The sequence below is a fragment of the Amycolatopsis sp. NPDC001319 genome (assembly GCF_042896185.1).
In the GTDB taxonomy this organism is placed as follows: domain Bacteria; phylum Actinomycetota; class Actinomycetes; order Mycobacteriales; family Pseudonocardiaceae; genus Amycolatopsis.
Genome location: NZ_JBIAWY010000015.1, coordinates 168,924 through 226,594 on the forward strand (window position 1 = coordinate 168,924; position 57,671 = coordinate 226,594).

At 68.3% G+C, this 57,671-nt stretch carries 48 protein-coding genes and 1 tRNA gene (2 of these 49 cut by a window edge); 23 read left to right on the plus strand and 26 right to left on the minus strand.

Features of this window, described 5'->3' with window-relative positions:
• From ACFY1H_RS41325 to ACFY1H_RS41335, 3 genes are all read right to left on the minus strand, one after another.
• A protein-coding gene (locus ACFY1H_RS41325; protein ID WP_386955668.1) for a DUF993 family protein crosses the window boundary here: on the minus strand, positions 1–503 show its start. It extends 676 nt beyond the left edge of the window; only the first 503 of its 1,179 coding nucleotides appear in the window; its start codon is at positions 501–503; the stop codon falls past the left edge of the window.
• A gap of 53 nt (positions 504–556) precedes the next feature.
• Positions 557–1,366 (minus strand): sugar phosphate isomerase/epimerase family protein, encoded by an 810-nt coding sequence (locus tag ACFY1H_RS41330; RefSeq protein WP_386955669.1) that lies wholly within the window; start codon positions 1,364–1,366, stop codon positions 557–559.
• A 96-nt stretch (positions 1,367–1,462) separates the two neighbouring features.
• Positions 1,463–2,215 carry an SDR family NAD(P)-dependent oxidoreductase gene (locus ACFY1H_RS41335; RefSeq protein ID WP_386955670.1) on the minus strand — a complete coding sequence of 251 codons (753 nt, stop codon included), beginning with the start codon at positions 2,213–2,215 and terminating at the stop codon, positions 1,463–1,465.
• A gap of 716 nt (positions 2,216–2,931) precedes the next feature.
• Between ACFY1H_RS41335 and ACFY1H_RS41340 the strand changes: the two genes are divergently transcribed.
• Positions 2,932–3,552, plus strand: a complete 621-nt coding sequence (locus ACFY1H_RS41340) for an NUDIX pyrophosphatase (RefSeq protein WP_386955671.1) — start codon at positions 2,932–2,934, stop codon at positions 3,550–3,552.
• A 53-nt stretch (positions 3,553–3,605) separates the two neighbouring features.
• Here the strand turns inward: ACFY1H_RS41340 and ACFY1H_RS41345 are convergent, their stop codons facing one another.
• Together ACFY1H_RS41345 and ACFY1H_RS41350 are read right to left on the minus strand one after the other, a co-directional pair.
• Complete coding sequence (locus ACFY1H_RS41345) at positions 3,606–4,502, minus strand: aminoglycoside phosphotransferase family protein (protein WP_386955672.1); 897 nt, start codon at positions 4,500–4,502, stop codon at positions 3,606–3,608.
• A 236-nt stretch (positions 4,503–4,738) separates the two neighbouring features.
• Positions 4,739–5,083, minus strand: a complete 345-nt coding sequence (locus ACFY1H_RS41350; RefSeq protein ID WP_366581885.1) for a hypothetical protein — start codon at positions 5,081–5,083, stop codon at positions 4,739–4,741.
• Positions 5,084–5,359: 276 nt separating this feature from the next.
• Here ACFY1H_RS41350 and ACFY1H_RS41355 point away from each other — a divergent pair, with 276 nt between their 5' ends.
• Both ACFY1H_RS41355 and ACFY1H_RS41360 read left to right on the plus strand, forming a co-directional pair.
• On the plus strand, positions 5,360–8,317 hold the full coding sequence (locus tag ACFY1H_RS41355) for a hypothetical protein (RefSeq protein ID WP_386955673.1): 2,958 nt from the start codon (positions 5,360–5,362) through the stop codon (positions 8,315–8,317).
• A gap of 12 nt (positions 8,318–8,329) precedes the next feature.
• A complete protein-coding gene (locus tag ACFY1H_RS41360; protein WP_386955674.1) occupies positions 8,330–11,719 on the plus strand; it encodes a protein kinase in 3,390 nt (1,129 codons plus the stop codon).
• A 56-nt stretch (positions 11,720–11,775) separates the two neighbouring features.
• Here ACFY1H_RS41360 and ACFY1H_RS41365 read toward each other — a convergent pair whose 3' ends face one another.
• Positions 11,776–12,405: a VOC family protein gene (locus tag ACFY1H_RS41365; protein ID WP_386955675.1), complete on the minus strand. Its 630-nt coding sequence runs from the start codon at positions 12,403–12,405 to the stop codon at positions 11,776–11,778.
• Between the two features lie 143 nt (positions 12,406–12,548).
• Between ACFY1H_RS41365 and ACFY1H_RS41370 the strand changes: the two genes are divergently transcribed.
• Positions 12,549–12,980 (plus strand): cupin domain-containing protein, encoded by a 432-nt coding sequence (locus tag ACFY1H_RS41370; protein ID WP_386955676.1) that lies wholly within the window; start codon positions 12,549–12,551, stop codon positions 12,978–12,980.
• Between the two features lie 43 nt (positions 12,981–13,023).
• Positions 13,024–13,239 (plus strand): hypothetical protein, encoded by a 216-nt coding sequence (locus tag ACFY1H_RS41375; RefSeq protein ID WP_386955677.1) that lies wholly within the window; start codon positions 13,024–13,026, stop codon positions 13,237–13,239.
• A 78-nt stretch (positions 13,240–13,317) separates the two neighbouring features.
• Here ACFY1H_RS41375 and ACFY1H_RS41380 read toward each other — a convergent pair whose 3' ends face one another.
• The gene (locus ACFY1H_RS41380) at positions 13,318–14,298 is read right to left on the minus strand and encodes a hypothetical protein (RefSeq protein WP_386955678.1); all 981 of its coding nucleotides are present in this window, start codon (positions 14,296–14,298) and stop codon (positions 13,318–13,320) included.
• 220 nt (positions 14,299–14,518) lie between these two features.
• Positions 14,519–16,120 carry a carboxylesterase/lipase family protein gene (locus tag ACFY1H_RS41385; protein WP_386955679.1) on the minus strand — a complete coding sequence of 534 codons (1,602 nt, stop codon included), beginning with the start codon at positions 16,118–16,120 and terminating at the stop codon, positions 14,519–14,521.
• A 148-nt stretch (positions 16,121–16,268) separates the two neighbouring features.
• Here ACFY1H_RS41385 and ACFY1H_RS41390 point away from each other — a divergent pair, with 148 nt between their 5' ends.
• The 3 genes from ACFY1H_RS41390 to ACFY1H_RS41400 all read left to right on the plus strand — a co-directional run bounded on the left by ACFY1H_RS41390 (position 16,269) and on the right by ACFY1H_RS41400 (position 18,614).
• A complete protein-coding gene (locus ACFY1H_RS41390) occupies positions 16,269–17,441 on the plus strand; it encodes a sensor histidine kinase (RefSeq protein ID WP_386955680.1) in 1,173 nt (390 codons plus the stop codon).
• The gene (locus ACFY1H_RS41395; RefSeq protein ID WP_386955681.1) at positions 17,438–18,124 is read left to right on the plus strand and encodes a response regulator; all 687 of its coding nucleotides are present in this window, start codon (positions 17,438–17,440) and stop codon (positions 18,122–18,124) included. Before ACFY1H_RS41390 ends, ACFY1H_RS41395 begins: the two co-directional genes overlap by 4 nt.
• Positions 18,125–18,356: 232 nt before the next feature.
• A complete protein-coding gene (locus tag ACFY1H_RS41400; protein WP_386955682.1) occupies positions 18,357–18,614 on the plus strand; it encodes a hypothetical protein in 258 nt (85 codons plus the stop codon).
• A 277-nt stretch (positions 18,615–18,891) separates the two neighbouring features.
• Here ACFY1H_RS41400 and ACFY1H_RS41405 read toward each other — a convergent pair whose 3' ends face one another.
• Positions 18,892–19,878, minus strand: a complete 987-nt coding sequence (locus ACFY1H_RS41405; protein ID WP_386955683.1) for a TerC/Alx family metal homeostasis membrane protein — start codon at positions 19,876–19,878, stop codon at positions 18,892–18,894.
• 351 nt (positions 19,879–20,229) lie between these two features.
• On the minus strand, positions 20,230–21,108 hold the full coding sequence (locus tag ACFY1H_RS41410; protein ID WP_386955684.1) for an NAD(P)H-binding protein: 879 nt from the start codon (positions 21,106–21,108) through the stop codon (positions 20,230–20,232).
• Positions 21,109–21,231: 123 nt separating this feature from the next.
• Here ACFY1H_RS41410 and ACFY1H_RS41415 point away from each other — a divergent pair, with 123 nt between their 5' ends.
• Complete coding sequence (locus tag ACFY1H_RS41415) at positions 21,232–22,158, plus strand: AraC family transcriptional regulator (RefSeq protein WP_386955685.1); 927 nt, start codon at positions 21,232–21,234, stop codon at positions 22,156–22,158.
• Here ACFY1H_RS41415 and ACFY1H_RS41420 read toward each other — a convergent pair.
• Positions 22,134–23,135 (minus strand): RNA polymerase subunit sigma-70, encoded by a 1,002-nt coding sequence (locus ACFY1H_RS41420; RefSeq protein WP_386955686.1) that lies wholly within the window; start codon positions 23,133–23,135, stop codon positions 22,134–22,136. The two genes, ACFY1H_RS41415 and ACFY1H_RS41420, sit on opposite strands and share 25 nt — an antisense overlap.
• Before the next feature lie 5 nt (positions 23,136–23,140).
• Positions 23,141–23,701, minus strand: coding sequence for a dihydrofolate reductase family protein (locus ACFY1H_RS41425; protein ID WP_386955687.1), 561 nt, complete (start codon positions 23,699–23,701; stop codon positions 23,141–23,143).
• Between the two features lie 80 nt (positions 23,702–23,781).
• Between ACFY1H_RS41425 and ACFY1H_RS41430 the strand changes: the two genes are divergently transcribed.
• Positions 23,782–23,949: a zinc ribbon domain-containing protein gene (locus tag ACFY1H_RS41430; protein ID WP_386955688.1), complete on the plus strand. Its 168-nt coding sequence runs from the start codon at positions 23,782–23,784 to the stop codon at positions 23,947–23,949.
• Positions 23,950–24,189: 240 nt separating this feature from the next.
• Here ACFY1H_RS41430 and ACFY1H_RS41435 read toward each other — a convergent pair whose 3' ends face one another.
• Positions 24,190–25,071 carry an SDR family oxidoreductase gene (locus ACFY1H_RS41435; protein WP_366581901.1) on the minus strand — a complete coding sequence of 294 codons (882 nt, stop codon included), beginning with the start codon at positions 25,069–25,071 and terminating at the stop codon, positions 24,190–24,192.
• 108 nt (positions 25,072–25,179) lie between these two features.
• Between ACFY1H_RS41435 and ACFY1H_RS41440 the strand changes: the two genes are divergently transcribed.
• On the plus strand, positions 25,180–25,776 hold the full coding sequence (locus tag ACFY1H_RS41440; RefSeq protein WP_386955689.1) for a helix-turn-helix domain-containing protein: 597 nt from the start codon (positions 25,180–25,182) through the stop codon (positions 25,774–25,776).
• Between the two features lie 92 nt (positions 25,777–25,868).
• On the opposite strand, the gene ACFY1H_RS41445 is transcribed toward ACFY1H_RS41440, so the two are convergent.
• Positions 25,869–26,114: a hypothetical protein gene (locus ACFY1H_RS41445; protein ID WP_386955690.1), complete on the minus strand. Its 246-nt coding sequence runs from the start codon at positions 26,112–26,114 to the stop codon at positions 25,869–25,871.
• Positions 26,115–26,946: 832 nt separating this feature from the next.
• On the opposite strand from ACFY1H_RS41445, the gene ACFY1H_RS41450 reads away from it, so the two are divergent.
• Positions 26,947–27,030: transfer RNA gene (locus tag ACFY1H_RS41450), tRNA-Leu, on the plus strand.
• 6 nt (positions 27,031–27,036) lie between these two features.
• Here ACFY1H_RS41450 and ACFY1H_RS41455 read toward each other — a convergent pair.
• The 6 genes from ACFY1H_RS41455 to ACFY1H_RS41480 all read right to left on the minus strand — a co-directional run bounded on the left by ACFY1H_RS41455 (position 27,037) and on the right by ACFY1H_RS41480 (position 32,548).
• On the minus strand, positions 27,037–28,764 hold the full coding sequence (locus ACFY1H_RS41455; RefSeq protein ID WP_386955691.1) for a recombinase family protein: 1,728 nt from the start codon (positions 28,762–28,764) through the stop codon (positions 27,037–27,039).
• Positions 28,765–28,914: 150 nt separating this feature from the next.
• On the minus strand, positions 28,915–31,038 hold the full coding sequence (locus ACFY1H_RS41460; protein WP_386955692.1) for a cell division protein FtsK: 2,124 nt from the start codon (positions 31,036–31,038) through the stop codon (positions 28,915–28,917).
• The gene (locus ACFY1H_RS41465) at positions 31,031–31,723 is read right to left on the minus strand and encodes a hypothetical protein (RefSeq protein WP_386955693.1); all 693 of its coding nucleotides are present in this window, start codon (positions 31,721–31,723) and stop codon (positions 31,031–31,033) included. The genes ACFY1H_RS41460 and ACFY1H_RS41465 overlap by 8 nt, the downstream gene beginning before the upstream one ends.
• Positions 31,720–32,049 (minus strand): hypothetical protein, encoded by a 330-nt coding sequence (locus ACFY1H_RS41470; RefSeq protein ID WP_386955694.1) that lies wholly within the window; start codon positions 32,047–32,049, stop codon positions 31,720–31,722. The genes ACFY1H_RS41465 and ACFY1H_RS41470 overlap by 4 nt, the downstream gene beginning before the upstream one ends.
• Positions 32,046–32,372: a WhiB family transcriptional regulator gene (locus ACFY1H_RS41475; RefSeq protein WP_204089416.1), complete on the minus strand. Its 327-nt coding sequence runs from the start codon at positions 32,370–32,372 to the stop codon at positions 32,046–32,048. The genes ACFY1H_RS41470 and ACFY1H_RS41475 overlap by 4 nt, the downstream gene beginning before the upstream one ends.
• A complete protein-coding gene (locus ACFY1H_RS41480; RefSeq protein ID WP_386955695.1) occupies positions 32,354–32,548 on the minus strand; it encodes a helix-turn-helix domain-containing protein in 195 nt (64 codons plus the stop codon). The genes ACFY1H_RS41475 and ACFY1H_RS41480 overlap by 19 nt, the downstream gene beginning before the upstream one ends.
• A 155-nt stretch (positions 32,549–32,703) precedes the next feature.
• Between ACFY1H_RS41480 and ACFY1H_RS41485 the strand changes: the two genes are divergently transcribed.
• The 3 genes from ACFY1H_RS41485 (at position 32,704) to ACFY1H_RS41495 (ending at position 35,103) form a co-directional block, all read left to right on the plus strand.
• A complete protein-coding gene (locus ACFY1H_RS41485; RefSeq protein WP_386955696.1) occupies positions 32,704–33,084 on the plus strand; it encodes a helix-turn-helix domain-containing protein in 381 nt (126 codons plus the stop codon).
• Between the two features lie 166 nt (positions 33,085–33,250).
• On the plus strand, positions 33,251–34,756 hold the full coding sequence (locus ACFY1H_RS41490) for a transcriptional regulator (RefSeq protein WP_386955717.1): 1,506 nt from the start codon (positions 33,251–33,253) through the stop codon (positions 34,754–34,756).
• Positions 34,753–35,103, plus strand: a complete 351-nt coding sequence (locus ACFY1H_RS41495) for a cupin domain-containing protein (protein ID WP_386955697.1) — start codon at positions 34,753–34,755, stop codon at positions 35,101–35,103. Before ACFY1H_RS41490 ends, ACFY1H_RS41495 begins: the two co-directional genes overlap by 4 nt.
• Here the strand turns inward: ACFY1H_RS41495 and ACFY1H_RS41500 are convergent.
• Positions 35,092–36,561 carry a helix-turn-helix transcriptional regulator gene (locus ACFY1H_RS41500; RefSeq protein ID WP_386955698.1) on the minus strand — a complete coding sequence of 490 codons (1,470 nt, stop codon included), beginning with the start codon at positions 36,559–36,561 and terminating at the stop codon, positions 35,092–35,094. The genes ACFY1H_RS41495 and ACFY1H_RS41500 overlap by 12 nt on opposite strands.
• Positions 36,562–37,150: 589 nt before the next feature.
• Here ACFY1H_RS41500 and ACFY1H_RS41505 point away from each other — a divergent pair.
• The gene (locus ACFY1H_RS41505; protein ID WP_386955699.1) at positions 37,151–37,390 is read left to right on the plus strand and encodes a hypothetical protein; all 240 of its coding nucleotides are present in this window, start codon (positions 37,151–37,153) and stop codon (positions 37,388–37,390) included.
• A complete protein-coding gene (locus ACFY1H_RS41510; protein WP_386955700.1) occupies positions 37,387–37,761 on the plus strand; it encodes a MarR family transcriptional regulator in 375 nt (124 codons plus the stop codon). Before ACFY1H_RS41505 ends, ACFY1H_RS41510 begins: the two co-directional genes overlap by 4 nt.
• 292 nt (positions 37,762–38,053) lie before the next feature.
• Here ACFY1H_RS41510 and ACFY1H_RS41515 read toward each other — a convergent pair whose 3' ends face one another.
• From ACFY1H_RS41515 to ACFY1H_RS41530, 4 genes are read right to left on the minus strand one after another with little or no spacing between them, the layout of a single operon-like run.
• Positions 38,054–38,818 (minus strand): ESX secretion-associated protein EspG, encoded by a 765-nt coding sequence (locus ACFY1H_RS41515; protein WP_386955701.1) that lies wholly within the window; start codon positions 38,816–38,818, stop codon positions 38,054–38,056.
• Between the two features lie 9 nt (positions 38,819–38,827).
• Positions 38,828–40,162 (minus strand): hypothetical protein, encoded by a 1,335-nt coding sequence (locus ACFY1H_RS41520; protein WP_386955702.1) that lies wholly within the window; start codon positions 40,160–40,162, stop codon positions 38,828–38,830.
• Positions 40,162–40,785 (minus strand): DUF3558 domain-containing protein, encoded by a 624-nt coding sequence (locus ACFY1H_RS41525; protein WP_386955703.1) that lies wholly within the window; start codon positions 40,783–40,785, stop codon positions 40,162–40,164. Before ACFY1H_RS41525 ends, ACFY1H_RS41520 begins: the two co-directional genes overlap by 1 nt.
• A complete protein-coding gene (locus ACFY1H_RS41530) occupies positions 40,782–41,264 on the minus strand; it encodes a hypothetical protein (protein WP_386955704.1) in 483 nt (160 codons plus the stop codon). The genes ACFY1H_RS41525 and ACFY1H_RS41530 overlap by 4 nt, the downstream gene beginning before the upstream one ends.
• Positions 41,265–41,725: 461 nt before the next feature.
• Here ACFY1H_RS41530 and ACFY1H_RS41535 point away from each other — a divergent pair, with 461 nt between their 5' ends.
• Positions 41,726–41,917 carry a hypothetical protein gene (locus ACFY1H_RS41535; protein ID WP_386955705.1) on the plus strand — a complete coding sequence of 64 codons (192 nt, stop codon included), beginning with the start codon at positions 41,726–41,728 and terminating at the stop codon, positions 41,915–41,917.
• 277 nt (positions 41,918–42,194) lie between these two features.
• Here the strand turns inward: ACFY1H_RS41535 and ACFY1H_RS41540 are convergent, their stop codons facing one another.
• Positions 42,195–42,488, minus strand: a complete 294-nt coding sequence (locus ACFY1H_RS41540; protein ID WP_386955706.1) for a hypothetical protein — start codon at positions 42,486–42,488, stop codon at positions 42,195–42,197.
• A 721-nt stretch (positions 42,489–43,209) separates the two neighbouring features.
• On the opposite strand from ACFY1H_RS41540, the gene ACFY1H_RS41545 reads away from it, so the two are divergent.
• The 5 genes in view from ACFY1H_RS41545 to ACFY1H_RS41565 are tightly spaced (at most 2 nt apart) and all read left to right on the plus strand, a layout consistent with a single transcriptional unit that may run on beyond the window.
• Positions 43,210–48,270, plus strand: coding sequence for a DEAD/DEAH box helicase (locus ACFY1H_RS41545; protein WP_386955707.1), 5,061 nt, complete (start codon positions 43,210–43,212; stop codon positions 48,268–48,270).
• Entirely contained in the window at positions 48,267–51,083 is a 2,817-nt protein-coding gene (locus ACFY1H_RS41550; protein WP_386955708.1) for a helicase-related protein, read from the plus strand. Before ACFY1H_RS41545 ends, ACFY1H_RS41550 begins: the two co-directional genes overlap by 4 nt.
• The gene (locus ACFY1H_RS41555; RefSeq protein WP_386955709.1) at positions 51,083–55,033 is read left to right on the plus strand and encodes an Eco57I restriction-modification methylase domain-containing protein; all 3,951 of its coding nucleotides are present in this window, start codon (positions 51,083–51,085) and stop codon (positions 55,031–55,033) included. Before ACFY1H_RS41550 ends, ACFY1H_RS41555 begins: the two co-directional genes overlap by 1 nt.
• Positions 55,034–55,035: 2 nt before the next feature.
• Complete coding sequence (locus ACFY1H_RS41560) at positions 55,036–57,276, plus strand: McrB family protein (protein ID WP_386955710.1); 2,241 nt, start codon at positions 55,036–55,038, stop codon at positions 57,274–57,276.
• Positions 57,273–57,671: the beginning of an McrC family protein gene (locus ACFY1H_RS41565; protein WP_386955711.1), read on the plus strand. 777 nt of this gene lie beyond the right edge of the window; 399 of the gene's 1,176 nt are visible here — the first part of the coding sequence; the start codon lies at positions 57,273–57,275; its stop codon lies off the right edge, out of view. Before ACFY1H_RS41560 ends, ACFY1H_RS41565 begins: the two co-directional genes overlap by 4 nt.

The following is a 57,671-nucleotide window of genomic DNA, read 5'->3' on the forward strand; positions in this document are numbered from 1 at the left end:
CCCGTCGCAACGTGGGCGAGCACGTGGCTGGCCCGCAGGACCGCGCCGCGGCCGAGGCCCTGGATGAAGTCGAGCTGTTCGAGGTAGGCGTCGGCGATGTCGTCCAGCGTCGGCGAGGTGACGTCGAGCTGATCGGTGCCCGCGCCGCAGACGATCTCACCGCCGGCCTCGGTGGCGGCCTCGCTGGAGCGGCGGATCAGATCCTTGGTCTGCGCCCACGTCAAGCCACCCGGGCCGCGCTCGGAGGTGTCCATCGCCTCGGCCACGCCGATGCCGTAGCGCCACAGGTGGCGGCGGAACGCGATCGTGGCGTCCCAGTCGACCGGGGGCTCGACCCCCGGCGTGTACTCGCCGAGCGCAGCGGCGACGACGTGCGGCGCCGCGAAGACGTCACGCTGGGCGAACGGGGCGGCCGGCGCGGGGAACTCGCGGGCGGGGCCCATCGTGTGCTGCTCCGCCGTGCCGTCCGGACGCGGGAGCTTGAGGGTGATCGAGTCGGCCATGCGAACTGCCTTCCGGGGGGAGTGGTTGATGAGGGAAACGCGGTGGCCGCGGGTCACCGTGCGGTCGTGAGCAGGCGTGCCGTCCGCTCCCGCAAGTCCAGGGCGTAGTCGAGATCGGAACCCGGCCGCGGCTCGTCGCTGAGGACCTCGACCTGCCAGCGGCCCGTGTAGCCGACGCTGTCGACCAGCCGGACGAAACCCGGCAGGTCGATCACCCCGTCACCGGGGCGGCCGCGCCCGCGCAGGAGGTTCGTCGTCGGGACCAGCCAGTCGGACAGGTCGACCGCCATGAGGTGGGGGGCGGCCGCGCGAACGGACTCGGTCAGATCCGGGTCCCACCACACGTGGTAGACGTCGAGGGTGATGCCCAGCCACTCGGAGGCGAACTCCTCGGCCAGCGTCGTCGCCTGGGCGAGCCGGGAGACGGACGAGCGCTCCGCGACCAGCATCGGGTGGAACGGCTCGATCGCCAGCCGCACCCCGCGGGCCTGGGCCTCCGGGAGGATCCGTGCGAGCCCCGCCCGGATGCGGCTTTCGGCCTCGGCGAAGGTGGTCGTCACACCGCCGACCACGACCACGACCGCCTCGACGCCCAGCCGTGCGGCCGTGTCGAGCACCGCCAGGTTCGACCGCCACCGCGCGTCGTCGTGGTCGTCCTCGGTGAAGTAGCCCAGCCGGCAGAGGCTGAAGACCTCGACGCCGAGGTCTTCGGCGGCCTTCGCGACCACGTCGACGCCGTCGTGGTGGACCGGAATGTCCCACACGCTCGCGGCCATGCCGGAGTCTGCGCAGACCTTCAGGAACTCGGGGGTGGAAATGTCCAAAAAGGACCCCTGGCTCAGCACCAGCGAATCGTGGGACATCAGGCCGCTCCTCGCTGCTCGCTGCCGGTGAGACTTGGTGAGGCTGTGTTCGTCAACTTTCCGTCAGCTCCGTTTCTTCGGTGGTCGGGTGGGCGGTCAGAGCATGTAGTCGCCGCCGGACACGTGGAGGCACTCGCCGGTGAGGTAACCCGCGTCGTCGGAGGCGAGGAACGACACGACCGAGGCGATGTCGGCGGGGCTGCCGGGCCGGCCGGCCGGGATCTGCCGGATCCTGGCGGCCCGCGCGGTTCCCGCCGCGCTACCGTCCAATTCGGACTCGAAGGCATCGGCCCGCGCCCACAGCTGCGTGTCGATCATCCCCGGCGCGATCGCGTTGACCCGCACGTCCGGCGCGAACTCGAGCGCACAGGACTTCATGATGTTCAGCGCCGCCGCCTTCGACGCGGCGTAGTGCGGCGAATGCGGCGTCCCGAGCCGCGCCGAGCGCGACGCGATGACCACGATGCTGCCGCCCCGGCCCGCCGAGCGCAGGTGCCGTCCGGCTTCCCGGGCCGTGAGGAACGCGCCCCAGGCGTTGACGTCGAAGACCGCGTCCCACTCCTGCTTGGTGACGTCGAGCAGCTCGTTGAACGTCTGCCGCCCGGCGTTGACCACCGCGATGTCCACCGGTCGCGCGAGCAGCTCCTCGGCGCGGGGGAGCAGGGCGCGCACCTGAGCCTCGTCGGTCACGTCGACCTGCAACGCCTCCGCGGTACCGCCTTGCTCGCTCAGCGTCTTGGCGGCCTGCTGCGCGGCGTCTCCGTTCACATCGGTGAGCAGAACCGCGGCGCCGTCGGCAATCAGCCGCGTCGCGATCGCGAGCCCGATTCCCTGCGCCGCCCCCGTCACGACTGCGGCTCGCCCGGCCGGCCTCATGACAGGATCCCGTCGAACCGGCGGTGGCGCGCCACCGCGCACGGGTGATGATCGATCGTCACTGATCCTCCTGGGTGTCCTTCACCGGCGGCGCTCGCGAACCGCCGGAATCCACGGCTCCGGGCACGACGGAACCCCGCGGGCATCGCGGACACCCGCGTTCGTCGATCCACAGAGCACACTCGCCACCGGCCGGGTCCCGCCGTGGCCGGCGATCAATCAGCCGGACTCGCCGACGGGTTCGACCGCCGACCGTGCGGCACCGAGAGAGGCCGCCGAGTCCCTGAAAGTCCGCACGCATCGACACTGGCGCCCGCGATTGAAATACGCAACGCACTGATCCGGGAAATCTGTTGCGTTCTCCGCATCATTCTGTGCACGCGCTTCAAGAGAGGTGGCCGGGGGAACCGCGGTCAGGGCGTTCTCGTGGCGGGAACAGCTCCGTCGCCTGCTCGCCGTCCCTGCGCACGCCCTGCGCGACGGCGGTGGCGGCCGTCGAGACCGGTCACTCGGCCGTCGGAGTTGATGTGGGCGCCACAGAGGAACCGTGGCAGCTGGGTCGTCGTGATCGGACGGATCGGCAAGGCCCGCATCGACGGCGATGATGATGGCGATCCACCCCGCCACCGAGATCCTCCCGTGCCGTCTGCCGGTTCGGCGATCGGCCGCGCGCCTCTTACGCTGGCGGGGTGAGCGACTCTGCGGATGGTCGGGCCGCGTTTCAGGTCCTGGTGTTGCCGTACCGGCATACCGCGCAGGGCACGGTGTACGCCTTGTTCCGACGGGCCGATGTCGGCTATTGGCAAGGTGTCGCCGGCGGTGGTGAGGCGGGCGAGTCCCCGGTGCAGGCCGCTCGGCGGGAATCGGCCGAGGAGGCCGGGCTGGTCGGTGACCGCGAGTTCGTCGCCTTGGACGCGCGGGCCACGATCCCGGTCGTCAACGTGACGGGCGAGTTCACGTGGGGTCCGGACGTGCTGGTGATCCCGGAGTACGCGTTCGGTGTCCGTGCCGAGGACACCGAGGTGACGTTGTCGCATGAGCACACGGAGTTCGCGTGGTTCACCGTGGCCGACGCAGCGGCGGCCGTGCAATGGGATTCCAACCGCACGGCCCTGTGGGAACTGGGCCACCGGCTACGCCACACCCCGGCCCAGCGGAGCGGGGTTCATCCGTGGCCGGTTGACGTGCCGGCGGCCCGTCCACCGACTGCGCCGGGCGATCATCCAATCCAGCCAATCGGCAGACGCTCCGCACGGGCTCCTCAAGACGCATCACCGGAGCCCAGCGCCGCGTCTACCTTGCAGTTATAGCTCGATCAAGATCATGTTTGCTGCAACTTCAGAGAAGTCCGAAGAAGCGTGCATCAAACACCCTTCAGAACACGATCAAGTGCCGCCCGGCCCAGAGGTCCCCAGTGAGGCTTGCCGCCGGGGAGACCCTGATCTCCGTTCTTCCCCATGAGCATCAGGAAGAGGCTCTTCATAGCAGCAAGGCCGCGGGCGCGCCGGATCGTTGCCTCGTCTGCGTGCGCGTACGTGTCGAAGAACTGTGCGGCCGTGCCCTCGGGTAGCAGCACCCATACGGCAGCGAGATCCCACGCCGGGTCGCCGGCGAACATGTCACCGAAGTCGACGATGCCCGAGAGCGTTCCGTCCGAGACGACGACGTTCGCGGGATGGAGGTCCCCGTGCACCCACACCGGCGGGCCCTCCCACGCCTGGGCCGCAACGGCGTCGTCCCAGACGGCCCGGACGTCCGCCACGATGTTGTCGAGGGCAACGGCCTGGAGGAAGCGCTCGAAGCCGCCCGTGCAATTCCTGGGATGGGCTCCGCGGTCTGTGGCGATCGGCGCCTCAGCGGGAGCCTCTACATGGAGCGCCTGGAGGAAGCCCGCCAGTGTGTCCGCCGCGTGGGCGCCGCGGCTGATCGTGCCGTGGTCCAGCGGCTCGCCGGGAACCCACGTCATCACGGTCCAGTGCTTGGGGAAGCGCTCGGACGGCTCGCCGAACCGCACCGGGGTCGGCACCGGGAGCGGCAGGCGCGGGGCCAGCACGGGTAGCCACCGACGCTCCTTGAGCTGGAGCTCCGGGGTGGGGTGCATGCGCTGCATGCGCACCGCCAGCTCGTCCCCGAGGCGCCACATTTGGTTGCCCCAGCCGCCCGCCACCTCACGGATGGCCAGCCCTGCAAGGTCCGGATGTTGCTCCTGCAGCAGGTCGCGGACCAGGTCTGCGGTGATCCCGATCTCGGTGTCGGTCATACAAATTCACAGTAGTGAGCCGGCGTCCCGGCTGCTTCCGTTCTCGGCCTCCGCAACTCACCAACTACATCGCCAGGTCCCTGCTCGAGACCGGCGGCTTCAGGCCGCAACTACACCCCCGTCTGTGAAGAGCCGGATACGCTGCGGCGACGCAGTAAATCGAGAGAGCGAAGCCAGGGGTTCCATGAGCCGGCCGTTGCTGTTCCTCGACGTCGACGGACCACTTCGGGCGGCAGCTAGGGCTTGACGAGGAAAATGCCGGTCATCGATCGACGCTGCCCGTTCGGTGCGAAGACCGCCACTCCGTTTCCGGTGTCGACCTCCAGGCGGTAGCCGTCGATCGTGCGCAGTACTTCGGAGCCGTCGGGGCGCTGGTGGACAACGCCGCTGGGCAGGCCGGTGGGGTCGAGGTTGAGGAGCACGAAGGTCAGCCCGGATTCGCAGGGTGCGTTCCAGTAGACGATGCCATCGGCGCCCAGGTGGTAGGGGATGACGGTGTCGAGCTGGACGGTGCCGGGCTCGTCGACGTCGGCGGCGAGCAGCAGCATGCGGACCGTGCCGTCAGCTGTGGGAACGTTCATGCTTTCCGCCCTCCGTCGGGTTCGTGCGAGCTGGCTCGTCGCCGGCGCCGTCGGTATCAGCCCTGGGCCGCCGGTGATGGGGAGACGGAGCGCAGCGCTCAATCCGTTGCACGGCGGAGGTCACGTGTCGCGCCAGTGTTGTTGGGCGGGGCTCCGCTGACGCGGGGGACAGCAAGTGAAGCCGGGGCGGGACCGGTCCCGGGCCGGCATGGCAGTCTCGTTCCCGGGCCGCGGCGAAGCGGGCCGCGCCGGCTGTCGAGGGTGGGGAGGACCGGGTTGTCCAGGGACTGGCGGCTGTTCGGCCGCAAGAGCCGGGGGAACACCCAGCCGGACCGGGGCGGGGTTCGGCCTGCCGACGCCGGACCGGACGCCGCACCTGGATCCGGACACACCCCGGCCGACGTTCTGGCGGCCGGCCCCGCCGCCGATCGGGAAGCCGAAACCGCCATCCTGCTGTCGCGCATCCGCGGTTGGCTCGACCTGCCACCGCACCCGAACCTGCGCACCTGCTTCCACCTCGACATCGTCGACGGCCATCCGCAGGTCGTCGCCGAGGACCTGCCCGGTGAGGACCTGGCGAAAGCAGCACAGAACGGACGGCTCGGCACCGCCGGCGAGGTCCTCGACGCCGGCGTCCAACTCGCCTGGGCCCTGCAGGCCGTGCACGAGGCCGGCCTGGCCCACGGCGAAGTCACCGCGGCCAACGCCGTGCTCGCCGAGGACGGTGTCGTGCGGCTCGGCGGGTTCAGTCGCCAGCCCGCCACCCAGGACGAAGACCTCCGTGCACTGGCATCCGTCGTGCGGGAACTGCTCGAAGACCCGCCCGAATCGCTCGTCGGGAACTTGTCGTCCGCCCGGGAGTTCGCGGACCGGCTCATCGCCCTCCACGCCGAGCGGACCGGCACCGCCTACCCCCGTGAAGCCCCCGAATCCGTGCAGCCGCTCGCGAACGAGTGGAACAACCGCGCGGTCTCGCTGGCCCTGGCGGGCGAGCACGCGGAGGCGGAGCAGTACTGGGAACGGGCCCTGCGCGACGACCCGCGGCATCCGGACTCGACCTTCAACCTCGGCCTCCGGCAATGGCGCGCGGCCCGCATCCCCGACGACGAGATGATGCGCCGCCTGCAAGCCGCGGGACAGGCGAGCCTCCAGAAAGACCAGGTCACGCGGCTCGCCGGGCTGGCCGATGCCGAGCGTGGCGTGCCCCGGCCCGGTCCGGAAGCCGACCCGCCGCAGACCGCCCGTACCCCGGCCGGCTGGCTGTACGCCGTGGCGCTGACCCCGGACGGGCGCCACACCGTCTGGGGCGCGGATGACGGTGGAGTGCGCTGGTGGGACCTCACCGGCAGCGAGGTCGTCACGTTCACCGGGCACACCGACGAGGTCTGGGCGGTCGCGGTGACCCCGGACGGCCGGCTCGCGCTGTCCGGCTCGGCCGACACCACGGTGCGCTGCTGGGAACTGGCCACCGGCCGGTGCCTGTATGTCCTCAACGGACACCGGCAGCGCGTGCGCGGGGTCGCGGTCAGCGCCGACGGACGGACGGCGGTCTCGTGCGCCGAGGACGGCCTGGTCCTGACCTGGGACCTGACCACCGGACGGCAGACGGGCACGCTCACCCAGGAGAAGGTCGGCCTCATCTCGGTCGCCCTGACCCCGGACGGCCGGTTCGCCGCAGTGGCCGGCAACCAGGGTTTCCTGCAGTGCTGGGACGTCCGGTCCGGCCGCGGCGTGCGCACGCTTACCGGCCACACCGGCGACGTCTACTCGGTGGCCGTCACGCCGGACGCCCGGTACGCGCTGTCTTCCGATGGCGAACGGGAGGTCCGCTGGTGGGACCTGCGCACCGGCGAATGCCTGCGCACGCTCACCGGTCACCACAACACGATCGCCTCGGTGGGCCTCTCGGCCGACGGACGGCGGGGCGTCAGCGGCAGCATGGACCGCACGGTCCGCTGCTGGGACCTGCCGACCGGACGCTGCCTGCGCACGATCGACCACGAGTACCTCGTCCTCGGGGTGGACTCGTCCGCGGACGGCCGCCGGGTCGTCTCCACCGCCACCGACCGCAAGCTCCGGGTCTGGGACCAGGCCGGATCCGTGGCCGCCCCGTGGAGTTTCAGCGCGACCGGCGGGGCGCTCGAACTCGCGTCGAGGGCGAGGGAAACCCGGTCCGAGCTGAGCCAGGTGCGCTACCTGCTGGCCAACGGGGCGGCCCCGGCCGCGACCCGGCGGCTGCGCCAGGTGCGGGCCATCCCCGGCTACGCGCGGCATCCGGAGGTGCTGGACCTGTGGCGGGAAGCGGGCCGGTCCGGCCGGCGGACCGCGTTCCTGGACTTCCGCCGCGTCCGCACGATCGAAGACCCGGCCGGGCTCACCGCGCTGGCGCTCGCGCCGGACGGCCGCCGGGTGCTCACGGCGGGCTGGGACTACGGGCTGTGCCACTGGGACCTCGAAACGGGGGAGCGCCTGCGGGAACTGCACGGCCACGCCGAGGCGGTCACCTCGATCGCCTTCGCGCCCGACGGCAGGACGGCGGTTTCGGCGAGCGCCGATCACACCGTCCGGGTCTGGGATCCGGCCACGGGCGTCGCGCTGCGGGTGCTGTCCGGGCACGCCGACGAGGTGACCGCGGTCGCGGTGGCCACCTCGGGCCACGTGATGTCGGCCGGCGCCGACCACACGCTGCGCTGGTGGGACCCGCGGACGGGGGAGTGCCTGCGAGTCCTTTCCGGACACACCGCCCCGGTGAATTCGATCGTGCTGGCCGCCGACGGGCGGCACGCCCTGTCCGGCAGCGTGGACGCCACCGTGCGGTGGTGGGACATCGGCACCGGCGAGTGCGTGGAAACCTTGCGCAGTCACAAATGCGGCTCACGCGCGGTGGCGGTGACCGCGGACGGCGGTACCGCACTGTCCGGCGAGGACTGTGGGAATCTGCGGCGGTGGGAGCTGCCTTCGGGCCGCTGGATCAACGCGCAGGCCGGACATGAGGGGCCGATGCTCGCCCTGTCCCTCACCGGCGACGGCGAGCACGCGCTCACCGCGGGCGCGGATCGGACGCTGCGCTGGCTGGAGGTGCGGTCCGGGCGGTGCCTGCGCGTGCTCACCGGGCACGAGGACGAGGTCTGCGCGGCTGCCGTCGCCTCGGACGGCTGGTCCGCGGTGACCGGTAGCCGCGACGGGACGGTGCTCGTCTGGGCGATCGACTGGGACCACGAGCCCCGCGGATGAGGTGAGCCGAGGATGCCTTGGTGGCGAAGGAAAAACCCGCCGCGAGACGAGGGCGTGCAGGCCCGGTCGACGCTGGTCGGCCCCGACGAGCGGCCGCCCGGCGAGGCCTCCTGGGGCGTCGGGGAGACCGTGCTCGGGACGTACCGGGTCGAGGAGAAGCTCGGCGCTGGCGGCATGGGTGTGGTGCACCGGGTGCGGCACCTGGGCTGGGGGCTGGACCTCGCGGTGAAGAGCCCGCTGCGGCGGCTGTGGCTGTCCGGCGTCCAGGCGTTCGTCGACGAGGCCGAGGTGTGGGTCGGCCTCCCGCCGCATCCGCACCTGTGCACCTGCCACTACGTGCGTGTGCTCGGCGGGGTGCCGCGGATCTTCGCCGAGTTCGTGCCCGGCGGCACGGTCGCGGAGGCGCTGGCCGCCGGGCGGCTGCGGGAGCTGCCGGACATCCTCGACGTCGCGATCCAGCTGGCCTGGGGCCTGCGGGCCGCGCACGAGGCCGGGGTGGTGCACCAGGATGTCAAGCCCGGCAACGCTTTGCTCACCGCAGACGGGCTGCTCAAGGTCACCGACTTCGGGCTGGCCAGGGCTCAGCAGCGGTCCTCCGGAGCGGACGAGGTGGCGGAGCCCGAGTCGATCCTGGTCACCCACCGCGGACTCACCCCCGCGTACGCGTCGCCGGAGCAGTACCGCGGTGAGCGCGCCGGACGGGCCGCTGACGTGTGGTCCTGGGCGGTGACCGTGCTGGAGCTGTTCACCGGCGGGGTGACCTGGACGCTCGGCGCGTTCGCCGCGGCGGCGCTGGATGAATACCTCGCGCGGGGGACCGCGCCGGGCCGCGCGGCGATGCCACCCGAGGTCGTCACCCTGCTGAGGGAGTGTTTCACCGCCGACCCGGCCGCGCGCCCGTCGGACCTCGGCGCGCTGGCCGATCGGCTGGCCGACGCGTATCAAGTCCACATCGGACGTTCCTTCCCGCGCACGGCCACCAGTTCGATAGCCGTGCGGGCCGACGGGTTCAACAACAAGGCACTGTCCCTGCTGGACCTCGGCCGGACCGACCAGGCCCGGCAGATCTGGGATCAGGCCCTGGAAGCCGACCCCCAGCACCTCGACGCCACCGTCAACAGCAAGCTCGGACAGTGGCACGAGGGCGGGCTGACCGACGTCCAGCTGGTGGAGGAGCTGGAGCGGTTCCGGTTTTCCCTGCCCGAAGCCGACCCGCGACGGGCGAGCTTGGCCTACGCGCTCGGCGCGGTCCACTGGGAACGCCGTGACCTCGTGCAGGCCGAGGCCCAGCTCGCCGAAGCAGCCGAGGCCGCGCCCGGTGACGAGGAAGTGGCCGCCGCGCGGGCGGCCGTGGCCGGCGCCGTACCGGTACGGCAGCGGACGCTGGCCCTGCCCCCGCAGGAGGGCAAGACCTGCCCGCCGGCCTTCGCCGCCGACGGCCGGCACGCCGTCTCCGGCGGTGAGGACCGGACCGTCCGCTGGTGGAAGCTGGAGACCGGCCAGTGCCTGCGGACCCTGACCGGCCACATCGGACTGGTCGGTGCGGTGGCCTTGTCCACGGACGGCGCGTACGCTCTGTCCGGTGCCATGGACGGCACGGTGCGCTGGTGGGACCTGGTCGAGGGCACCGCTCTGCGCACCTTCACGGGCCAGGACGACGTGCCGTTCCGGTCCGTCACGCTGTCCGAGGACGGACGTCGAGCCTTCGCCGGCGACGCCACGGGCACCCTGTGGTGCTGGGACCTCGGCACCGGCCGCTGCCTGCACACCCTGGGCGGGCACGAGGGCGGGATCAACCGGATCGCGGTGCTGTCCGAAGCGCTGGTCCTGTCGGCGGGTGAGGACGGCACCGTGCGCTGCTGGGACCTGGAGACCGGCGATCAGCTGCGCGAGTTCACCGGCCACCGCGGCGCCGTCTACGCACTCGCGCCGCTGCCCGGCGGCACCCGGTTCCTCTCGGCCGGCCACGACGGCGCGGTGCGGTACTGGGACCTGGCCACCGGCCGGTGCCTGCGGGTGCTCAGCTACCACCACCGCGTGCTGGACATGGTGTCCACCGCCATCTTCGCGGTCGCTGTCGCCCCGGACGGACGCACCGTGGTCGTCGGCAACGGGGATGGCGAGCTGACCTGGTGGGAGCTGGCCACCGGCCGCTGCCTCTGGACCGTCGCCGTCGGCGGCCCGCTCAACTCGCTGCGGGTGAGCGCCGACGGCCGGACCGCGCTGTCCGGTGGCTTCGACCAGACCGTGCGCTGGTGGGACCTCGCCCCCGGCCGTCCGGCGCCGTGGCGGTACAGCCGTCCACGCTCCACAATGGACCTCGGTGCCCAGGCCGAGCGGTTCCACGGCCGGATCGAGGCGGCGCGGGCCTTGCTCGACCGGGGCGACGCACCCGCCGCGGCGCGGGAACTGCGGGCGGCCCGGGCCGTCGCCGGATTCGAGAACGATCCGGAGCTGGGTGAGCTGTGGCGCCGGTCCGGCCACGGCGGACGGCGCACCACGGTGATCGCCAGTCGCCAGATCCGCCGGCTGGCGACCCAGGCCCACCTCACGAAGGCCGTGGCCATCACGGCGAACGGACGGCGTGCGTTGAGCTCGACCGCGGACACACTGCTGCGCTGGTGGGACCTGACCACCGGCCAGTGCCTGCACACCCTCGACGCCGGCGACGGCTTCGCGTTCAGCGCCGCGGCGACCCCGGACGGCCGGCACGCAGTGTCCGTCGGCAACGAGAAAGTGCACTGGTGGGACCTCAACCGCGGGAAGCTTCTGGCCGCGCTGCCACTCGATGCCGACGTGATGACCTTCGCCGTCGCCATCACGCCCGACGGCCGCCGGGCCGTGTCCGCGGGCACCGACCGGTTGGTGCGCTTGTGGGACCTGCGCGCCGGCGAGGCCGTGCGCACTTTGTCCGGCCACGAAGCACACGTGAACGCGCTGGCCGTCACCGCCGACGGCCGGCACGCCCTGTCCGGCGGCGCCGACCACACGCTGCGCTACTGGGATCTGGCCACCGGTGAGTGCCTCCGCACGTCCACTCCGGACAGTGGTGGCGTGAGCGCGGTCGCGGTCACCCCGGACGGCCGGCACGCCGTGTCCGGCAGCACCACCGGCGCGGTCTTCGCCTGGAACCTGCCCACCGGCGAGGTCCGGCAGCTACCGGCACGGCACACCGCCCAGCTCAACGCGGTCGCCATCACCGCTGACGGCCGCCACGCCCTGTCGGGTGGCGAGGACCGGACGTTGCGCTGGTGGGACCTGGTCGAGGGCCGCTGCCTGCACCAGGCCCAGCTGACCTACGTCGCCTCGGCGGCCATGACCCCCAGCGGCCACCACGTGGTCACCGGCACCTCGGACGGCTCGGTCCTGCTGTGGGAAGTCGACTGGGACTACGAGTTCTGACCTTGCCCGGGATCGCTCGAGTCTGGTCACCCTCGCGGCGTTCATCGGGTGTCTTGTTACTTCGAGCCTGGGGATGGATCGGCAAAGATGCCTTTCACCATGCCGGTGGCTTGGCCGATCTCGATGAGGTAGCCGTCGGGGTCGCGCAGGTAGCACCGGATCTCGGCTTTGCGGTCGAGCGGCTCGGTGAGGAATTCCGCGCCCTTGCTGCGCGCGTTGGCGTAGAAGGTGGCGATGTCGGCCACGCGCACGTTGAGGAACGTCGAGACCGGGTCGGTGGCCTCGGGGGGACGCAGGACGATGTCGGGTTTGTCCGGTGTGGGGCCGCCGCCGGGGTTCATGATGATCCAGCTGTTGGCGACCTTGACGATGCACGGGTTTTCTTCCAGCACCACCTGTCCTCCGAAGATGTCGGCGTAAAAGACCCTGGATCGGGCCACGTCGGAGACGGTGAGGAAGTGTGTGAGCAGCAATCCCTCTTGCGGGTAGGGAAAGTCGGGAGAAGTCATGGCGGGTGCCTCCTGGGCGTTTCCGGGGGCTTGCTTGCCCTCGTGGCGTTGTTCGTGTTGGTCACCGCTTCTCATCGTCCGGTTGAAGTCGACCTGAGGCAAAGGTGCCGGGGTGTGCACGGATTCGTTGACGGATACCAGCACCACATGCACGTCGCCTTCGGCGACGGCGGCCACGGTGAAAGAAAGACCCTTCAGCGCCGAGCGGGGGTGCGGGACGCTGGGCTGCGGGCCCGCGAGAAGAAGGGTCGGCCAGGGCGCGGCCGGACCGGGAAGTAACGCCGCCACTCGACCGCCCATCCAACGCGGAGGAGATTCACATGACGAACACAGATCCGGCCGGGCAGAAGCAGCGATCGACCGCGTGGCAGACGGCGTTCACCACGGTGCAGGAGGCGGACCCGCCGTTCATTCCGGCGGGGGCCCACGCGATGACCGTGGTCGTCGAGTATCCACCCGGCGATCCTGGTGCGCCGCCGCACCGGCATCCCGGGCCGGCGTTCGGCTACGTACTGGACGGCGAGATGGTGCTGGAGGTGGAAGGCGAACCGGAGCGGGTCGTGCCCGCCGGAGAGGCGTTCTGGGAGCCGGGTGGTGATGTCATCCATTACCAGGACGGCAACAACCGCGAGGACGTCTCGCTCCGGTTCACCGTCACGATGCTGTGCGAACCCGGTAAGCCGATGCTGGTCGTGGTGGATGAGGCCGAGCTCGCCCAGCGGAAAGACCGCCGGGCCCCGCGGGGGACCTGACCGTCCAGGCGACGCAGGCGCAACCACAACGGAGGGCGAGCCCATGCATTTCGACGATCACATCAAGCCACTGTTTCGCGAGAGCGACCGCGACGCGATGAACTTCGCCTTCGATCTCTGGTCCCTCGACGATGTTTCGACCCACGCCGACGCCATCCTCGGCCGGCTCGAGGCCGGCACAATGCCCTGCGACGGAGCATGGCCGGCCGAGCGTGTCGCCGTTTTCCGCGACTGGATCGACGCCGGCAAACCCGGATAGGCCCTCCGCGGCCCCGCCCGTCAACCTCAGCGCATCCATAGCCGCCTGGTTGTGCCAGAAGGTGGCGACGGTGGGTGGTCACGAGGAGAGCAGGTCCATCGAGAAGCCGACGACGAAGACACCCAGGCCGATCCATTTCAGCCGGGACTCCAGGCCGGCGCGGGTTCGGAGGTGCCCAAGAGTGGTCACCACCAGGCCTTCGAGTACCAGCAGGCTGAGCAGGTATCCACCGCCACCCAGGACGACACCGCCGATGGTGGGGGAGAGGATCGCTATCAGCGCCACGAGGACGGGTAGGGGCATGGGGTCGTTGGGCGGGGCGTATTGGTAGTGCGCTGACACGAAGAGGAACAGGCCCATCACGACTGTGCCCGCGATGACGAACGCCCGGAAGGCCGGAGTGTCGCCTCGCGGCGGGTCTGGTTGCGGCGCCGGGGGTTCCTCGCCGGGTGTGCGGGCGCCTTGCCAGCGGGCGTGCAACTGAGCGCGGCAGTCTCGCAGTGTGGCGTGGAACGCCTCCATCCTGGTGACGGCCGCGCTTTCGCGGGGCCCGAGCAGGTGGAGCGTCGCCGCGACCAGCGCTGTGAGCAGCACCAAGGTGATCAGATAGCCGGCCTCGCCGAGCCCGATGCCGGCCAGGAAGGCGGCGAACGAAAGGCACAGCAGCACGAGCACGGTCGATGCGATGGGATCGTCGCTGCCGTCGAGATACCGTATGAAGAGGAGCACCGCCGCGGCAACGGCGCCGGCGCGGTGGAACGCCTGAAGCCCAGGCGGACGGAGGGGCGTCGACCTCACCGGTCGCACTGGGGATTTCCGGCGGGGAGTGAGCCAGCGTCGCAACCTCGAGATCAACTGGGTACGCCTGGTCCGCAGGATGGTGTGGAATGCCGCCATTTTCGTGCGGCCCAGCAGATCGATGACGACCGTGAGACCGCCCACGAACTCGAGGGTCTTCCCGAGCCGCCCCCACCACAGGACCGCGATCCCGAAGACCCGCAGCTGCGTGGTGTCGTGGCCGGCGAACCATTCACGCCATGCGTGCAACAGATCCCACATCGTCCCCTCAGCCCGCGGCAGGCAGGCCGACGTCGCAGCCCGCAGTGTCGATCCTTCGTCTCAGGCGGAGGATTCTTGCACTCCGCATCGAGATGGCGACCACTTGGTTCCGGTGGGCGGTTGCCGGTGTTCTGAAAGACGTCTCCGGGTTGCCGGAAGCACGCCGCAGGAGATCGATGCCGGGATCCCGAGCGGCAGAGCTCCTCGGATGGTCCGAGCGCTACCGGTGGACGGTCTGCCAGAACGCGCAGTGGTGCTCGGTCGCGAAGTCGATCTGCTCGGTGCCGGCTGCGGTGAAGGACGGCATGGTGCTCGGCTGGTAGCGCGGCCACCGCGGGGTGCCGTCGGTGTTGGGATCGCCGGTTCTGGCGAAGGCGGCCCAGTACCCGATCAGTTGGTGGGACAAGGAGATTTGCCCGGCGTTCGGCGGGGTGGCGGGCGGTCCGGCGAAAGTCCCGTCGAACAGGTAGGGCAGTTCGGCGCCGTGCGCGGCGCCCATGGGGAAGTTCAGGATGAACTGTCCGTCGTCCTGCGCGAATTCGTAGGCGTAGACGGGCGCGTACCGGGCGGCTGCCCGATCGGCGAGGGCCGCCGGGCACGCGCCGAGCTTCGCTCCCCGGTCGGTCAGCACGGTGGCCAGCGCGATTCCGGGCGTCGGGAACCGGTCGGCCGGGTACTGCGCGAGCACCCGGTCGGTGTCGGGGCCGAAGATCTCCCGCAGCGCGGCCGCGTAGCCGGCGGCAGTCACGGGTGTTCCGTGGGCGTCGTTGTCGAGCGCGACGAACGGGCGCATCTCGTCGCGGTTGGTGCCTTGGATGATCGGAATGCCCGCGGCGGAGCCGTCGCGGAGTGCGTCGAGCGGTTGCCGGGGGAGTGCCGGGCTGCCGGCCACGGGGCTCCAGGGCATGTCGCGGAGCCCGTTGATCGCACGGAAGGCGACGTCGGTGTCCAGCCCGACCAGATCGGCCGCCGGAATGGCGCGCAGGCAGGCGGCGACGTCGGCGGGTGCGGTGCAGCCGAGGCTCGCCGCGGTGCGCTCACCGCGTCGTTGCGCGTCCGGCTGCGACACGAAGCTGTTGCCGCACGGTCCGCTCTGCACGATCGCCTTGTCGACCAGCCCGTGTGCTGCCGGCGCGGCGAGCTGGGCGCAGACGCTGAACGCGCCCGCGGACTGGCCGGCGAGCGTGACGTTGCGGGCGTCACCGCCGAAGGCCTGGATGTTCTCCCGGACCCAGCGCAACGCGGCTTGCTGGTCGGCGAGCCCGTAATTGCCGGCCCAGGCGTCGTCGAGTGCGGGCTCGTCGAGGAATCCCAGCGCGCCGAGCCGGTAGTTGACGGTGACGACCACGACGTCGCCGCCGGCGGCCAGCCGGGACGGGTCGTAGTCGCTGCCCGCGCCGTTGACGAATCCGCCGCCGGGAAGCCAGACGAGGACGGGCAGGCGTGGGTTCCCGGACGTGACGGGCGTCGTGACGTTCAGATACAGGCAGTCCTCGTCGCCGATGACTGTCGGCCCGCCTGCCGGATCGGATCCGGGTTGCGGGCAGGGGTTGCCCGGCGCGGTGGCCTCCCGGATCCCGTGCCAGCGCGGGACTGGTGCGGGGGCACGCCATCGCCGGTCGCCCACCGGGGGTGCGGCGTACGGAATCCCGGCGAACGTCCGGTGGTCACCGGTGACGACGCCGCGCAGCTGTCCGTCGTGGACCTGCACCAGATCGGGGCCGGCCATCTCGCCCGAGGCCGAGCCGGGCAGGCAGGCGAGCAGCGCTGCGGCCGCGGTTGCCGCGAGCCCGGCGCGGAACATCCTTCGAAAAGTGGTCATGGCGGGCATCATGCGGTGATCCGTGGCTGGTCCGCGTCGCGTCTCAGGCGTATCTCCGGCTGCTCCTCCGGGAGTACGTCCACGGGCGTAGCGGGACTTGCGCTTCCAGGCTGACGCGTCAGCGCGGCGACGCGCGGACGATGGCCGGGTGGCACTTCGCCGTGGAATCGCCGGGCACCGCCGTCTGCCGGGCGGTGGTAACCCGTTGCTCGGCTTGGCCTTCGCCGCGGCCGCGGCGGGAGTGGCGGCCGCGTTTCAGAGCGGGCCGTGGGCCGTCGGGTGCGTGACGGCCGCGGCGGCCGGTGCGGCTGTGGCGTGGTCGCGGGTGCGGCCGACGCGCGCAGTGGTGATCGGATTCGCCGCGTACGTAGCGGATCTGGCGTCGGGCGTGGCCCCCGCGCCGGTGTTCCTGCCGCTGATCGTCACGTTCGCGGCTGCGGTGGTGCTCGGCAGCAGACCGGTCGCCTACGCGGTTCTCTTCGCCGGGTATGTGCTGGCCGTGTTCGTTCCGGTGCCGGGCTGGGACCCGCCGAGCGTGGCGTCGGGGGGCGGCTTGGCGGCGTGGTTCCTCGTGCTGGCCGCTGCCGCGGAACTCGTCCGGGTGCGGCGGCAGGCGCGCCGCGCCCGGGAGGCCGAACTGGCAGGTGCGGCGCGGACGCGTCAGGAGCAGGAATTGCGCCGCGCCGGGGACGAACGCCTGCGGATCGCGCGCGATCTGCACGACGTCCTCGCTCATCAGCTGGCCCTGATCACGGTTCAGGCCAACGCCGGGCTCACTCTGCTCCCGCGCGATCCGCGAGCCGTCGAGCAGGCGCTGACGGCGATCAAGGACGCAGGCAACTCCGCGCTCGGGGAGCTGCGCGCGGCACTGGACGCACTGCGCTCGCCCGGCGCCGGGGCCGCTCCGCACCGTCCGAGCCCTCGGCTTTCCCAGCCCGGCGACCTTGCCGAACTGCTCGAGGGAGCGCGCGCGGCGGGGCTGCGCGTCACGGCTGACACCGCGGGCCCGCTGCCGGTCCTGCCTACGCCGGTCGACCAGGCCGCATACCGCATCGCGCAAGAAGCGGTCACCAACGCGATCCGGCACGCCGGCGCGGGCTCGACTCTCGGGCTTCGCGTGGCCTGCACGGAAGGACGGTTGGAGCTGACCGTGACCGACGACGGTCGCGGACGTCCCGGCAGCCGGACCGCCGGAGGCGGCAACGGCCTGCCCGGGATGCGGGATCGCGCCACCGCGTTCGGCGGCCTGCTCACGACCGGGCCGGTACCCGGCGGCGGTTACCGGGTGGCCGCCGTCCTGCCGATCGGCGGCGCCTCGTGACCGCGCCCGGCCCGATCCGGGTCGTCCTCGCCGACGACCAGGCACTGGTGCGCGCCGGTATCCGAGTGCTTCTGGAGACCCGCCCGGACCTCGTCGTGGTGGGCGAAGCCGGCGACGGCGAAACCGCTCTCGCCCTCGTGCGGGCGCTGCGGCCCGACGTCGTCCTGATGGACATCCGCATGCCCGGCCTCGACGGACTGGCCGCGATCGCGCGGATCGCCGCTGACCCGGCGTGCGGCGCGACCCGCGTCGTCATGCTCACCACGTTCGACCTCGACGAGTACGTGTTCGAAGCGCTGCGCCGGGGCGCGGCCGGATTCCTGGTGAAGAACAGCGAACCCGACGAGCTCGCGCGGGGCGTCCGCGCCGCCGCGGCCGGGGACGCCCTGCTCGCCCCCGGCGTCACCCGCCGGCTGATCGCCGAATACGCCGCGCGCACGAAGCCGGCTCCGGCAGCCGCGGCGGCCATCGCCGCCCTGACCGAGCGGGAACGCCAAGTCCTCACCCTCGCCGGCGCGGGACTGTCCAATGCGGACATCGCCGCCCGCCTGCTCGTCAGCCCGCTGACCGCGAAAACCCACGTCTCCCGCATCATGGGCAAACTCTCGGTCCGCGACCGCGCGGGACTTGTCGTGCTCGCCTACGAGACCGGACTGGTCCGTCCCGGCTGGCTCGGCGAGTGACTGCTACTTCCGGGTGAGTAACGGCCGAAACGCTACCCGACCTGCGATGTACCCTTCGACGCGTTTGCCGAGCAGTTTGCCTACCTGGGATGGGAACGATGGGGGAAGATCAGGTGACGTCAGATGGAACCTGACGTCGAAACTCTCTGGACGGAACTGGCCACCGCTGGCGTGGCGCAGTCACGCGCCCAAGATCATTTGAGGCGCGCGGCCCGACCAAGAACGGCTACGCGTGCTGCAACGTGAACTCCGCGGCAGTCATCGCGGAACTGCATTGGCCTATCTGCGCTACGTTCCCGACGACGCTCTCGAATTGCTCCCGGAGATCATGTGGTTGGCAACCGACCTCGGTCTCGCGCACGAGGTCAGAGACTCACTGATGTGGATCTCTCGAAAACAATTGTCACCCCGGCTTGTGGCGCTCCTGCCTCGGCTGCTGGACGAAGCAGACCCGACGAAGACATTCGCGAAGTGGGCGGCATATTCATGAGGCTCTACGGTCCGCTACTGGACGAGGGGACGTCGCCGGCCTGACGCGAGCTCGACCTCGACTGGGTCCTCATGGTTGACGGCGTGATGCCGCTACAACGCACCGTCGGCACGCCCGCTGCCCTCTGCCCGCTGCTTCGCCGCGTGGATCGCCGGGTTCAGGAGCCTGGGCCGCGTGGTGGGCTCAATGCCGCACAGGTGATCACCAGTGCGGCGAGGATGAGCAGGGTGAGGAAGAGTTCGAGCAGGGCGTTGACGAGTAGTTCGGTTGCCATGGCTCAGTCCCGTCGGTGGTCAGCAGGCTCGGGTGTGCGGCGGGGCAGGAGGCTGGTGGTGGTGACGGTGGCCAGGACGAGCACGATGACCGCCAGCGAGATCGGGGTGGGGATCTGCGGCACGGCGGGCCAGACACCGTGGGCCCAGTGCAGCACGAGTTTCACCCCGATGAACGCGAGGATGACGGCCAGGCCGTGGTTGAGGTGGCGGAGTTTCGCCAGCGCGGTGTGCAGCACGAAGTACAGGGCGCGCAAGCCGAGCAGCGCGAAGGCGTTGGTGGCGAAGACCAGGTAGGGGTCTTCGGTGATGCCGTAGACCGCGGGCACCGAGTCGATCGCGAACACGACGTCGGTGGTGAACACCGCCACCACCACGACCACCAGCGGGGTGAACACCCGCCGCCCGTGCTCGCGCACGGTCAACCGGGCTCCCTGGTAGTCGTCGGTGATCGGGATGAACCTGCGCAGCAGCCGCACGGACCGCATCCGTGCGGGGTCCGGCTCGGCATCGGCGTCGGTGAGTGCTTGGTGCAGGATCTTCACCGCCGAGAGGAACAGGACCAGCCCGAACACGAGGAACGCCCAGGTTCCCGCCGCCAGCAGTGCGGCGCCGGCCGCGATGAACGCCCCGCGCAGCACGAGTGCGCCGACGATGCCGTAGAGCAAAACCCGCTGCTGCAACGCCGGCGGAACCGCGAACGCGGCCAGCAGCAGCATGAACACGAACAGGTTGTCCACCGACAAGGACTTCTCGACGACGAAGCCGGTCAGGAACTCCACCGCCTGGCCGCTCCCGTACGCGACCCACAGCCAGCCCCCGAACACCACCGGCAGCGCCAGGTAGAACACCGACCAGCCGACGGCCTCGCGCATCGACACCTCGTGCGGACGCCGCGTCACCATGAAGTCGGCGACCAGAAGCACAACCAGGACCGCGATGCTGATCAACCACAGCCAAAGCGACCCGACGGACTCCGTCGGAGCCGCCACAACACCTTCCGCGGGCACAGGACCTCCTCGAACGAGCGCACGCCGGCGCGGGTTCGAGGTCTCCTTCACCCAGTGCCGCCGACACCCCGTGTCACCGACCTGGGCGGGCTCCCGAGGACATCACCGGGATGTCCGTATTGACCGGGCAGCCCCTGCGGAAGTACTCCCCTCACGGTCAGTATGGCTTCGCCGTTCGAGAAAGTAAAGAATCATTAAAGGTGTAGCGGTGGCCGCGGGACGGGGTCGACGCGTTCGCACATCGTCGGCAACACACCACAGCGAATTTCTCCTGCCACGACACGCCCGGCAAGCCCGCGTTGATCGCGCGCCTGCCGGGCACACCTGTGCCGGTCAGGCGATGGACGTCGAGGGCGCAGGAGACGTCGACGTGAAGATCTCCCGCGCGTACTCATCCAGAGAGCGCGGAGCGTGGCCGGTCAGCCGCTGCACATCGTCGGTGACGGCGTCGAACAAGTCGGCGCGCACGAAGACGAACAGATCCATCATGTGGTCGACCCACGCGTTCGGACGTCCCGAGCGGGCGAAATGCGCCCGGTGCGTCTCGAGGTCGGCGTCGATGTGGCGGATGGTCCGCCGCGACGCGCTGGACAGCGTGTCGGCCACCTCCGCGAACGTCAGGGTTTCGGGGCCGGTGAGGTCGTAACTGTGGCCGTGGTGGCCGTCGGTCGTCAGGGCCGCGACGGCCGCGTCGGCCGCGTCGCGGGTGTCGACGAAGCCGGCGCGGTGGCTTCCGCTTCCGGCGTAGAGCTCGTTGTCGTCGCGGATCGCCCTGGCGTACACCGCGTCGTCCTCGTCGAAATTCTGCATGAGCCAGTTGGGGCGCAGGATGGTCCAGTTCCGGCCCGATTCCCGCACCACCTGTTCGACTCGCGCGCGCGGAGCGGCCGCCGGTGCTTTGTCGACCCCGAAGGCGGACATGAGGACCACGTGGTCCGCCTGCGGAGCGGCGGCGATGAGCCGTGCGAACAACGAGGCCGCGTCGTCGAGCACGTCGAGTCCTTTGAGGAACAGGGCGTCGGCGCCGGCGACCGAATCCGCCCACGTGGACTCGTCGGCCCAGTCGAACAGGACCGGGATGACGTTCTCTGTGGGTGCGCCCGGATGCCGGGTGGCCGCCCGCACCGAAACGCCCGCTGCGGCGAGCGCAGCTGTCACACGCTTGCCCGCCTTACCCGTAGCACCTTCTACCCATACCGTCTTCATGGTCATCTCCAGTTCGCGGTCAATGAACTCTGGCGCCAGGCTATGGCGGGTCAAAGAGACGGAAAATGGTTAATCGTCGCCATTGTTTGTCTCAGCGTCTCGCGGACGTGGACACGTAGACTGCTCGGCATGGACGTGCTGGCCGACATCCTGACGGCGATGCGAGCGGGCCGGCCGGTCGCCGCTCTCACCGAGGTCCACGCGCCGTGGGGGCTGCGCTTCGACCAGGTCCTCGGTGCCGCGTTCCACGTTGTGCTGCAAGGCAGTTGTCAGCTGGTCCCGCTGGACGGGGCAGCGTTCGCGGAGGTTCAGCTGGGGCCCGGTGATGTGGTGCTGCTCGGCCGGGGTACTCCGCACGCGATCGTCTCCGCACCGGGCGTGGACCTCACTCCGTTCGCCCCCGTTCGTGACACGCCGGGCGGATCGTTCGGGCGGTTCGCGCTGCCCGGGTCCGGGGCTCGGTCGACGATCGTGTGCGGCGCGTACAAGCTGGTGCGCCGCCGTCCTCATCCGCTGCTGCGGGATCTGCCGGAGGTTGTCCACCTGCCCGCCGCGCCCGGACGCGATCCGGGTCTGCGGGCGATGGTGGACCTGCTCGGCGCCGAGCTGCACGAGGCGCCGCCCGGGGCCGCGGCCGTGGCACCGTCGCTTGTGGACGCTCTGCTGGTGTATCTGCTCCGCGCGTGGATGTCCGGCTCCGAAGACACCGCAACGAGCTGGTCGGCCGCGTTGACCGACGAGGTGACGTCCCGGGTGCTGGCGGCCATGCACGCCGAGCCCGGCCGAGCGTGGACGGTGGAGCAGCTCGCCGGGGTCGCCGGGCTTTCGCGCGCGGCGTTCGCCCGGCGGTTCGCCTCCGTGGTGGGCGAACCGCCGTTGACGTACCTCACGCGCTGGCGGATGGCCACCGCAGCTCGGCTGTTGCGCACCACCGACAAGACGCTGGCGCAAGTCGCGGCCGCCACCGGATACAGCTCTCCGTTCGCCTTCGCCAAGGCGTTCCGGCGGGAGCACGCGACCACGCCCGGCGGTTACCGCGCCGACGCCGCCGGATGACTGCTGTCCCGTGCGGCGTGACTGTTCTCGTGCGGTAACTGCACCCGGTCGGGGTCGTCGGGAAAGCCCGACGCGCCGACCAGGTCCGGGTCGAGGAAGGTCGTGATCGAAGCCAGGTGCGTGGTGTCCGTGGTCAGCACGGCCAGCCCGAAGGGCCGGAATGGCGCGTCGGCCCGCACCCGGTGGTAGGCCACGGCCGCCGGCTGGTCGTTCGCGACGGTCGGGAACATCCGGTACAGCCCGGGCGCCGTGAGCACGTGCTCGGCCAGGAACGGAACGCACGAGCGTTTCCCGGACAGGGACAACCCGGACGGGATCACCTCTAGGGTCGCGTCGTCGCGCAGCAGGCGGGTCAGGGCCGCGACGTCGGCGGTTTCGAAGGCGGCGATGTAGGAGTTCAGGACGTCGCGCGCCGCGGGGGAGCCCGGCTCGGCGAAGTTCTCCGGCGCCGGCGTCAGTTCGTCGAGCCGGGCGCGTGCGCGTTGGAGGGCACTCTTGACCGCGGGCACGCTCGTGTCGAGCACCTGGGCGATCTCGGTGGCCGGCATGGCCAGCACTTCGCGCAGCAGGAACGCCGCGCGCTGCCGCGGCGGCAGATACTGCGCGCTGGCGACCAGGGCGAGCCGCAGCATCCTGCGTCGTTCGGCCACGTGGGCCGGGTCGCCGAGCCACGGCGTGACCCAGAGGACCTCGGCCGCGGCAAGCGGGACGTCCGGATCTTCACCCGGGGAGCCGAGCCCGGCCGGCAGCACCCGGCGGCCCCGCTCTTGCAACGCCGTGAGGCACACATTCGTGGCGATCCGGTACAGCCAGGTGCGCACTGACGCGCGTTCTTCGAAGGAGGCCCGGTTGCCCCACGCTCGCAGGTAGGTCTCCTGCGCCAGGTCCTCGGCCTCGTGCGCCGAACCCGTCATCCGGTAGCACAACGCGACCAGCTCCGGCCGGTACTCCTCGAGACCGTCCCATGTCTCCGGCATGTCCGTCATCCTCGTCGTGGCCGGTAGCGCAAGGAAACCAGCCCCGGATCGGCGCCCGGGCCCGCGCTGAGCACCTCCCAGCTGCTCGGCGCGTCGCCGGGGTGGGAAAACGAGGCGCCGCCGGGGACGGTCACGGGCACGACGGTCACCGCCAGCTCGTCGACCAGCCCGGCCGCGGTGAGCGTATGGCCGAACCGGCCGTGGCCGTAGACGATCAAATCCCCGCCCGGCTCCCGCTTCATCGCGGCGACGGTGCCGGCGACTTCGGTGTCGAGCACGGTGGTGTTGGTCCAGTGTGGCTCTCGCAGGCTCGAGGAGAACACGTACTTCGGCATGGCGTTGAGGTGGGCGGCGTAGTCGCCGGGGGTGTCCGGCCACTGGCGGGAGAAGATGTCGTAGGTCCGCCGGCCCATCAGCATCGCCGAGCAGCCGCGCAGCGCCGCCAGCGAGGCCGCCGCGCTGCCCGGGCCGAAGTAGGGCCCGGCCCACGCCAAGGGTTCGCTGATCACGCCGTTGAGCGACACCAGGGTGCTGAGCACCAGGCGCCGCGAAGAGTGCGTCGTCATGGGTGGTTGGACTCGGCCGGGTCTGGAAAGGAATCGGTCCGGCCCCGATTCCTTCGAGGATCCCGCTGGTCTGACCCGCCATGAAACTTGCCTACTGGCGCGACCCACTCAGCGGTCTCTTGCACTGTGGAGTCTGCGGCGGCCGGATGCAGCGCAAGCACGAGCGACCGTCGACTCGGCGACTACGCCGGAAAACGACAAGCGCGGATCGAGACCGAGCTCGATCCGCGCTTAGGGAGTTACGGTGATTGTCCGAGGACGATCTTGCACGCTGTCTACACACCTGCAATTCCCCGTTGACCTGCAGCTACCGTGACAACGATCGTCATGCCCAGCAGCGTGCGGACCCAGCCGGGAAGGTCGCCGGACATGGGACAGCAGTTGGCGGTGACGGAGTTCCAGCAGTGCTTTCCTGGCACGCCTGAGGGGCAAGTCGTGGCGCTGGTGCGGAGGGGCGCCAGCCCCTCGGCTCCTCCGGTTGCGGGTCGTCAGGCGAAGTAATGCCCCTCTTCGATGTCGTCGATGAGGCCGGGGTGCGTCGGTGTCCACCCGAGCAGTTGCCGGGTGATCGTGCTCGACGCGGGCATGTCGGTGCCCAGGAGTGCTCCGAGGGGCATGCCGAATTCCTCTGCGGGGCGGGACTGCGCGGGCACGCCGACTCCTCGCGCGATCGCCTCGGCGATGTCGCGGAAGGCGACTCCCTCATCGCCCACGGCGTGCAGGACCGATCCTGCGGGCGCCTTCTCGATCGCGAGCCGGTACAGGGTCGCTGCGTCCCTGACGTGCACGGCGGGCCAGCGGTTCATCCCGTCGCCCACATACGCGGAGAAGCCGGTTGTCCTTGCCCGGGCGGTGAGCTGGGGGATGAAGCCGTGCTGCTCGCCCTTGCCATGTGCGGATCGCGGGATCATGACAAGGCTCGCGCGGACTCCGCGATCGGCGGCGGCGAGGGCGGCCTGCATGTTCTTGATGCGCGCGGCGATGGGCCCCTCTGGCACCAGTTCGTCGTGCTCGGTGGCGGCTCGACCCGGCACGGTGATGGTCGCGCCGGTGACGAGCAGCGGCTTGTCGGTGCCCTCGAGCGCGCTCGTGAACGTGTCGATGGCGGCGGCATCGGCCGGGGCGCCGCCGATCTGCCCGAGTTCGTGGGCGTAGGCGAGGTGGATGACGCCGTCACTCTCTTCCGCCGCATCTCGGAGGATGCCCAGGTCGTCGAGGCCGCCACGGCGGGCTTCGGCGCCCAGCTGCTCGATCACGGCAGCGGCGGTGTCGGAACGGGCGAGGCCGACGACCTCGTGGCCGGCGCCGATGAGTTCGGGGACGACTGAGGATCCGATCCAGCCGGAGGCGCCGGTGACGAAGATGCGCATGTGATGCTCCCTGCAAGTGATGCGACTGTGTCGCATCGAAGCTAGTTGATGCGACACAGTCGCGTCAATGGCGTGATGCGATGCTGTCGCATCGTCTATCGTGTGAGCATGAGCCGATGGGCGCCGGATGCGCGTGAGCGACTGGAGGATGCCGCGCTCGAGCTGTTCTCAGCTCAGGGATACGAGAACACGACGGTGGCGCAGATCGCCGAGCGCGCGGGCCTCAATCGCGCGACGTTCTTCCGGCACTTCGCCGACAAGCGCGAGATCCTCTTCGGCCGAGAGGACGAGCTCGCCATCCTGTTCTCCGACGCGATCCGCTCCGCACCGGCGGAAGCCGACGTGCCCACCTGTCTCCTGGCCGCCTTGCACGCAGCGGACGCGAGGATGACAGCCGACCAGCGCCCCAGGGCCATCGCGCGGCGCCGGATTGCCGACGCGAACATGGACGTGCAAGAACGCGGGTTGCTGAAGATCGCACGGACCACGACCGCGGCGGCCGACGCGCTCGCAGACCGCGGCGTCGACGAGCTGACCGCGCGCCTCGCCGCCGAGATGCTGATCCTGGCCTTCAGTGCAGGCCTCCGCGAATGGATCAACACCAGTGACCCTGCAGACCCGTTCTCGTCCCAGGCCGCAACCGCCCTCGAAGCGATCCGCGACCGCGCCGGACTGCTCCGAGACCCGACGTCCGCGAAAACGTGAACCTGCTCCTGGATCCAGCCTGAGACCAGTTAGGAGCACTCTGGTTCCCGCGACCTCCAAACGAGAAGCCCGGAACCTCTTACCTGCCTGGGCTATCCGCCCCGCAGTCTCGAAGGCGGCGAGTTCGGTGGGCCGGCCACGCCGACCAGATCGCCGACGACGGGTCGCTCGGCTCCGGGAAGTACCGGGCCGGCATCCACGCCACGGAACTGCGCCCGGACCTCAACCGCGGAACCTGCGTCGCCGTCGTTGTCACGGACGCCGCGCTCGAGCTGATCCGCACCTTCAAAACACCGTTCGAAGATGGGATCGACCAGGTACCACCAGTCGTCACGCACGCGGTGGAGCCGGCAGCCGAAGACGGCAGAGAGATCGCCGCTGCCGAGCAGCCTCGATCGATCACCTTGCCGACGTCGCCCAGTCCCGCGTGGCGAGCCGCGGGTGCGTACGCCGGAGGTGCTCTGGCGGCTCGCCGACCACAACGCCTCCGAATACGACGGTTGGACCCCCGCCGGCTCGCCGGCACCCTGGCCGAGCACGGCGTCCGCCTCGCCAGGTCGCACGGTTTGATGATCATCCGCCGCGACGACGTCACTCAGGCACTCGCGACCCGCGACGCTGAGTAACACAGGGGAGTGGGAACTTTCAGGGAGAGTCAGGCAGTTGTGGGGGAGGTCCCGGCAGTTGATGACCCCTGATCTGACCTGCTCAAACGTTGCGATGGAGGACGACGCTGGCGGATCGCGGGTGCAGCTAGAAGGGCGCCAACCGAGTCGACGCGACCCTGGCAGGCCGTTCCCCTTCCCTTGCAACAACGGCTACTCCCGGTTAGTGGACACCTTTGACGCCCACACCGGGATCGAATCGCTCCACCCGGCACGCTGCCCTCGCCCGGGAGCCTTCGCCGGGAGGTCTCAAACCGAAGATGCCTTCGGAAGTCCCCATCGCCGAGTAGATCATCTTCGATACCCACCCCGGACGTCAGCATCACCCGGTGCACGAGCCAGCTGAGCCGCCCACAGGCTCTCTAAAAGGTGCACTGACCTGGCAATACGCTAAACCGCCACCGTCGTGGGCAAAACACGTGATCATCCCATCCGCCCCTTGAACATCAGGTGACACCCCCCTGAAAACAGCCCTCCAGGGGTCGTATACTCTCTTCATCAGCAAGTCCGAGTGGCGGAATGGCAGACGCGCTAGCTTGAGGTGCTAGTGCCCTTAACGGGCGTGGGGGTTCAAGTCCCCCCTCGGACACACACGTTAACCACACGGGGGAGAGGCGGTCACCACGACCGCCTCTTTTTTGTTGTCGTAGATGACTTGTAGGTCCAAGTCCCGGTAGACCTGCATGATCCGGTCCGGGTTCCGCGAGTTCAGGTGCCGGGCGACGTCGCCGAGCGAGTCGAGCATCGCGAATACCTCAGCCACGTCGAGCGTCTGCGCTTCTGGCAGGTGCTGAAGCTCTTCCTTCGCTGCTTGCCGCTCGGCCTGAGCGATGTTCATCGCGTCGACCAGGGCCGCCGGGTCAACCCCTGCTTCGATCGCCGCCTGGTGCCTGCGCAGCCGTGCTTCCGCGTCCTTAAGTCGTTTCTCCACGGCGTCCCGGCCCGTGCCTCGCTGGCCGCCCTGCGCTCCGACCAGCGCGGCCACTGTCTCGTCCCGGTTGGCCGGGTCGAAGACCTGACACAGCCAATCGTTGATCGGCGGAGTCACGACGTCCTCTCGCAGATTCACCGTCTTCGGGTGGTCGGCGAGCGCCGCAGAGCCCGGCGCCAGTGTCCGTGCGATGCACCGGTAGTACACGCCTTTGCGGATCGCCGCGCCCTGCATCTTCCTTGTGCAGATCTCGCAGCGCACCAACCCTTTCAGGAGATAGGTGTGCTTGGTGGCGCTCCGATCCCGGTCAAGCTTCGCAATGCCGCGCATCCCGCCGGCCGCGCGGGACCGGCGCACCAGCTGTGCCTGCGTGAAGGTCTCCACCGAGACAATTTCTGGATGCGCGGGCCGGCGCGATCGAACGACGCGTTCCGGCTCCGCGCGGCGGAATCGCACGACATGGCCCGCGCTCACATCGTCCGGGTTCAGCAAAGTTTCGTGCTTGGTCCAGCGGCCGAAGATCGCGTACCCGGTGTAGCGCGGATTCTCCAAAATGGATCGGACAGTGCTGCCCTGCCAGCCATCGGCGAGCCGGTGCCGGTTCTGGTCGCGTCGACGTTCCGAAGGGCACGGCACCCCGTCCTCATTCAAGCCCTTCGCGATCGCGCGGTCGCCCACACCTTCCAGGTACTCGGCGAAGATCCGTCGGACGACGCCGGCCGCCTCATCGTCGATCGCCAACACGCGCAGCCGGAACCCCTCTGCAGCCTTCCGCGGGTTCGGGTGCGGCCCGCCATCTACCACGACGTACCCGTACGGCGCCCGGCCGCCCTGGTGACGACCCTCGTTCACCACCTGAGCGTCCATCGCTGCGCGAACGCGTGCCTGGACGTGCTGGCGCTCCGATTCGCTCATCCCGCCAAGCACGCTCATGAGCATCTTGTGCGACGGGTTCCGCGCGTCGAACTTCCCGCCGAGTTCCGGCACCCACAAGTCCACACCGTACGCAGCGAACCGTGGCGCGATCAGCGAGAACTGGTTGCCGAACCAACACCGGGTTCCCTCGCCGACCACTACGGCATTCCACGTCCGTCGCGGGTTCTTCAGCTCGGCGAGCAGCCGAGCGGCTTCGGTACGCCGGTCCCACGGCACCGAACGTGACTGCCCGATGTCGAAGAACTCGGCCACGATCCGGCCGCCCAGCGGCTCGACGAACTTTCGCGCGTTCCCGAACTGCCAGCCGCGGGAAGTCTCCGGGTCTTGGTTGTCCTCGGTCGAGCACCGGCCGTAGACCGCCAACTCGCCGATCCCGTCGTCGACGGGGTCGGCGACTTCCAGGCCAAGGATGTCGTCAAGCGTCGACCACGGGTCACTGCTGATTTCAGCCGTCACGGTCCACCTCCTCCGCCGGTCCGTCCAGTACCGGCACCTCGGTAAGCTCGATCAGGATGGCCAGCAAGCCGCGCGCGACAGCAGGCGTTAGGCTTGGCAATCCCGCAGGTAGGATAACTCGGATCGGTGGGTCCTCGGAGTGGTCGGCACTCATGTCTGATCTTCCTCCACGTCCGGCTCGTCGCCAGTGGCCGCGCGGCTGATGGAACTCCTGATTTCAGCCGTCAGGTATCCGCGCACCTGCCTAACCTCGCCGTCGTCGCCGATCACCCGGTCCCGGGTCGGCCGGCATCCCAGGTCAGTCATCTCCTGGGCGAACGTCCGCCGGTCCATCTCGAGCGCGTCGAGCAGTTCGGCCGTCGGTACGAAGTCCCGGCCGTCCTCGCTGAGATCGTCGCCCAGGTAGTCGACGATCGACGCGAGCAGCGCGGGCAGCTCAACCGCGCCAACGGGCTGACCTGCACTGATTGCCTTGATTGCCGCGGCGTGATCGAGCACCGGTATGTTGTCCTGCCCGGCAGCGTGCCCGGTCAGTGTCCCGACCGCTTCGCGCAGCGCGCGGCCTTGCTCGCAGATGGTCCGCCAGTCCTCGTTCGGCATGTAGTAGGTCCGGACCGTCATGGCCAGGACGTCGGCGCCGGCGGCGGTGTCGCCGTCCGGCCGCAGGATGCCGACACCCTTGTGTGAGGGCAGCAGCCGCGACGAGTCGAATCCTCGCGTGTTCATCTGCTCGCCGAGCACGATGTTCGAGTCGCGCCAGTCCATCACCCGCAAGGCGAACCGCGAGCCGAGCACTGCGCGCAGCCCGGACGGGATCGTCTTCGAGTCCGGTCGTTGCGTCGCGAGTACGAGCACGATCCCCGCGGCTGGCCCCTTCTTCGCCAGCCATGTCAGCAGCTCACCGACGTACTCACCTGCGGGTAGCTTTTTTCCTTGCACGTCAACGGGTGTGCGGTCCTCCAAGGGAACCTGAACCTCATCGATGAAGATCGCCGTGATCGGCATGTTCAACGCCTTGTCACGGGACATCTCCGGCGTGACCTTCGACTCCGGACACGTGAGGTCGTCCAGGTCGCGCATCCGCCGGAATCGCGTCTGAACCTCGCCGACCAGCTCGATCAGCCAGTCGACCAAGGCCAGCACGTGCTCGGGTTCGTCGCCGGACATGAACCGGTGCGCCACCAAACCGGCCGCGTCCCAGTCCTTCCCTGCTTTGAAGTCCGCCACGTACAGCCGGACCCACGCGTCCAGGATGAGTCCCGCTGCGGCGAGCCGGGCGGAAAACGTCTTGCCCTGCCGCGGAATCGCGCCGACGAGCAGTGACGTCCACACCAGCGGAAGGTCGATCCGCCGATCCCGCGCGTCCCGTCCGAATGGAATCGGCCGCCACGCGTCCCACTGCGTCACGCCGAGCAGCGGCGTCCGCAAGGGCGGCGATGCGTATGGGTCTTCATCGGCCACCCACATCGCTACCCGGCCGGCGTGCCCGCCGTTGCCGCGCACCCGCTCGACGATCAGCTGGACTTCATCGACCGCGAGCGCCGACGCGAGTGCGTCCCGGTTCTTCACGACGTCGGCCGCTTTGCGCGTGGCAGGGAGGTCGACGGTGACCGCCCAGCCGTCACCGACGCGTGTCGCTCGCTCGACGAGCCGCAACGTCTCGTCTTTGCCGATCAGCTTCGCGTCCCGGAACGCGTCCACCAGGACCTGCGGGTCCATCGTCCACGTCAGCGTCCGCGGTCCGGCGAGCGCCGGCTTACGCCCGGGGCTGCCGTCCTTCCTGCGTCCGAGAACCGCGAGCGCTACCGACGCCGCCGCCCCGGCGATCCACAGTGGATCGTCCCCATACACCAGATCGACGACGGCCACCGCAATGGCGACAACGACCGCGATGGCGCCGCTAACCTTCCACCGGAACAACGTCAGCGTCCGGATTTCGATGAACTTGTCCGCCAACTTCTCCGACTCCTCGGCAGCCGTCCGGTAATCCCGGACGGTTATCCACCTGCGCCACCACCGCGCACCAACGACGACACCGCGCACAACCGCACTGAGGAACCGCAATGGCGACAGCACAAGCCACACCACAGCATCCTTGAACGCCTGGACCGCCTGCGGCTTGGTCTTGAGCCACAACGGCACCCGTGGCGAGTGCAACCACCACAGCACGAGACGGTTCCGACGTCGCTCACGCCGACGTGGCTGCGGCAACGTGTCGTCGACCAGTTCGCCGTCGAGCACGGGATCGGCCTTGACCGGCAACGAGTCAGCCATTGGCCACCTCCGCGCGCAGCGCCCGCGCAAGCCGCGGTGACAGCCCGCGCGAACAGCCGGTCGCCCGCCGCACCCACGCCGGCGTGATCTCGACGTCCGGCGTCCAGCTCTCCCGAGCGATCGCGAGGTAGTCGGCGAACAACACGCGTCGGCCGGCTTCCTCCTGCTGAACGGGCCGCCGTTCAGCAGCCACGAGCACGGCGTCGGTGAGCTTGTCCCGAAGGTCGGTGATCGCCTCGACCGCGACGAACACGACCAGCGGCGGCACCGAGTGCAGGACGATCGCTGGGGGCTCGCCGGCCGCGAACGACGTCCAGGTGTTCATGACATACGTCGCCGCGAGCGTGAACCACTTCGCTCGCCGCACCCACGGACCCGTCTTGACCTGGTACCGGGCGGTCACTTGCTCCGCGCGAAGGATCGCGAGCAGGACCAGTGAGACGGTCGGGTCCAGTACCCACGCCGCCAGCCACGGCAGCGAGCCCGGCCGTGTTCCGGCAGACGCGAAGCCCTGGACGTTGGTCATCGTGAACGCCAGTCCGAGCACGATCCCGGTCCAGCACATCCAATCGACCTGCCGCCTGACCCGCTCGATCCGCAGCGCGACGACGTCCGGATCGGTTTGATAGGCGCGCACCTCCGCGGCCTCGGCCGCGTCCTGCGCGAGCCGTTGCGCACGGTTCATCGCCGACCACCTCGCTTCCGGGTGTCGACGGTGGTCACGGTCATGGCGCGAGTCAGTGCGTACGACGCGAACAGCGCTGGCAGGGCGAGCACGGCGACGAGCAGCCACGGGCTGCCCGGGTGCGCGATCACCACCCACTGGACGGCGACGATCAAGCCGGCGTTGAATAGCACCCGCCCGACCAGCGACACGAGCCGTGCCCCGCTCCGTGCGGCTTCTGCGGCAGCCTTCGCCCGGCGGGAACCGGCCCGCCAGACCCAGAACAGCACGAGCAGCACGCCGACTCCGGCGAGGATCTGCGTGGGTGTCACGGTCAGTCCGTTCATCGCTCACCCCGATCGATCCGCTCGCCGCGCCGCAGCCAGTGCGGGTGCAGCGCGCGCCGGTCGTCGTCGGTCATCGCGCCCCAGACGCCGACCGTCTCGGCGCCGGCTGTCCGAAGCTCCAGTTCAAGACACTCGTCCTGGACCGGGCAGCCACCGCACAAGCGCTTGGCGAACTCCCGATCGTCACGAGCGTCCGGCGGCCCGCCCGCCGCCGGGGTCATGCAGGCTCCATCGCTGGTCACGATGGTGGTCAGGACATCGGTGGGCACCCATCGCAAGCGATCCAGCCGCCACGCGATGCCGATCAGCTGGAGGTCGTCCATGCCGCACCTCCGTCCTGAAGCGCCTTGGCCAGCTCGGCGGAGGAGACCCGCAGGCCGGTCCGGCATCGGGTGGCGCGCAGGGCGCCGGCCCGGATCGCCCGCCTGACCGTGTTGCGGGAGACACCGAGAATCCACGCGGACTCGGGAATGGTGTGAAAGGTCGTTTTGGTGTTCATGAGAGAACCATTCTGTTGATTTCAATACTATGTTGTTTATTTCAGCTGTCATGTGGACGTGTTTGTCCGCGCGCCGCAGCAACACGCACCGGCGGCGCTAATGAACGGTTGAAAAGCCGCTAATCTCGGCGCTGAGGCGGAGCGCGGAGGAATACGTGACGGAGGACTGGGCGGCGGTCGCGAAGGCGATCGACATGCGCGTGCGGGAACTGGGCTGGCGGCAACGCGAGCTGGCCGAGCGGTCGCACGTGTCGCAAGCGACCGTGCGCGAGCTTCAGCACCACGTCGTCGAGCGGCGCCGCAGCGCCCGAACGCTCGAAGCGCTGTCGACGACGTTGGGCTGGCACCCGCGGCATCTGCAGGCTGTGCTGCAGAACCGCACGCCGCCGCACCCGGACGAGCCGGTCGACGACGGCCACGAGCTCGCGTCCCGATTGGACGCACTCGAACAGCGGCTGGCCGAGATCACCGACCGGCTCGAAGACGTTCAAACAAGCCTGGCGACCGTGGTCGAGCACATCCGGCCGAAGCGTTAGCGAGGTCTTTTCCATGCCTTCAATTCAAGGCTGGAGCGGCCTCGCAACCCATGCACAAGCACCGCAGCACCACCGCACAACCACCGCAGATCACCGACATTCGGGAGCGCAATTGAATCCGGCCGGGGGATGGACGGGACGCACGGCGGCGGCGTTGCAGACTGCATTGCGGCTGAGTCAGGAGCGCTTCGCCGAACGCCTGGGAATCAGCGCGCGCACGGTCGGGGCGTGGCACAAGAAACCGGATCTTCGACCGCAGTCGGACATGCAACAGGTCTTGGACACGGCGTTGGCGCAGGCGTCGGACGCCGAGCGCGACCGGTTCGGCGCCTTGACCGGCGACGCACCGGGCAGCGCCTCGCCGGCCGCGTCGAGCGGGGCTGATGAACGCCTGGACGCCGACCCTCACATCGGCGCCGCGTTGGAGTGGCTCGACCGTCACGCGCACTGGACGCCGGGCACCGCGCGTCGCGCTGTTGCCGATCGTCTCGCCCGCATCGACGCCCAAGAGCTTCAAGACCGTGGGACGCGGCGTGGTTGGGTCAGCCAACGCGACGTCGCGGCCGCGCTGACCGCCTACTACGGCAGCCGGCTCGACGACCACGGCCTGTACACGGCGCAATGTGGTGATCTCGCCATGAACACCAGCGTTCTGACCTGCGCAGACTGGCTCGACCTGGATTGCGAGCTTCGTCCGCCGTATGACCGGCTCCGGGTGCCGAGCGCACAGCCGGAAGCCGACCTCGACCTGGACGACCGCGCCGCCGACCGCGCTGTTCAGCGACTCGCCGAGACGCTGTCCATGAACACCCGGCTCACGGACAGCCCGATCTACCGGCTCACGAGCACGGACATCCGTGAACATCAGCTTCGCGGCACGTTCGGCGTGTCCCAGTTCGTGCACTACGCGCTGACGGCCGACCTTCTCGAAGGTGAACTGGTCGACGCGGTGGCCGCGGGCTCGACGGCCATGCCGCTCAGGGACCGTTACCTGCCGGACCTCCGCTCGGTGCTCGGCGTCGGCGCGCGGCTGTGTGCGGGCGGCGTCCTCGCGCTGACGGCGATCGCCCGGCCTGCTGACCCGTACCGCGGAGACGCGGACTACTTGCTGCTGGTCCAAGAGCGGTCCGGCAACGTGCTGAACGCGGCGCGCCGGCTCGCGGTGATCCCGAAGGGCTTCCACCAGCCGCTGACCGACGTCCGCCGCGACGCGCAAGTGGGCATGACACTTCGCCGTGAGATGGAAGAAGAGCTGTTCGGCCGGCCCGACGTCGACAACACCCTGGGTGACATGCTGGCGGCCGACCCGCTGCACCCAACCAAGCTCACCGAGCCGATGAGCTGGCTCATGGCGCAGCCCGGCCGGCTGCGGATGGAGTGCACGGGGTTCGGCCTGAACCTCGTCAGCGGAAACTACGAGTTCGCCAGCCTGATCGTCATCGAGGACGAAGATTTTTGGGCACGCTACGGGGGAGTGGTCGAAGCAAACTGGGAATCCGCAACTCTTCGTCAGTATTCGACTACCGATGACGAGCTCGTCACCGAGTTGCTGGGTGATGTAGCGTGGAGCAACGAAGGATTGTTCGCCATGTCGCAAGGGCTCAGGCGCCTTGCGGAAATCGGCGGAGAGCGCGTGAAACTACCCACGATCGAATGGGAGATCAGCCAGTGACTAACGGTTGGATCGCCGGCAACGCGAACGAAGACGCGGCGGACACGCGCGGCTGGCTGGTCGGCCACTTCATCGATCCGTCGCAGGGCGTCCGAGCGTCCAAGGACGTGGAAGTCAAGTGGGCCAACCATCCTGCGGGTGACAAGCGTCCCGAGTGGACTTCCGACGACCAGCGAACCACGCTGGTGATGCTTGTCTCAGGCGAGTTTCGAGTGGAAGTCACCGGCGGTAGCAAGGTCATGAACCGGCCGGGCGATTACCTCATGTGGGGCCCGGGAATCGACCATTCTTGGGAAGCACTGGTGGATTCGGTTGTCTTGACGGTCCGCTGGCCGTCAGCGACCTAATTCGACTGCGGGAATCCTCACCCGCTCACCGCCGATCTCGGAGAGTCGACGCAGGCCCTGGAGAAATGCGAACAATCCCTCATTGCTCCATGTTTCGTTACCGATCAGTTCGGTGATCAGGTCTCCGTCGAGCGTCGAGTACTGCCGCAGCCCGGCGGCCTCCCAGTTCGCTTCGACGTCACCGCCGAACCGCGGCCAGAACTCCTCATCTTCGATCACGACCAGACTGGCGAACTCGTAATTCCCGCTGACCAGGTTGAACCCGAATCCAGTGCACTCCATCCGCAACCGGCCGGGCTGTTCGGTCAACCACCGCATCGGCGCCGAGAGCCGGGCCGGGTGCATCGGATCGGCGGCCCGCTGGACGCCGGTTGTCCGGTCGACGTCGCCCCTGCCGAACAGTTCTTCTTCCAGCTCACGGCGCAATGTGGCACCGATCCGCGCGTCGGCGCGTTGATCGGCGAGCGGCCCGTGAAAGCTCTTCGGGATGACGGCCAGCCTGCGCGCCGCATTCACCACGTGCCGTGAACGCTCCTGCACCAGCAATAGGTAGTCCGCCTCACCGCGGAACGAATCGGCCGGCCGCGCGATCGCCGTCAACGCGAGCACGCCACCGGCGCAAAGCCGTCCTCGAAGGTCAAGCACGGCCGCAAGATCCGGCAGGTACCGATCCCGAAGCGGCATCCGACCCTGCTGCACCGCCCCGCGTTCGTATAGCTCCCGTTCGAGAAGATCCACGCTCAGGGCGTACTCGACGAACGGCACCACCTGGACGTCGCCGCCAACCATTCCCGGTCGGATCTGCACGTCCGTGAGCCGATACAGCGGCACGTCCGCGATGCGCACGTCGTCAGCCGCAGCTTCCGCCAGCCGCTGAACCGCAACGTTTTCGTCGACCAGCTCACGCGCGGCACTCTCGTTGACAGACAGCACAATCCGGTCGTTCTCGGCCGTCAACGGGCAAGCAAGATCCAGCCAGTCCGGCCGGGTCAGGACGCTGGTCGCGACCTCAACCTGTCCGCAGCGCGCGGCATACAGCACATGCCCGGGAACCGAGTCGCTGTAATAGTTCGCCAAGGCGGCTGCAACACGACTCCGACCGGCCGGCACGTCGGAATGCGGCTTCACAGGCGCGGCGGTTGCCACGCGTCCGCGTGCAGTACCGGGAGACCACCCAGCGTGCCGATCCAGCCAGCCGAACGCAGGCTCAAGCGCCGAGCCAAGCTCCGCCGTCCCCTCCAGCGTGCGCAGGACGATCAGCTCGCGCAGCTCGTCTGCGGTGCGGCCGAGAACCTTGGCCAGCTTCGGCCACTGGTACGGCAGGGGCGCGTAGTCGCCGGCTTCCCACCGGATGATCGTCGACCGGTCAACGCCCATCACCTCGGCAAGGTTCTCCTGAGTCAGCCCAGCCGCCTTACGAGCTGAAACAAGCTCCTCGCGCCGACGAACGCTGACCACTCGACCACCTCACCCCGATTGACGCCGATCACAGCGTAGCAGCCGTCATCGCAGGTAGTGGCTCCGAGTGCCACATCCCCGCCGCGAAACATCAACGTTTCCGCTCTGGGCCATGTCCGCCTCCCCGGTTTGGATGATTTCAACAGATTCAAAGACCAGGGGGTGGATGTGACCAGCGGCGAACACGGCTCGCGCTTGTACGTGACCTGGCACCGCTGCGTGGCCGACAACCTGGACCACGCCGTCACCGACGACGCTCTGTCCGATGGCATCGCACGCCATGAAGGCCGCTACCACACGCTCTGCGGCCGCAATGTGCTGTTTCACTCCTGCCTGATGCCTCCCGGCCGGCCGTGCGCTACCTGCAAGTTGCTGGTCTGGCTCGCACGGAGATGCCGTCGCCAGAACCCGCGTCCCATCGCAAGACGTCGTGCTGGCGTCGCATCTTCGGTCGTCTCCAGACTCCGGCCGTCCTGCTGCCGCGCCCGCCTCAACGCGTGCGGCTCATTCCCGAGCAGGACGGCCGGACCACCACGTCGGTGGGAACGGGCAGTACTCCCAGCGACCACCATCACCGGCGGACGACCCGATGACGGTATTCATCGCGCGCCCACTGCCCGGCACAGTCGGCGAATCCCGCCGCGTCGTCCACGTCTTCCCGCTCCCCACGCAGGGCTCGCCGCCGGAACGTCTGACCGCGTACTGCGAAGCGACTTTCGGCGCTGGCGAGCTTGAGTTGCTCGAACGCCCGGTCGGCATGCCGTGCGTGACCTGCCTCCGCCTCGCACCCACCCCAGGCGACGCCGATCGGCAGGCGATCGAGCGATGACGTGGAGCCCGCCGATCACGCTGGCGTTTCAGCGCGAACTGGACCCGCTGCTGCTCCTGCCGGTCCGGCTGTTCGTACTGTGCCAGCTGGTAGACATGCGCTGGCGCAGGGCTAGCGTGATCGGGAACGCACTGGGCGTGGGCGGGCGGAGTCTCGCGCTGCACCTGGTGACCCTGCGCGCCGCAGGATACCTGGAGGCCCCGTTTGAGAGAGATAGCCTGGTGCTCCGTTTGACGCCGCTCGGACTCGACCGGCTGACCGAGCACGTGACGGCGCTCCAGTCCGTCGCGAGCACAGCCGCCGCACTCGTCACTGCGCGGCGCGCTCCGCCGACCCGGTGTGCTGTGACGGGGCGCGGCCCGATGCGCTAACCCCTCTGAAAACGGCTGCTCGTGACGGCTGTGACGGGATCCCAGTCGAGCCGTCACAGCCGTCACACAGACGTTCTCGCAGGTCAATCGGTATTCGTTGCTGTCACAGGCCGTGTGACGGCCGTGACGCCTGACGCGGACCAAATGACCAGGGAGGGAAGACCACCACTACGGCCCGGTGACGGGCGTTGAGTCTTGGCTGTTCCGGCGTCGCACCCCTCGCGACCATCCGAGCGGAACGGCCGAGCCGGTCCGGCCGGCGCAGGTTGACTGCGCCGGCCGGATGCTGGCTTTACCGGGCTGCAGCGAGGCCGTCGTGAGTGAGGTTGAGCGCGTCGATCAGGTTGGTACGGCTGCCCGCACACATGTTGGCTTCCAGCTCACCATCGTTCGTGTCGCTGGTGAAAGCCAGGACTCGACCTGTGTGGGCCAGGTCGTACACGGTCAACGGTGTGCTGCGGACCCGATCGCCGTCCCCGTCGCGGATCGCGGCGTAGAGCTTGTGCACCGCTACGCGCTCGGCGCGCATCAGGTACCGCATCTCGTCGGCCACTCCGGACAGCTCCGACATCGGATCAGCATCCCTGCCTTCGAGGTAGGCAGTCGGCACCCTCAGCTGCTGGATGCGGGCGGGCGCGCACCCCGGCAAGGTGTCCACCAGGCTGGCCGCCATGCCACGCGGCCGGATCGGGTCGAGCTGGATCGATCGGTTGTCGGTGATCAGCCGCACCGCGTCCGGGCCGGCCGTGGCCACGAAGACGGCGCCGTTGTCATCCGGATGGCTTCCGAACGCGGTCCACGAGTAGAACTCCCGCACGGGCACGGCCAATAGGCTGAGCGTTGCGTGGAACTCCGGGGTGAGCCGACCGTCATCTGTGGCCAGGCGCAGCGCGGTGAACCGGGACAGCGAGCGCCTGGTGAGTTCCTTGGCGAACTCGGCAGTCGAGTAACTGTCGTCCGGGTCGACCACAGCCGGGAGTTCGCCCAGCTCGGCCAGCTTCCACGCGACGAAGAACGCCGATTGCGGCATCCGGACCGGCTTGTCGATGATCGTCATCGTCGTGTCTCAGCCGCCGATTGTCGGCGGGGTCGGCGGGAGCCCGGACCACGGGTCACGCAGCCGGCCGTCCTCGTCGTCGACGATGTCGAACGCGGAATCGTCCTCCAGCACGTACTTGCGCTGGTGCTCCTTATCCTCCTCGCCCTTGCCGCCCCTACCGGCACCACCCATGCCGCCCACCCCGGACGAACCCCGAGCGCCGGCGGCACCGCGCGCGCCCGCACCGGCCCCTCCACGCCCCATTGATTCCTCCGCACCAGCACCGTCCCCGGGACCAGCGCCAAGCCTGCCGGCAGAGCCGCCCGCGCGGCCACCACCGCTCACGCCGCCCGATTCACCACCACCAAACCCGCTGGTCGGGCCGAACCCGCCGATGCCACCCGGCGACCACGAGTTGCCGCCGCTGCTGCCGCCACCAGGCGGCAACGACGACGGCGGCCTCCAGGTCGAGCCGCCGGTCGGATTCGTGGACGGTGGAGTCCATCCCGAGGTCGTCGTCCCATCACCCGGCCCGCTGCCGGGCTGGTAACCCACGGGCGTGGTCACGCCAGGCACGTGGGCTACCGGGACCGTCGAACCCTGCCCCGGCGTGAATGTCGGCGACGCCCCGCCGTTGCCCCGGCCACTGCCAGTCTCGCTGCGGGCGCCAAACTCGGCCTGCTTGCTGGTGACAGGCTGGCCCGAGCCGATCGTGACCTTGCCACCGTCGAAGGCGGCAAGCTGGCCGTAATCGATCTTCAGCCTCTGACCGCTGGCCTGCGCGTGCGTCGCATACCCCTGGTACTTCTGGAGGTTCTGCTGCCCGACGTTGTTGTAGTCCTGGATCTGTTTCTCAGTGTCGGTCTGCCACCAAGCCGCTTCGTCGAAAAAGTTCTTGTGCGGCGGAGTTGGTGGCATCGGCTGCAGCGACTGTTTCATCTCGTCGAACCCGTGCGCCAGGTCGCTGACGTTCTGCGAATTGGATGTGAACGTCTCTGACGCCGATTGAGACACGTCCGCGAGCGGTCTGATCCGACCCTGCGCCGCATCTGCTCCGCCGCCGGTCCACACCGACTCCAGATTCGAACTCAGCTGCTGTACGCGCCCGCTGATCTGGCTGTGTTCTGAGGCGAGGTCAGCTGCATCAGAACTGCCGTTGTGCCAGTCAGGCGCACCTTTGCTGGCCATGACCTTCTGGACCAGGTCCGACGATGGCACGGTTTGCTCGCCGAGGCTCCCGTGGTACAGGTCGCCGAACCAGTTGCCAACGTCGCTGAACCGGTCACCCGTCCAGTCGGCTGCATCCTCCAGGCCGTGCCCGACCGCCTTGGCGGTGTCGCCGACCCAATCGAAGAACCCCATTACGAGCCGGCCTTCTGCTTCAGGTTCGTGACGACCATGCCGGCCGCGATCGTGGCCGCCTGACACGGATCGGTGCCCTTTTTCGCCGGGCCGAGACCGACCGACACGTCGACCGTCGTCTGATCGTTGATGCCGATGCTGATCTGGCAGAACGTGCTGGGGTCACCGACTGAGGTGACGTGCGCGACCGCTGGGAACCCTTGAATCGCAGGTAGTTCGCGCCACACCACAGCCTTCGGCTTCGTGTTTTCGTACCAGCCACTCAAGCCCTCGTGCGATTCAGAGTCGTACGCCACGTCGACATGCGAGCCCTTTTCGCTGTTCGTCCAGTTGCAACTCGGCCCAAGCCCGGCGGTCGTATCGGGCGAGCCCTGCGGGGCCTCGCCCAGAAGGTCGGTCAACTGTGCCGCGGTCAGGCCACTCTGGCACGGCTGGTTGTCCAGGATCGACGACGCGACTGGGTTCGGCACCTTGGGCGCGCCGCTATGGGGCAACGCCTGCGAAGTGCTCGATGGTGCACTTGCTGACGAGCTCGGTGCGGATGTGGAGTCTCCAGAGCTGCAGGCGGTGAGCCCAGCTGCCAGCGCGACGCCGAAGATCACAAGAGCTGATCGCGCCGTCATCCCAGAACTCCTCCTTTACCCGCGGTCTTCTGAATGTCACCAGTGGCGCTCTGATCGCTGGAGTGCGTCAGGTGCAGCGCATCTTCAAGCCGGCCGATCAACTCGACGACATACTGATGTTCGAGCTTGATGTGCCCCAGCCCGTAGTCGAACGCTCCAGGCTTTCCCCCGTTGCTGGCGAGGAGCGCGTTGTAGCCGTTGCTGGCAGGCTCGTCGGCTGGGGGCTTCAGCGAGGTGAGGCGTTCGGCCTTGGGGATAAGGTTCCACAGGTCGTCTCGAATCTCACGCGCAGTGTCGAGCATGGTCATCGCTTCGTCGTGGTTGAGCGTGAACCCCTGCCCGCTCGACGCCCCTGCACCGCCGGCACCCGCTGCACCGCCCATCGCGGCACCTGCGGCCGTCGCTGCACCGAACGTATCGCTGATATTGAAGTCCAGCCCTGCGAGCCAGCTGCCTGGCGCAGGCGCCTGTTGCGCCATGATGCACCCCTCGTTTTGACACACGTCAACCACACGTCGAAGCCGCCCATCCGATGGCAACTCCGCACGTCACAGTAACCGATCACTTACGACGGGGTGGTCAAACGGTGCAACACGTGCTGGTCATCCTCACCTGATCTCGGGCCATCCGCGGATCCATCTGCCCCGCCGGTCCAGACGCAGCATCTATCGCCCGAACCACCTCGACAGATCTACAGAAGGACAGAAAGACACCGTGGCCGATCGTCTGACGGCCTGAACTACCGACCTTGGCTAGTGCCGCGCCTCGGAACGTTGACGAGGTAATTGCCGTGGACCGGCACGCTGACCTTGCCTGGCAGGCTGCCCAGTGGAGGTGATGCAGGTGGCCCGTCAACCCGAGGTGCTCGTCCACGAGTTAGAACCCGAGCAAGCCCAGCGCCTGGTGAAGATCACCAGGTCCACGCGGGGACAGAGTCCGGTTGCGCCGAGCCGGGATCGTGCTCGCCTCGGTGCAGGGCCGGTCCGCGGGCGAGATCGCGATGATGTTCGCCGCCAGCGAGAACTACGTGTGGGAGGTGATCCACGCGTTCAACGCCCAGGGGTTCGCGGCACTGGCCCAAAATGGAGCGGCGGCCGACCGGTTAAATTCGGTCCGGCCGTCCGCGAGTTGATCTGCCGCACTGCCCGCAGCGACCCCCGCGCTCTCGGGCAGCCCTTCACTACTTGGAGCCTCAGCAAACTCGTTGCCTACCTGCGCGGACACCACCGACTGGCCGTCTCCGCCGAGGCCACGCGACGGGTCCTACGCAAGGCTGGCATCACCTGGCAGCGCACGGAGACTTGGAAGCCAGCCACGACCCGGACTTCGCCAGCAAGATGGTCCGCATCCTGGACCTCTACGACCATCCATGCCCGACCAGTCGGCCATGAACGGCCACTGTCCGCCCATCAGCAACGGCAGCCCGAACATGTCCAGCACGCGCCTGGGCAGCAGGTGGAACAGCGGCGCGTACTCGAAGTACCGCGCCCGTGTCCGCGTACGAAGGTGACGTTGACGTCGCCGAGGTCGGCGATCCTGGCCATCGGCGCCGGCAGGTCGTCCGGGTCGAAGAAGCGCCGCCGGAACTGGGCTGCCTCCCACAGCATGTTCCACTGCGCTATCGCGAGGAACTCTTCAGGCGAGGTGTAGGCGGCCGGGAGCGTCACGTACTCCGGCGGAGCCGGTTCGAGCGGCCGGACCACGCCGTCAAAGATGAACCCGGCCGAGATGTTCCGCAGGCGCGGGTACTCCTCCGGGCAAGCGTCCGCCTCCGGGAGAACACGTCATCGCGGCGCCCTCCAGCACCTCGGCACGGGTCGGCTCCTGTTCCCCGCACACTTCACTGTCCGCCACCTGCGGCTCCACGCCTTGACCGGTCCGCTCGTCGATCTGAGTCATACCTCCATCACGACAGTCTCCGCCGGACTCGTTCCGGACACGCCCGGCCCCGAGTGCTTCTTGCCTCCGGCGTGACCGACAACGGGACTCCCGTACGCGCACAGACGCAAGGCGTCGAGCCGCCAGAGGCGCCGGCCGAGAGAACATACGTGCGAGCGGACGGTAGTTCGCCGGGTCGACTTCGCCAGCTCCCGCCCCCTAATTCGAACAGCAATCATAGGCAGCCTCCCGGCGACCCGACGGGTTGACGACGGCGTCGTAACACTGTCACCAGGGGGTCAAGCTTCTCGACCTATGGAGGTAGCGACCACTGCCTGTAACAGAGCGTTTCTGTTGATCGACGTCAGGGTGTGCTCGACACTCTCATCGGATCTTCGCGAAGGTCGCATGTCGATCTGTCGAGGGCAGTTCGTAACCGGGGGATCACGATCCGCATGTGGAGCGGGGCAGCTCGCGTTGTCCGACTGCGCTACTACTCTCTGAGGGTCTCGGCGTCGGAACAGGGATACGGGGGTTTGGGACACGGTGGATGTCTTCGCGGTGCGTGATCGGCTCGTCAGTGATTACCGCCGTTACGTCGACGGGTTCCTGCGCGTACGCGACGACCGGATCCGCAGCTTGGTGGACCGTGAGCTTGACGCTGGCTTGCTGTGGCCGGAGCCGTGGCTCTCCCTTAACCCTGCGTTCGCAGGTGGGGGCGACATCCGACAGCTGGTCGCAGAGGGAGTGCTGCATCCTTCGTGCGCACGGATCTTCCAGGTGGGTGGCCGGTGCTTGCAGTTGCATCAGCATCAGCGAGATGCGGTGGCGGCGGCCCAGGTTGGTGCGAGCTATGTGTTGACCACAGGCACCGGGTCGGGCAAGAGCTTGTCCTACCTCGTTCCGATCGTTGACCACGTGCTGAGGGAAGGCAGCGGTCGTGGTGTTCGGGCGATCGTCGTGTACCCGATGAACGCGCTGGCCAATAGCCAAGAGCTGGAGCTGGCGAAGTTCTTGGGCGACACGGACCGGCGAGTAACTTTCGCCCGCTATACCGGCCAGGAAAGCGACGAGCAGCGGGAGCAGATCCTGCAGCATCCGCCGGACGTGCTGCTGACCAACTACGTGATGCTCGACCTGCTGCTGACCCGCCCCGATGAGCGGCGTCGGCTTGTTGAACAGGCCGGCGAGCTGCGGTTTCTCGTGCTGGACGAGCTGCACACCTACCGCGGCCGTCAGGGCGCGGACGTTGCGATGCTGGTCAGGCGTGTACGTGATGCGTGTGGTAGCCCGTCGGTGCAGTACGTCGGCACTTCTGCCACCTTGGCCGGGCCGGGCACGCTGGAGCAACAGCGTGCGGCGATCGCCGAGGTGGCCGGGCGGCTGTTCGGCACGCGGGTGGAACCGCGGCATGTGATCGGTGAGACGTTGCGCCGAGCCACTCGCAGCGCCCCCGATCCGGACGACGACGCCATATGCGCCGCCGTTCGGAACGTCGGGGCAGCCGAGGATCTTCGGGATGATCCTCTGGCCGCATGGGTGGAGTCGACCTTCGGCGTGGCGACGGTCGACGGACGGCTGGTGCGCCAACCGCCTACCAAGCTCTCCGACGCGGCCACGGACCTGGCGCGTCGCACCGGGCTGGACGAGGTCACCTGCACGGGCGCGCTTCGACAGGTGCTGCTGGCCGGTGCGGAACAGCTTGATGATTTCGGCCGTTCGCTGTTCGCGTTCCGGCTGCACCAGTTCATCGGCAAGGGCGACACTGTCTATTGCTCGATCGAGTCGGAAACCGACCGCTACCTCACGACCCGGTACCAACTGGCGGTGCCAGGCCGCCCCGAAGCCGTTCTCGCGCCGCTCGCGTTCTGCCGCGAGTGCGGCCAGGAGTACCTGTCGGTCATTCGTACATCCGATGGGTTCCGGCCGCGGCTCCCTGACGATGCCGCAGGTGATGCCCGTAGCGGCTATCTGCATGTCGACACCACCACCCCCTGGCCCGCCGACCCGACCGACGTATTGGAACGACTCCCGACCGGTTGGCTGGTCGGTCGGCCTGGAGCAGAGCAGATCGATCCGACCAAGGTCGATCATCTGCCTGTCCGAGTCGTCGTGCAGCCAGACGGTCATGAGGATGTACACGGGCAGGGCGGTGTCCCGGCGGCGTTCGTGTCCTCGCCTTTCCGGTTCTGCCTGGGATGCCGAGTGTCGTATGAATCCGCGCGCGAGCAGGACTTCGCGAAGTTGTCCAGTCTCGGCTCCGAGGGCCGAAGCTCGGCGACGACGGTGTTGGCCTCAAGCCTGGTGCGGGCCCTGCGCAGCGAGGATCTGCGCGACGATGCCCGGAAGGTGCTGTCGTTCACCGACAACCGGCAGGATGCCTCGCTGCAGGCGGGGCACTTCAACGACTTCGTCCAGGTCGGTCTGCTGCGTAGCGCCTTGCACCGGGCCGTAGCCGAAGCCGGTCCGGACGGGTTGCGGCACGACACGATGGCCAGCGCGGTCGTCCAGGCGCTCGGGCTGCCGCGCGAGGAGTACGCGCTTCAACCAGACGTGCGGGGCCTCGCCCGACAAGAGGCCGAACGGGCACTTCGGGAAGCGGTCGCCTACCGGCTCTACCAGGATCTGCAGCGCGGCTGGCGGATCACGATGCCGAACCTCGAACAGTCCGCGTTGCTCAGGATCGACTACGTCGCGCTGGATGAAGCGTGTGCCGACCACGAAATCTGGCGCAGTGGCCTCTTGGCCGACGTGTCCGCCGAGCGGCGCGAGGCTCTGGCGCGGGTGCTGCTGGACGAAATGCGCCGATCGCTGGCGATCCGGGTGGCCGCGCTCACCGCCGACGGGTTCGAGGCCGTCCGCAACCTTTCAGACCAGCATCTGCGTGATCCGTGGACGATCGCCGAGGAAGAGCGATTTCTCGCTGGCCGGGTCTGGCCCCGGTCGCGGAGGCAGGACGACACCAGGGGCGACGCGTTCATTTCCGGTCTCTCGGCATACGGCCGGTACCTGCGCCGCCAGCTGCGCGGGGACGGGCCGCGAATCACCGCAGCTGACACCGAGCTGACCATCGTCGGGATGCTGGACGCACTCGCCCTTTACGGCCTCGTGACCGTCGTCGAGGAGGACCGCGGTGAGCGGGCGTATCAACTCAACGCCGCAGCACTGCGCTGGTTGGCCGGCGATGGCGTCACGCGCGCACCGGACCCTCTGCGCAACGCGCCTGGCGAGACCGGCGCGGCCCCGAACCCGTACTTCCTCGACTTCTACCGCACCCTCGCGGCCGGGCTGACCGGGTTGCGGTCAGCAGAACACACCGCACAGGTCCCTGCTCCGATCCGCGAAGAGCGTGAAGAAGCATTCCGCCACGCCGGACTCCAGGCACTGTTCTGCTCTCCCACGATGGAGCTGGGCGTCGACATCGCGACCCTCAACGCCGTTGTACTGCGCAACGTCCCGCCCACCCCGGCCAACTACGCCCAGCGCTCCGGCCGCGCCGGCCGCGCCGGGCAACCCGCGATCGTGGTCACCTACTGCACCACTGGCAGCGCGCACGACCAGTACTACTTTCACCGCTCCGCGCGCATGGTGGCCGGCGCCGTCGCCCCGCCTCGTCTGGACCTGGCCAACGCCGACCTCCTGCGTTCCCACATCCACGCCATCTGGCTGGCCGAGACACGCCAGCCACTCGGAAAGTCTCTGGTCGAGCTGCTGGATGTCAGCGGCGACGACCCGAGCCTGGAACTCGAGCCCACGGTGCGGCACACCATGTCCGACCGTGCGGCGGCGGAACGGGCACTGCATCGGGCGCGGCAGGTGCTGGACACCGTCGACGAGATCACCGAAGCGCCGTGGTTCGACGAGGACTGGATCCGCCGCACCGTCGAGGACGCCGTCGAGGAGTTCGACCGCGCCTGCGACCGGTGGCGCGAGGCATTCCGGGCAGCACGCTCCGAGATGGCCGCGGCGAACCGCGTCCTCACCGACGCCGCCGCCTCGGCGGACGCCGTCAATCGTGCCAGGGCGCAGTATCTGGAAGCCGCGACGAAGCTGAACCTGTTGCGCAACGAATCAGACGAGCTGGGCTACAGCGACTTCTACAGCTACCGCTACTTCGCCACCGAAGGCTTCCTGCCCGGCTACTCGTTCCCCCGGCTGCCCGTGTCGGCGTTCATCCCGGCCCGAGCCGGAGGCCGCCGCCGGGACGGCGACTACCTGTCCCGTCCGCGGTTCTTGGCGATCAGCGAATTTGGGCCCGGTGCCTTCGTCTACCACGAGGGCGCTCGCTACGAGGTCGTGAAGGTGTCAGTGCCCTCCCGCGGTGACGCCGACGGCCGACTCGCGCTGGAACGTGCCAAGCGCTGCGAGAACTGCGGCACGCTGTGGAACGACTCCGACGACCACTGCGACATCTGCCATGTCGACCTCGGGGCGTCCGTCCCGAATCTGCTGCGGATGACCACTGCGACCACCCGCCGTCGCGAGCGGATCTCCTCCGACGAGGAAGAACGCCGCCGTCAGGGCTTCGACCTGGTCACGGCGGTCGGACTGCCGCCCAGCGGCCCCGATGCTCGACGCGAGGCGCGGGTTGTCGCCGCGGATGGGCGCGAGCTCGCGCGGCTGACCTACGCCGACACCGCGACCATCCGCCGGATGAACATCGGCCTGCGGCGGCGCGCGCCCGGCACACCCGATGGCTACTTCATCAACCCGATCAGCGGACGGTGGGAGCCGCGTCCTCAGCGCAACCGCCAGGGCCGCGCCGCCGCGGTGGCAGGGGCGCCACCCGAACTCGTGATCCCATTTGTCGAAGACCGTCGCAACACCCTGGTCGTGCACTGGTCGGATCAAGTCGCCCCGGAGCGGCTGGCGACCTTGCAATGGGCACTCAAACGAGGAATCCAGGCCGCGTTCGACCTTGAAGACAATGAACTCGCCGCCGAGGCACTGCCCAACACCCGAGAACGCCGCCGGATCCTGCTGTACGAGTCCGCCGAAGGCGGCGCTGGCGTGCTGCGCAACCTCGTCGCCGGCGAGCACTACGACCTCGGCCTCGTCGCTCGTGAAGCGCTCGACATCCTGCACTTCGACCAGGACGGCCACGACCGAGGCTCCGCCCAACCCGGCACCGAACGCTGCGAACGGGCCTGCTACGACTGCCTGCTTTCTTACGGCAACCAGCCTGACCACCTCATGCTGGACCGCCACTCGATCGTCACGATGCTGCGAGACCTCGCCGACGCCACCACCGTCCCGGCAACGCCCGCACCGGGCGCTGTCCCGGCCTCGCCAGACGCTCCCTCCAACGGCGTCGTGAGCGAGCACCCGTTCATCGACCTGCTGCGCGCCAAGGGCGCACGGCTCCCTGACGGCGTCAACGTGCTCGTCGAGGATGCAGAAGCGCGCCCGCACTTCGTATACGACCTGGCCGTCGGGCGGTACGGCGTGTTCATCGACGACGGCCACAACGATCCCCTCACTGACGAGGACGCCGAGGAACGGCTTCTGGCCCGCCCCCGGTGGCACGTGCTGCGGCTCCGTGAGGGCGAGGACTGGGCTGCGGTCATCGACAGGATGCCGACCGTTTTCGGAGGTGGACGTTCGTGAGCTGGGCAGCTGGTTCCCTGGTCCGAGCCCGTGGCCGCGACTGGGTCGTGCTGCCCGACAGCACCCACGACCTGCTTCTGCTGCGCCCGCTAGGCGGCGGCGCCGACGACATCGCCGGAGTACTCCCGGACCTCGAACCGGTCGAATCCGCGACCTTCGCGTCACCCGACCCCGACGACCTCGGCGACGCGGTGAGCGCGCGCCTGCTCCGCAGCGCGCTGCGATTGGGCTTCCGGTCCAGCGGCGGCCCGTTCCGCAGCCTGGCGCAAATCGCAGTGAGCCCCCGCTCCTACCAACTGGTCCCGCTGCTGATGGCGCTGCGCATGCGCACGGTCCGCCTCCTGATCGCCGACGCCGTCGGCGTCGGCAAGACCATCGAAGCCGGTCTGATCGTCGCCGAACTGCTCGCCCAGGGCAGCGTCGACCGGTTCACCGTCATGTGCAGCCCCGCCCTGGCACCACAGTGGCAACGGGAGCTGGCCGACAAGTTCGGACTCGACGCCGAACTGGTCCTGCCCTCCACCGCCGGCCGCCTGGAACGCGACCTGCCCGCCGGAGAATCGCTGTTCGAGCGCTACCCATACACGGTGGTGTCCACCGACTTCATCAAGTCGTCACGGCGCGCGGACGAGTTCATCCGGGCCTGTCCCAGCCTGGTGATCGTCGACGAAGTCCATACCTGCGTCGGCGCCGCCGATGGTCGCACCGCCCGCGCCAGCCAACAGCGCTACACACTGCTGTCCCGCCTCGCCGCCGATCCCAACCGGCACCTGCTGCTGGTCACCGCAACCCCGCACAGCGGCAAGTCGGAAGCGTTCCGGGCACTGCTAGGACTGCTGGACAAGTCCCTCGCGGAACTGCCCGACGACCTGTCAGGCGACGTGCGCCGCCGCGACCGCGAACGCATCGCCCGCCACGTCGTGCAACGCCAACGCGGCGACATCAAGACCTACCTCGACGAAGACACCCCATTCCCCAACCGCATCCCGTTGGAAGCCACTTACCGACTGACACCGGACTACCGCAAGCTGTTCGACCAGGTCCTGCGCTACGCCCGCGAGACCGTGCGCGACTCGGCCGGAGGCCCAGTGCGCCAACGAGTCCGCTGGTGGTCGATCCTCGCGCTGCTCCGGGCGATGGCCTCCTCGCCCGCCGCAGCCGCCGCGACCCTGCGCAACCGCAGCGGCGAGGACGACGTAGCAACCGTCGAGGAAGCCGACATCCGCGGCCAAGCAGGCGTCCTCGATCTCCCCGACGAAGACGAAGCCGTTGACGGCCGCGACACCACAGCCGGGGCGCTACCAGCCGAAGACACGCCGCGGGCTCGTCTGCTGCGACTGGCCAAGGACGCCGATCGACTACGCGGCGCTAAGGACGCAAAGCTCAAAAAAGGCATCGGGCTTGTCCGGGACCGGGTCGAAGCCGGCGACGCCATCGTGGTCTTCTGCCGCTACATCGCCACCGCCGAGTACGTGGGAACCGCACTGCGCCAGGCGCTACCGGAAGTCGAAGTCGCCTGGGTCACCGGCGCCCAACCACCGGAGGAACGCGAACGCCGCGTCGCCGAACTCGGCAAAGCCGAAAAACGCGTCCTGGTGGCCACCGACTGCCTGTCCGAGGGGGTCAACCTACAAGACCACTTCACTGCGGTCCTGCACTACGACCTATCGTGGAACCCCACTCGCCAGGAGCAACGCGAAGGCCGCGTCGACCGATTCGGACAACGCGTCCCCGACGTGTACGCAATCACCTACTACGGCGAAGACAACGGCATCGACGGTCTCGTGCTGGACGTGCTGCTGCGCCGCCACCGTGCCATCCAAGCCGACACCGGGGTCGCCGTTCCCGTCCCGCAAGACAGCGACGCCGTGCTCACCGCCGTGCTGGAAGGCGTCCTGCGGGCCGAGACCGGCGAGCAACTCCAACTGGAAGGCGTCGAGGAAACCGCCCGCGCCGACCTGCACCAACGGTGGGACGACGCTGCACAACGCGAGAAACGTTCTCGTAGCCTGTTCGCCCAAGAACAGATCAAACCCGACGAGGTCTCCCGCGAGGTCGATGCCCTACGCGCCGCTCTGGGCGGTTTGGCCGAGACCGAGACCTTCGTCGTGGACGCGCTCACCTCTCTACGGGCCACCCTGATTACAACGCCCGACGGGTACGTCGCCGCACTTGACGGGCTGCCGTCCGCGCTGCGGGAAGAACTCGGCGGGACCGCCGATCTCCCGCTCACACGAACTCCACCCGCCCCGGTCGGCGGCGCGGTCTTGGCCCGCACCGATCCCACCGTCGAAACCCTCGCCCGCTACGTCCTCGACACCGCACTCGACCCCGAGGCAGGCGTCGACCGACCGGCCAGGCGGTGCGGAGTCCTCCTCACCGACGCCGTCGACACCCGCACCACCCTGCTCCTGCTGCGCTACCGCCTGCACCTCACACTGCCCACCACTACCGAACGCCGCTCGATGGTTGTGGAAGAAGCTCGGCTACTCGCCTACCGCGGCAGCGCCACCGAGCCCGAATGGCTGCCCGACAACGAGGTCACTGCCCTACTGGATGCCCGGCCCGCCGGAAACATTCCCCGCGACCTCGCCACCGAAGACATCCGCCGCGTCCAAGCACGTCTGGACCACCTCACCCCCCACCTGAACGACGAGGGGGACCGACTAGCTACCGAACTCCTCGCCAGCCACCGCCGAGTTCGAGAAGCCGCCGGCAGCACCGGCGAACTCATCCGCCGAGGTCTCACCGTGACCGCCCAACGCCCCGCCGACATCCTCGGCGTCTACCTCTACCTGCCTGCGGGAACGTGATGCGCGCCCACACCGTCAGCACCATCCGCACCGTCGGTGGCCTGCTGCCCCCCGAAACCCTCGAAGCCATCACCACCGGTGAACTCGACGGACTCAAACCCGGCACCTACGGTCTCGCCGAGTCCGAAACCGTGCGCGAAGCAGCCAACCGTTCCTGGGAACGTCTTCGCAGCGCCTGGCTGGCCTTCCGGCGTGCCGTGCCGCCCGGAGAAGACACCGGCCACCAGATCGAAACCACCCGCTCCCAATGGCTCCGAGTCCTGTTCGACGAACTCGGCTACGGCCGCCTACCTGCAGTCCCTGCAGGCGGCCTCGCCATCGGCGACATCGCCTATCCGGTAAGCCACCTGTGGCAGCAAACCCCGCTGCACCTACTCGGAGTCGGCGTGGATCTCGACCACCGCACGCCCGGTGTGGCCGGTGCCGCGCGGCAAGCACCGCATTCCATGCTGCAAGAACTCCTCAACCGCTCCCCAAACCACCTGTGGGGCGTTCTCACCAACGGCCTCGAGCTGCGCCTCCTGCGGGACTCCGCCGCACTCGTCCGCCAGGCATACGTCCAGTTCGACCTCGCAGGAATGTTCGACGGTGAGGTGTTCGCCGACTTTACGGTGATGTGGCAGCTATGCCACGCCAGCCGGGTCGAACCGCAACCGGACCCGTCAGCGGCACCCACCACCTGCTGGCTAGAGCGCTGGCGAGAAGACTCCACCACCCGCGGAACCCGCGCCCTCAAACGCCTCTCGGCGGGAGTCAGGCAAGCCCTCAACGTCCTCGGTGCCGGATTCCTCGCCGCCACACCCGCACTGCGAGACCAACTTCGCCAAGGCAGCCTCGCCCCGCGCGACTATCACCGGCTTGTGCTCCGTGTGGTCTACCAGCTGCTCGTCTTGTTCGTCGCCGAAGACCGCAACCTCCTCCACCACGACCAAGCCACCCCCGAACAACGCCGCCGCTACGCCCAACACTTCTCGACGGACCGACTACGCCGCAAAGCCCACGGCCGCCATGCCATCGACCGTCACACCGACCATTGGACCGCACTACGCCTCATCACCTGCGGCCTCGGCAACGAAGAAGGACTACCAGCGCTCGGACTTCCAGGCCTCGGCGGTGTCTACGACAGAGGCTCGCTCGGCCCACTCGAGGATTCCGCCCTGACCAATCGCGACCTCCTCGCCGCCGTCCGAGCCCTGTCACTGACGCGCGATGAGACCGGTATGGCTCGCGCGGTGGATTACCGAAACCTCGGTGCGGAGGAGCTCGGCAGCGTCTACGAATCACTCCTCGAACTCGTTCCGGACTACGATGCCCAGACCGGTCGCTACACCCTCGACATCGCAGCTGGAAACGATCGCAAGGAGACCGGTTCTTACTACACTCCCTCGGACCTCGTCGACGTCCTCCTCGACGAGACCCTGACACCGGTTCTGGACAAAGCGGCGACAAACTCCGACCCCGAGGCGGCACTCCTCGCGATCACCGTCTGCGACCCCGCCTGTGGCTCAGGACATTTCCTCGTCGCCGCAGGGCGACGCATTGCGCGCCGACTTGCACGGCATCGCACTGGCGAAGCCGAACCTTCAGAGCCCGCACTACGCGACGCCATGCGCGACGTCATCAGCCACTGCCTCTACGGCGTTGACCTCAATCCACTCGCCGCCGAACTGGCGAAGGTGGCGCTATGGCTCGAGGCACTCGAACCCGGTCGGCCGTTGTCGTTCCTCGACGCCCATATCAAGGTCGGCAACGCTCTCCTTGGTGCCACGCCTGACATCATCGAACAAGGCATCCCCGAGACCGCCTTCACGGTTCTTACCGGCGACGACTCCACGACTGTGTCGAAGAGGAGGAGCCGCAACCGGGACGAGACCATCCACTCGAACCAAGCGGAACTCTTCTTCGAGGAACCCCCCAGCGACTTCGGCAAGGCATTCCAGGAACTGGCGAACGCCCCTGAACATACACTCGCGGAAGTCCGCGCTAAGGTCGCTGCATGGCGCGCCGCTGAGGCGAATCCTGCCCTTGAGCAAGCGCGACTAACCTCCGATGCATGGTGTTCCGCCTTCGTATGGCACCACGAGCCCAGTAGGCCGCCCGGCTTGACGGCTGGCGACATTCGTCGAATCGAAGATCATGGAGAAGCTGGGATCACCCGTCAGCAACTCGCCGAAGTGCGCCGCCTGCGCACCGAGTATCTGTTCTTTCATTGGCACCTAGAGTTTCCCGATGTATTCCCCGGAGGATTCACCTGCATTGTCGGCAATCCCCCCTGGGAGCAGATGGAACTTCAAGAGAAGCAGTATTTCTCGGCAAGTGCGCCCGAAATTGCCACAGCACCAACTGCGGCGGCTCGCAAGAAACTGATTGCAGCCCTTGAGACTGAACGTCCAGCACTGTGGAAGCAGTACCTTGCCGACTTTCGATTCATTGAAAACGAGAATCGACTTGTACGCGCGAGCCGACGATACCCACTGACAGCTCGTGGACGCATCAACACCTATGCCCTCTTCGCCGAACTGGGCGTCTCACTGACAGCCGGCGATGGGCGTGCAGGCATGGTCCTGCAGACGGCAATCGCGACCGGGGATACAACGTCACCATTCTTTCGTCGATTGGTTGAGACTAAGACCCTCGCCGCATTTTTCGACTTCGAGAACGAGGCGAAGATCTTTCCTGACGTTCACAATCAATTCCGATTTGCAGTACTTGTTACAACAGGTGGAGAAGTAATTCAGCAGGCACCTTTCGCCTTCTCTGTCCGCCACGTCCACGAGTTGCCCGACAGGCGATTCGATGTAACTCCTGCCGAGATTCTCAAGGTTAACCCCAACAGTGGGACGAGTCCGATTTTTCGGACACGTCGCGACGCCGAGATCACCATCGGAATCCATTCTCGCCTGCCAGTTCTCTGGCGGGAAGGACAGAAGAGCGAGAATCCGTGGAAGATCCTGCCCGCGCAAGGCCTGTTCAACATGGCCTCGGCGTCGAATCTTTTCCACAGTGATGAAAGCCTACGTCAACAAGGATGGCTACTTGAGGGAACCTCCTTCGTTCGAGGTCACGAGCGGATGCTCCCGCTCTACGAAGCGAAGATGACCCATTTCTTCGATCATCGCTTTTCAACCTATGAAGGTGCCACTCAAGCGCAGCTAAATAAGGGAACCCTGCCGAGGTTGACACCAGAACAGCACGCCGATCCTGACGCGCTTCCCTGGCCTCGTCATTGGGTTGCTGAAGCAGACGTCTCAAGGGTCCTCCTGCAACTATCTAAACGACTAGGGCAACGGTGGGACCATGCGTGGTTTTTGGGATGGCGTGACACGGCACGGTCTGTAGACGAACGAACGATGATCGCCACCGTGATCCCACATGTCGCAGTGGGCGACAAGTTCATCTTGATGTTGCCGAATGAAGGGGATCCGGCCTGCCTTCAGGCCAACCTCTCCGCATTGGTTCTTGACTACTGCGTCCGCCAAAAGCATGCCGGCGCGTCATTGAAATATCCCGTCGTTAAGCAGTTGCCCATTCTGCCACCTTCGATGTATGACGCGACCGTGCCTTGGCAAGCAAACGAGAAGCCGACACTGAAAAGGTGGATTACCTCGCGGGTGCTGGAATTGTCATACACAGCGTGGGATCTTGAAACGTACGCGCACGATCTTGGTGACGACGGGCCACCTTTTCAATGGGACGAGGAACGTCGCGTGCAATTGCGCGCCGAACTGGATGCTGCCTACCTGCATCTCTATGGGCTCGAAAGAAGCGACACCGAGCATGTCATCGACTCGTTTTTTGTCGTGCGTAAGAACGAGGAACGGCAGTATGGCGAGTTCCGCACCAGGCGACTGGTGCTCGCGGCGTACGACGCGATGGCCGAAGGCCAGTTCGTCAGCCCGCTCAATCCCGCTCCCGGGGAGGGGCACCGCCATCCGGACCGGAGGTCGTAACCGTGCCCTACCAAAACAGTCGCCTGCACGCCGCCGCACAACGCGTTATCGACGCTGGGTTCGCCAACGATGACTCCGCCTTCACCCCTGGCCGTCCAGTGTGGACAAGCTCAACTGCCGACGATCTCCTTCGGCGGTTCGTCAACGCGCCGGAACTCGGTGCCGCCACCTTCACGGAGAAGCTGGGACGCCAGCTCGCTGACGGTCCACAAGAGACGATTCAACTTGCGGCCGAACTGGTGTACTTGCACTTGCTCGCTCCGAACGACTTCGGCGGCACGGCGAAACGCGAGCTCCTGCTGACAGTCTTGGCTCTGGGACCCGAGCCGATCCCGGTGCCGGCGGAACTGGACGCAGCGCTGGACACCGGGTTCGGCCGCGCTGGCACGGCCTACCGCACGTACCGCGATCGGCAACTCGCCTGGCTGGTTCGGTTTGTCGTGGCGTGGAAGGCGCTCGCACCAAATGCTCGCCAGAACGCACTCGCTGACCCGTGGGCGTTTCGCGATGTTGCCGACTCGATCCCAGTCAACAGCGCCTATAGCCAGCGCAACGTCCTGCTGCACCTGGCGTTTCCCGACACTTTCGAACGCATCGTGTCCCGCCGCCATAAGCAGCTGATCGTCCAAGGGCTCGCCGACGACCTGCCCGGCCTGACCGGTGACGAAGACCGGGACCTCGCCGCGCTGCGGGCCGAGCTCGAACGTCAACGTGGCGACCATATCGACTTCTACGACAGCGATATCGAGAGGCGCTGGCGTCCACGCACGGCCTCCGGCGAGGGTGAGCCTGAACTGAGGGGCTGGCTCGTGCGGGGAGCCAATGTGCACGGCCGCAACCTGGTCCCCGAGTGGTTGGCCGAGGGTTACTGCTCGCTCGCCTACCCCGACCTTGGCGAACTGCCGGCCGGACGTACCCGCTCCCAGATCGACGCTCAGCTCGCCGAAAAGCAGCCGGATCTCACGAGCAAGCAGCGTTCCATCCATGTCGGCGTGCTCGACCGGTTCCTCAACCAGATGCAACCAGGCGACATCATCGCCACGGTCGATGGCACCAAGGTCTATGTCGGCACGGTCACTGGCCCGGCGTCGTGGACCGAAACACCCGAGCATCTGAACAGCCGCCGACGTCCGGTCCGCTGGGCCAAGGCGGACGCTCCTTACACCCGGGATCAGCTCACCTCCGCGACCAGGGACCGGCTCTCCGGGCAGATGACTGTCAGCACCCTTGGTGCCCAGGTTGCCGAGTTCGCCGCGCTGGCCGGAATTGACTCCGACCTTGACCCCGCCGAGGACACCGCTGAATCGCCGGTCAGCGAACCGGTCGTGCTGCCGGAGCCCACTGCTGAGCTCGCCGACGAGCTGTTCGTCGACCTCGAGTGGCTGTCCGAAACTGTGGACCTGCTGCGGGAGAAGAAGCAGATCATCCTGTACGGGCCGCCAGGAACCGGCAAGACATACCTGGCGCAGGAGCTGGCCCAATTTCTCGCTGAGCAGACTGGTGGCGAACATCGTCTGGTCCAGTTTCATCCGTCCTACTCCTATGAGGACTTCTTCGAGGGCTTCCGCCCGCAGCGCGGCGCCGCACCAGGCACCGTGGCCTTCGAGTTGGAAGACGGACCGCTGAAGCTGCTCGTCAGCGAAGCGAACAAGGACGTCACCCGCGCCTATGTGCTGATCATCGATGAGATCAACCGCGCCAACCTCGCCAAGGTGTTCGGCGAACTCTACTTCCTCCTGGAGTACCGCGACCGCTCTGTGCAGTTGCAGTACTCGCCGACCGAGGACTTCCGGCTACCACCGAACCTCTACCTCATCGGTACCATGAACACCGCCGACCGGTCGATCGCCCTCGTCGACTCGGCCATGCGACGGCGGTTCTCCTGGCAGGGACTGTTCCCTGGCGAACCTCCGGTCGCCGACATGCTGCGCCGCTGGCTCCACGCACACGGCCTACCGGCCGATCGTGCCGACCTGCTGGACGCCCTTAACGACCGCGTCGCCGATCGCGACGCCGCCATCGGCCCCTCGTACCTGATGAACCCGCGCGTCAGCACCGACACAGGTCTCGCCCGCATCTGGAAACACCACATCATGCCGCTTCTGGAAGAACGGCACATCGGCGATAACGTCGACCTCCACGCCCTCTACGGCCTTGACGCCCTCCGCAACGGCACCACTGCGCGCACCCGGCCGCGCGAGGAATCCGTGCCAGACGAGGAGATCGGCGAGCCACCGGCGTGAGGCGCCTGACCCTGTCCGAACATCAAGCCCGAGCGTTCAGCCCGATCGCCCGGCCCATCGCCGACGGGCTCACCGCCACCGGCGGGGTCAAAGTCAGCGCAGACCTGGAAGGCCGCACCGTACTCAAGGCGTCGTCATACGTCGGCGTGCTTCGATGCGGCGAGATCGAACTTCGCGTCACCCCGAAGATCGGGATCAACCGGCTGCTGTGGCTCCTCGGCCACGCCCAGGATCCCAACGGCTGGCGCGACGACGACATCGTGGACCTCGCCACTGTCGACGACCTCGTCACCGTGGTGGCCGTGTCCTTCCACGCCGCAACCCGCCGAGCCCTCACACATGGAGTGCTCCAGGGCTACCGCACCGTCGAAGAAGCACTCCCGCTCCTGCGTGGC

Excerpts from the sequence above, each read along its gene's own strand:
- ACFY1H_RS41330 (WP_386955669.1), bottom strand. The coding sequence starts at position 1,366 with ATGTCCCACGATTCGCTGGTGCTGAGCCAGGGGTCCTTTTTGGACATT.
- ACFY1H_RS41345 (WP_386955672.1), bottom strand. The coding sequence starts at position 4,502 with ATGACCGACACCGAGATCGGGATCACCGCAGACCTGGTCCGCGACCTG.
- ACFY1H_RS41350 (WP_366581885.1), bottom strand. The coding sequence starts at position 5,083 with ATGAACGTTCCCACAGCTGACGGCACGGTCCGCATGCTGCTGCTCGCC.
- ACFY1H_RS41360 (WP_386955674.1), top strand. The coding sequence starts at position 8,330 with ATGCCTTGGTGGCGAAGGAAAAACCCGCCGCGAGACGAGGGCGTGCAG.
- ACFY1H_RS41370 (WP_386955676.1), top strand. The coding sequence starts at position 12,549 with ATGACGAACACAGATCCGGCCGGGCAGAAGCAGCGATCGACCGCGTGG.
- ACFY1H_RS41375 (WP_386955677.1), top strand. The coding sequence starts at position 13,024 with ATGCATTTCGACGATCACATCAAGCCACTGTTTCGCGAGAGCGACCGC.
- ACFY1H_RS41380 (WP_386955678.1), bottom strand. The coding sequence starts at position 14,298 with ATGTGGGATCTGTTGCACGCATGGCGTGAATGGTTCGCCGGCCACGAC.
- ACFY1H_RS41385 (WP_386955679.1), bottom strand. The coding sequence starts at position 16,120 with ATGACCACTTTTCGAAGGATGTTCCGCGCCGGGCTCGCGGCAACCGCG.
- ACFY1H_RS41410 (WP_386955684.1), bottom strand. The coding sequence starts at position 21,108 with ATGACCATGAAGACGGTATGGGTAGAAGGTGCTACGGGTAAGGCGGGC.
- ACFY1H_RS41415 (WP_386955685.1), top strand. The coding sequence starts at position 21,232 with ATGGACGTGCTGGCCGACATCCTGACGGCGATGCGAGCGGGCCGGCCG.
- ACFY1H_RS41420 (WP_386955686.1), bottom strand. The coding sequence starts at position 23,135 with ATGCCGGAGACATGGGACGGTCTCGAGGAGTACCGGCCGGAGCTGGTC.
- ACFY1H_RS41425 (WP_386955687.1), bottom strand. The coding sequence starts at position 23,701 with ATGACGACGCACTCTTCGCGGCGCCTGGTGCTCAGCACCCTGGTGTCG.
- ACFY1H_RS41430 (WP_386955688.1), top strand. The coding sequence starts at position 23,782 with ATGAAACTTGCCTACTGGCGCGACCCACTCAGCGGTCTCTTGCACTGT.
- ACFY1H_RS41435 (WP_366581901.1), bottom strand. The coding sequence starts at position 25,071 with ATGCGCATCTTCGTCACCGGCGCCTCCGGCTGGATCGGATCCTCAGTC.
- ACFY1H_RS41440 (WP_386955689.1), top strand. The coding sequence starts at position 25,180 with ATGAGCCGATGGGCGCCGGATGCGCGTGAGCGACTGGAGGATGCCGCG.
- ACFY1H_RS41460 (WP_386955692.1), bottom strand. The coding sequence starts at position 31,038 with ATGGCTGACTCGTTGCCGGTCAAGGCCGATCCCGTGCTCGACGGCGAA.
- ACFY1H_RS41465 (WP_386955693.1), bottom strand. The coding sequence starts at position 31,723 with ATGAACCGTGCGCAACGGCTCGCGCAGGACGCGGCCGAGGCCGCGGAG.
- ACFY1H_RS41470 (WP_386955694.1), bottom strand. The coding sequence starts at position 32,049 with ATGAACGGACTGACCGTGACACCCACGCAGATCCTCGCCGGAGTCGGC.
- ACFY1H_RS41475 (WP_204089416.1), bottom strand. The coding sequence starts at position 32,372 with ATGGACGACCTCCAGCTGATCGGCATCGCGTGGCGGCTGGATCGCTTG.
- ACFY1H_RS41480 (WP_386955695.1), bottom strand. The coding sequence starts at position 32,548 with ATGAACACCAAAACGACCTTTCACACCATTCCCGAGTCCGCGTGGATT.
- ACFY1H_RS41505 (WP_386955699.1), top strand. The coding sequence starts at position 37,151 with ATGACGGTATTCATCGCGCGCCCACTGCCCGGCACAGTCGGCGAATCC.
- ACFY1H_RS41510 (WP_386955700.1), top strand. The coding sequence starts at position 37,387 with ATGACGTGGAGCCCGCCGATCACGCTGGCGTTTCAGCGCGAACTGGAC.
- ACFY1H_RS41515 (WP_386955701.1), bottom strand. The coding sequence starts at position 38,818 with ATGACGATCATCGACAAGCCGGTCCGGATGCCGCAATCGGCGTTCTTC.
- ACFY1H_RS41520 (WP_386955702.1), bottom strand. The coding sequence starts at position 40,162 with ATGGGGTTCTTCGATTGGGTCGGCGACACCGCCAAGGCGGTCGGGCAC.
- ACFY1H_RS41525 (WP_386955703.1), bottom strand. The coding sequence starts at position 40,785 with ATGACGGCGCGATCAGCTCTTGTGATCTTCGGCGTCGCGCTGGCAGCT.
- ACFY1H_RS41530 (WP_386955704.1), bottom strand. The coding sequence starts at position 41,264 with ATGGCGCAACAGGCGCCTGCGCCAGGCAGCTGGCTCGCAGGGCTGGAC.
- ACFY1H_RS41555 (WP_386955709.1), top strand. The coding sequence starts at position 51,083 with ATGCGCGCCCACACCGTCAGCACCATCCGCACCGTCGGTGGCCTGCTG.